55 protein-coding genes (1 of these 55 running past the window's edge) are annotated in these 56,570 nt (G+C 66.0%); 33 read left to right on the top strand and 22 right to left on the bottom strand.

The annotated features are described in order from the left end of the window. Positions 1-1,030, bottom strand: the 5' portion of a protein-coding gene (locus B3K53_RS02260; RefSeq protein ID WP_292082454.1) for a rod shape-determining protein. 11 nt of this gene lie to the left of the window's left edge; only the first 1,030 of its 1,041 coding nucleotides appear in the window; the start codon lies at positions 1,028-1,030; its stop codon lies beyond the left edge, outside the window. 332 nt (positions 1,031-1,362) lie between these two features. After that, on the bottom strand, positions 1,363-2,076 hold the full coding sequence (locus tag B3K53_RS02255) for a TVP38/TMEM64 family protein (protein WP_292082453.1): 714 nt from the start codon (positions 2,074-2,076) through the stop codon (positions 1,363-1,365). A 121-nt stretch (positions 2,077-2,197) separates the two neighbouring features. On the opposite strand from B3K53_RS02255, the gene B3K53_RS02250 reads away from it, so the two are divergent. After that, complete coding sequence (locus B3K53_RS02250) at positions 2,198-3,403, top strand: pyridoxal phosphate-dependent aminotransferase (protein ID WP_292082452.1); 1,206 nt, start codon at positions 2,198-2,200, stop codon at positions 3,401-3,403. 99 nt (positions 3,404-3,502) lie between these two features. Next, on the top strand, positions 3,503-4,732 hold the full coding sequence (locus B3K53_RS02245) for a hypothetical protein (RefSeq protein WP_292082451.1): 1,230 nt from the start codon (positions 3,503-3,505) through the stop codon (positions 4,730-4,732). Here the strand turns inward: B3K53_RS02245 and B3K53_RS02240 are convergent. Next, positions 4,729-5,703: a polyprenyl synthetase family protein gene (locus B3K53_RS02240; protein WP_292083351.1), complete on the bottom strand. Its 975-nt coding sequence runs from the start codon at positions 5,701-5,703 to the stop codon at positions 4,729-4,731. The genes B3K53_RS02245 and B3K53_RS02240 overlap by 4 nt on opposite strands. A gap of 143 nt (positions 5,704-5,846) precedes the next feature. Between B3K53_RS02240 and B3K53_RS02235 the strand changes: the two genes are divergently transcribed. After that, positions 5,847-6,617: a tRNA1(Val) (adenine(37)-N6)-methyltransferase gene (locus B3K53_RS02235; protein ID WP_292082450.1), complete on the top strand. Its 771-nt coding sequence runs from the start codon at positions 5,847-5,849 to the stop codon at positions 6,615-6,617. 175 nt (positions 6,618-6,792) lie between these two features. After that, the gene (locus tag B3K53_RS02230; RefSeq protein ID WP_292082449.1) at positions 6,793-7,404 is read left to right on the top strand and encodes a TIGR02466 family protein; all 612 of its coding nucleotides are present in this window, start codon (positions 6,793-6,795) and stop codon (positions 7,402-7,404) included. Positions 7,405-7,442: 38 nt separating this feature from the next. On the opposite strand, the gene B3K53_RS02225 is transcribed toward B3K53_RS02230, so the two are convergent. Next, positions 7,443-7,685, bottom strand: coding sequence for a hypothetical protein (locus B3K53_RS02225; RefSeq protein WP_292082448.1), 243 nt, complete (start codon positions 7,683-7,685; stop codon positions 7,443-7,445). A 164-nt stretch (positions 7,686-7,849) separates the two neighbouring features. Between B3K53_RS02225 and B3K53_RS02220 the strand changes: the two genes are divergently transcribed. Then, entirely contained in the window at positions 7,850-8,764 is a 915-nt protein-coding gene (locus tag B3K53_RS02220) for an alpha/beta hydrolase (protein ID WP_292082447.1), read from the top strand. Here the strand turns inward: B3K53_RS02220 and B3K53_RS02215 are convergent. After that, the gene (locus B3K53_RS02215) at positions 8,761-10,272 is read right to left on the bottom strand and encodes a serine hydrolase domain-containing protein (RefSeq protein ID WP_292082446.1); all 1,512 of its coding nucleotides are present in this window, start codon (positions 10,270-10,272) and stop codon (positions 8,761-8,763) included. The genes B3K53_RS02220 and B3K53_RS02215 overlap by 4 nt on opposite strands. Before the next feature lie 178 nt (positions 10,273-10,450). On the opposite strand from B3K53_RS02215, the gene ettA reads away from it, so the two are divergent. From ettA to metH, 6 genes are all read left to right on the top strand, one after another. Then, positions 10,451-12,118 (top strand): energy-dependent translational throttle protein EttA, encoded by a 1,668-nt coding sequence (gene ettA / locus B3K53_RS02210; RefSeq protein WP_292082445.1) that lies wholly within the window; start codon positions 10,451-10,453, stop codon positions 12,116-12,118. A 98-nt stretch (positions 12,119-12,216) separates the two neighbouring features. Beyond that, positions 12,217-13,146: a 2-hydroxyacid dehydrogenase gene (locus B3K53_RS02205; RefSeq protein WP_292082444.1), complete on the top strand. Its 930-nt coding sequence runs from the start codon at positions 12,217-12,219 to the stop codon at positions 13,144-13,146. Positions 13,147-13,261: 115 nt separating this feature from the next. Further along, on the top strand, positions 13,262-14,224 hold the full coding sequence (locus B3K53_RS02200) for an ArsR/SmtB family transcription factor (protein WP_292082443.1): 963 nt from the start codon (positions 13,262-13,264) through the stop codon (positions 14,222-14,224). After that, on the top strand, positions 14,224-15,183 hold the full coding sequence (gene metF, locus B3K53_RS02195) for a methylenetetrahydrofolate reductase [NAD(P)H] (protein ID WP_292082442.1): 960 nt from the start codon (positions 14,224-14,226) through the stop codon (positions 15,181-15,183). The genes B3K53_RS02200 and metF overlap by 1 nt, the downstream gene beginning before the upstream one ends. Next, complete coding sequence (locus B3K53_RS02190; protein ID WP_292082441.1) at positions 15,184-16,278, top strand: homocysteine S-methyltransferase family protein; 1,095 nt, start codon at positions 15,184-15,186, stop codon at positions 16,276-16,278. Between the two features lie 127 nt (positions 16,279-16,405). Continuing rightward, a complete protein-coding gene (metH, locus tag B3K53_RS02185; RefSeq protein WP_292082440.1) occupies positions 16,406-19,072 on the top strand; it encodes a methionine synthase in 2,667 nt (888 codons plus the stop codon). Positions 19,073-19,198: 126 nt separating this feature from the next. Here the strand turns inward: metH and B3K53_RS02180 are convergent, their stop codons facing one another. Then, positions 19,199-22,438 carry a TonB-dependent receptor gene (locus tag B3K53_RS02180; protein ID WP_292082439.1) on the bottom strand — a complete coding sequence of 1,080 codons (3,240 nt, stop codon included), beginning with the start codon at positions 22,436-22,438 and terminating at the stop codon, positions 19,199-19,201. Positions 22,439-22,593: 155 nt separating this feature from the next. Between B3K53_RS02180 and B3K53_RS02175 the strand changes: the two genes are divergently transcribed. Both B3K53_RS02175 and B3K53_RS02170 read left to right on the top strand, forming a co-directional pair. After that, positions 22,594-22,995, top strand: coding sequence for a TIGR01244 family sulfur transferase (locus tag B3K53_RS02175; protein ID WP_292082438.1), 402 nt, complete (start codon positions 22,594-22,596; stop codon positions 22,993-22,995). 228 nt (positions 22,996-23,223) lie between these two features. Beyond that, on the top strand, positions 23,224-24,150 hold the full coding sequence (locus B3K53_RS02170; protein WP_292082437.1) for an MBL fold metallo-hydrolase: 927 nt from the start codon (positions 23,224-23,226) through the stop codon (positions 24,148-24,150). Here B3K53_RS02170 and B3K53_RS02165 read toward each other — a convergent pair. Both B3K53_RS02165 and B3K53_RS02160 read right to left on the bottom strand, forming a co-directional pair. Next, complete coding sequence (locus B3K53_RS02165; protein ID WP_292082436.1) at positions 24,147-24,842, bottom strand: DUF1499 domain-containing protein; 696 nt, start codon at positions 24,840-24,842, stop codon at positions 24,147-24,149. The genes B3K53_RS02170 and B3K53_RS02165 overlap by 4 nt on opposite strands. A 17-nt stretch (positions 24,843-24,859) precedes the next feature. After that, the gene (locus tag B3K53_RS02160) at positions 24,860-26,491 is read right to left on the bottom strand and encodes a long-chain-fatty-acid--CoA ligase (RefSeq protein WP_292082435.1); all 1,632 of its coding nucleotides are present in this window, start codon (positions 26,489-26,491) and stop codon (positions 24,860-24,862) included. Between the two features lie 271 nt (positions 26,492-26,762). Between B3K53_RS02160 and udk the strand changes: the two genes are divergently transcribed. Beyond that, complete coding sequence (udk, locus tag B3K53_RS02155) at positions 26,763-27,407, top strand: uridine kinase (RefSeq protein WP_292082434.1); 645 nt, start codon at positions 26,763-26,765, stop codon at positions 27,405-27,407. Between the two features lie 87 nt (positions 27,408-27,494). Beyond that, the gene (locus B3K53_RS02150; protein ID WP_292082433.1) at positions 27,495-28,109 is read left to right on the top strand and encodes a TetR/AcrR family transcriptional regulator; all 615 of its coding nucleotides are present in this window, start codon (positions 27,495-27,497) and stop codon (positions 28,107-28,109) included. Between the two features lie 6 nt (positions 28,110-28,115). Here B3K53_RS02150 and pdxH read toward each other — a convergent pair whose 3' ends face one another. Further along, positions 28,116-28,778: a pyridoxamine 5'-phosphate oxidase gene (gene pdxH, locus B3K53_RS02145; protein ID WP_292082432.1), complete on the bottom strand. Its 663-nt coding sequence runs from the start codon at positions 28,776-28,778 to the stop codon at positions 28,116-28,118. A gap of 143 nt (positions 28,779-28,921) precedes the next feature. On the opposite strand from pdxH, the gene B3K53_RS02140 reads away from it, so the two are divergent. The 6 genes from B3K53_RS02140 (at position 28,922) to B3K53_RS02115 (ending at position 33,722) form a co-directional block, all read left to right on the top strand. After that, positions 28,922-29,659 (top strand): DnaJ C-terminal domain-containing protein, encoded by a 738-nt coding sequence (locus tag B3K53_RS02140; protein WP_292082431.1) that lies wholly within the window; start codon positions 28,922-28,924, stop codon positions 29,657-29,659. A gap of 10 nt (positions 29,660-29,669) precedes the next feature. After that, positions 29,670-30,755 carry a chorismate synthase gene (gene aroC, locus B3K53_RS02135; RefSeq protein WP_292082430.1) on the top strand — a complete coding sequence of 362 codons (1,086 nt, stop codon included), beginning with the start codon at positions 29,670-29,672 and terminating at the stop codon, positions 30,753-30,755. A gap of 212 nt (positions 30,756-30,967) precedes the next feature. After that, positions 30,968-31,663 (top strand): pirin family protein, encoded by a 696-nt coding sequence (locus B3K53_RS02130; protein ID WP_292082429.1) that lies wholly within the window; start codon positions 30,968-30,970, stop codon positions 31,661-31,663. Positions 31,664-31,872: 209 nt separating this feature from the next. Next, entirely contained in the window at positions 31,873-32,145 is a 273-nt protein-coding gene (locus B3K53_RS02125) for a hypothetical protein (RefSeq protein ID WP_292082428.1), read from the top strand. 27 nt (positions 32,146-32,172) lie between these two features. Further along, complete coding sequence (locus B3K53_RS02120) at positions 32,173-33,003, top strand: hypothetical protein (protein WP_292082427.1); 831 nt, start codon at positions 32,173-32,175, stop codon at positions 33,001-33,003. 101 nt (positions 33,004-33,104) lie between these two features. Then, a complete protein-coding gene (locus tag B3K53_RS02115; RefSeq protein ID WP_292082426.1) occupies positions 33,105-33,722 on the top strand; it encodes a DJ-1/PfpI family protein in 618 nt (205 codons plus the stop codon). 24 nt (positions 33,723-33,746) lie between these two features. Here B3K53_RS02115 and B3K53_RS02110 read toward each other — a convergent pair whose 3' ends face one another. The 3 genes from B3K53_RS02110 to queC all read right to left on the bottom strand — a co-directional run bounded on the left by B3K53_RS02110 (position 33,747) and on the right by queC (position 35,535). Further along, a complete protein-coding gene (locus tag B3K53_RS02110) occupies positions 33,747-34,115 on the bottom strand; it encodes a hypothetical protein (RefSeq protein WP_292082425.1) in 369 nt (122 codons plus the stop codon). A 68-nt stretch (positions 34,116-34,183) separates the two neighbouring features. Beyond that, positions 34,184-34,819, bottom strand: coding sequence for a 7-carboxy-7-deazaguanine synthase (queE, locus tag B3K53_RS02105; protein ID WP_292082424.1), 636 nt, complete (start codon positions 34,817-34,819; stop codon positions 34,184-34,186). Next, positions 34,816-35,535, bottom strand: a complete 720-nt coding sequence (queC, locus tag B3K53_RS02100; RefSeq protein ID WP_292082423.1) for a 7-cyano-7-deazaguanine synthase QueC — start codon at positions 35,533-35,535, stop codon at positions 34,816-34,818. Before queC ends, queE begins: the two co-directional genes overlap by 4 nt. A gap of 208 nt (positions 35,536-35,743) precedes the next feature. Between queC and B3K53_RS02095 the strand changes: the two genes are divergently transcribed. From B3K53_RS02095 to B3K53_RS02070, 6 genes are all read left to right on the top strand, one after another. Further along, positions 35,744-37,360, top strand: a complete 1,617-nt coding sequence (locus B3K53_RS02095; protein WP_292082422.1) for a response regulator — start codon at positions 35,744-35,746, stop codon at positions 37,358-37,360. Between the two features lie 120 nt (positions 37,361-37,480). Beyond that, positions 37,481-37,966, top strand: a complete 486-nt coding sequence (locus B3K53_RS02090; RefSeq protein WP_292082421.1) for a PaaI family thioesterase — start codon at positions 37,481-37,483, stop codon at positions 37,964-37,966. Continuing rightward, the gene (locus tag B3K53_RS02085) at positions 37,963-38,370 is read left to right on the top strand and encodes a PaaI family thioesterase (RefSeq protein ID WP_292082420.1); all 408 of its coding nucleotides are present in this window, start codon (positions 37,963-37,965) and stop codon (positions 38,368-38,370) included. Before B3K53_RS02090 ends, B3K53_RS02085 begins: the two co-directional genes overlap by 4 nt. A 112-nt stretch (positions 38,371-38,482) precedes the next feature. Next, a complete protein-coding gene (locus B3K53_RS02080; RefSeq protein WP_292082419.1) occupies positions 38,483-38,830 on the top strand; it encodes a hypothetical protein in 348 nt (115 codons plus the stop codon). A 128-nt stretch (positions 38,831-38,958) separates the two neighbouring features. After that, the gene (locus B3K53_RS02075; protein WP_292082418.1) at positions 38,959-39,354 is read left to right on the top strand and encodes a hypothetical protein; all 396 of its coding nucleotides are present in this window, start codon (positions 38,959-38,961) and stop codon (positions 39,352-39,354) included. 57 nt (positions 39,355-39,411) lie between these two features. Beyond that, positions 39,412-40,047, top strand: a complete 636-nt coding sequence (locus B3K53_RS02070) for a S24 family peptidase (RefSeq protein ID WP_292082417.1) — start codon at positions 39,412-39,414, stop codon at positions 40,045-40,047. 117 nt (positions 40,048-40,164) lie between these two features. Here the strand turns inward: B3K53_RS02070 and B3K53_RS02065 are convergent, their stop codons facing one another. The 3 genes from B3K53_RS02065 to B3K53_RS02055 all read right to left on the bottom strand — a co-directional run bounded on the left by B3K53_RS02065 (position 40,165) and on the right by B3K53_RS02055 (position 43,078). Continuing rightward, complete coding sequence (locus B3K53_RS02065) at positions 40,165-40,644, bottom strand: SH3 domain-containing protein (protein ID WP_292082416.1); 480 nt, start codon at positions 40,642-40,644, stop codon at positions 40,165-40,167. Between the two features lie 255 nt (positions 40,645-40,899). Continuing rightward, a complete protein-coding gene (locus B3K53_RS02060) occupies positions 40,900-42,570 on the bottom strand; it encodes a lysine--tRNA ligase (protein WP_292082415.1) in 1,671 nt (556 codons plus the stop codon). A gap of 49 nt (positions 42,571-42,619) precedes the next feature. Continuing rightward, a complete protein-coding gene (locus B3K53_RS02055) occupies positions 42,620-43,078 on the bottom strand; it encodes a MaoC family dehydratase (protein ID WP_292082414.1) in 459 nt (152 codons plus the stop codon). Positions 43,079-43,184: 106 nt separating this feature from the next. On the opposite strand from B3K53_RS02055, the gene queA reads away from it, so the two are divergent. The 3 genes from queA to tgt are packed head-to-tail and all read left to right on the top strand — an operon-like array spanning position 43,185 to position 45,876. After that, positions 43,185-44,276, top strand: a complete 1,092-nt coding sequence (queA, locus tag B3K53_RS02050) for a tRNA preQ1(34) S-adenosylmethionine ribosyltransferase-isomerase QueA (protein ID WP_292082413.1) — start codon at positions 43,185-43,187, stop codon at positions 44,274-44,276. Then, positions 44,273-44,740, top strand: a complete 468-nt coding sequence (locus B3K53_RS02045) for a hypothetical protein (RefSeq protein WP_292082412.1) — start codon at positions 44,273-44,275, stop codon at positions 44,738-44,740. The genes queA and B3K53_RS02045 overlap by 4 nt, the downstream gene beginning before the upstream one ends. 20 nt (positions 44,741-44,760) lie before the next feature. After that, entirely contained in the window at positions 44,761-45,876 is a 1,116-nt protein-coding gene (gene tgt, locus B3K53_RS02040) for a tRNA guanosine(34) transglycosylase Tgt (protein ID WP_292082411.1), read from the top strand. Here the strand turns inward: tgt and B3K53_RS02035 are convergent. Together B3K53_RS02035 and B3K53_RS02030 are read right to left on the bottom strand one after the other, a co-directional pair. After that, the gene (locus tag B3K53_RS02035) at positions 45,873-46,439 is read right to left on the bottom strand and encodes a hypothetical protein (RefSeq protein WP_292082410.1); all 567 of its coding nucleotides are present in this window, start codon (positions 46,437-46,439) and stop codon (positions 45,873-45,875) included. The two genes, tgt and B3K53_RS02035, sit on opposite strands and share 4 nt — an antisense overlap. 53 nt (positions 46,440-46,492) lie before the next feature. Beyond that, entirely contained in the window at positions 46,493-46,825 is a 333-nt protein-coding gene (locus tag B3K53_RS02030; RefSeq protein ID WP_292082409.1) for a hypothetical protein, read from the bottom strand. Between the two features lie 329 nt (positions 46,826-47,154). Between B3K53_RS02030 and B3K53_RS02025 the strand changes: the two genes are divergently transcribed. Continuing rightward, on the top strand, positions 47,155-48,477 hold the full coding sequence (locus B3K53_RS02025; protein WP_292082408.1) for a tyrosine-type recombinase/integrase: 1,323 nt from the start codon (positions 47,155-47,157) through the stop codon (positions 48,475-48,477). 88 nt (positions 48,478-48,565) lie between these two features. Here the strand turns inward: B3K53_RS02025 and B3K53_RS02020 are convergent, their stop codons facing one another. The 5 genes from B3K53_RS02020 to B3K53_RS02000 form a co-directional block, all read right to left on the bottom strand. Continuing rightward, the gene (locus B3K53_RS02020; protein ID WP_114818132.1) at positions 48,566-50,104 is read right to left on the bottom strand and encodes a Fic family protein; all 1,539 of its coding nucleotides are present in this window, start codon (positions 50,102-50,104) and stop codon (positions 48,566-48,568) included. A 275-nt stretch (positions 50,105-50,379) separates the two neighbouring features. Beyond that, complete coding sequence (locus B3K53_RS02015; RefSeq protein ID WP_292082407.1) at positions 50,380-51,999, bottom strand: FMN-binding glutamate synthase family protein; 1,620 nt, start codon at positions 51,997-51,999, stop codon at positions 50,380-50,382. 322 nt (positions 52,000-52,321) lie between these two features. After that, a complete protein-coding gene (locus tag B3K53_RS02010) occupies positions 52,322-52,924 on the bottom strand; it encodes a hypothetical protein (protein WP_292082406.1) in 603 nt (200 codons plus the stop codon). 1 nt (position 52,925) lies between these two features. Continuing rightward, complete coding sequence (locus B3K53_RS02005; RefSeq protein WP_292082405.1) at positions 52,926-53,999, bottom strand: MFS transporter; 1,074 nt, start codon at positions 53,997-53,999, stop codon at positions 52,926-52,928. A 105-nt stretch (positions 54,000-54,104) separates the two neighbouring features. Then, positions 54,105-54,965 carry an SDR family oxidoreductase gene (locus B3K53_RS02000; protein WP_292082403.1) on the bottom strand — a complete coding sequence of 287 codons (861 nt, stop codon included), beginning with the start codon at positions 54,963-54,965 and terminating at the stop codon, positions 54,105-54,107. 75 nt (positions 54,966-55,040) lie between these two features. On the opposite strand from B3K53_RS02000, the gene B3K53_RS01995 reads away from it, so the two are divergent. Then, positions 55,041-55,658: a TetR/AcrR family transcriptional regulator gene (locus tag B3K53_RS01995; protein WP_292082402.1), complete on the top strand. Its 618-nt coding sequence runs from the start codon at positions 55,041-55,043 to the stop codon at positions 55,656-55,658. A 28-nt stretch (positions 55,659-55,686) separates the two neighbouring features. Next, positions 55,687-56,475, top strand: coding sequence for an SDR family NAD(P)-dependent oxidoreductase (locus B3K53_RS01990; RefSeq protein WP_404616753.1), 789 nt, complete (start codon positions 55,687-55,689; stop codon positions 56,473-56,475). The last annotated feature ends 95 nt before the right edge of the window (positions 56,476-56,570 follow it).

The raw sequence follows: 56,570 nt of genomic DNA, 5'->3' as shown, positions 1-56,570 counted from the left end.
ACTCGAGGACGCCCTTCATCCACGACGGGTGCTCCAGCACCTTGCCACAGCCGATGGCGACGCAGGACAGCGGATCGTCAGCGACCTGGACCGGCAGGCCGGTATGATCGCGGATCTCGACATCCAGACCGCGCAGCAGGGCGCCGCCGCCCGTCAGCATGATGCCCTTGTCGGCAATGTCGGCGGCCAGTTCCGGCGGGGTGGCTTCCAGCGCGACCTTGACGGCCTCGACGATCTGCGAGACCGGCTCGGCCAGGGCCTCGGCGGCCTGACGCTCGCTCATCTTCACTTCGCGCGGCACGCCCTGCATCAGGTCGCGGCCCTTGACCTCAATCGACAGGCCTTCGCCGTCGGCCGGGATGCGGGCGGTGCCGATGTCCTTCTTGATGCGCTCGGCGGTCGTTTCACCGATCAACAGGTTATGGTTGCGGCGCATGTAGCTGATGATGGCGTCGTCCATCATGTCGCCGCCGACGCGGACCGAACGCGAATAGACGATGCCCGACAGCGACAGGACGGCCACTTCGGTCGTGCCGCCGCCGATATCGACGACCATGGAGCCGGTCGGCTCGTGGATCGGCAGGCCGGCGCCGATCGCGGCGGCCATGGGCTCGTCGATCAGACCGACGCGGCGGGCCGAGGCGTTCAAGCAGGAATCATTGATGGCGCGGCGCTCGACGGCCGTGGCGCCCGAGGGGACGCAGACGATCATCTTGGGGTTCACGAAGCCCTTGCGGTTATGAACCTTGCGGATGAAGTGCTTGATCATCTCCTCGGCGACTTCGAAGTCGGCGATGACCCCGTCGCGCATCGGACGGATGGCTTCCATGTGGCCGGGCGTGCGGCCCAGCATCTGCTTGGCTTCCAGGCCGACGGCGTGGACGATCTTGCGGCCGCCGACGTTGCGCAGGGCGACAACCGACGGCTCGTTCAGGACGATGCCCTTGCCACGCATGTAGATCAGGGTGTTGGCCGTCCCCAGATCCATCGCGATGTCGTTGGAGATCATGCCGAAGAGGGGTGAAAGCATGGGCGTAGGTTACCGCTTGTTCGGGCCTGCTAGGGCGTGAGTCTTGTTCGTCCGCTCTGGCGACGCCCCTGCCCCGCGCACCCGTGTGCACAGCGCTGTCCTGATCGTCCTCGCCTGGCCGACTACAGGCCCGTTTGCCCTCATGCCGCGTCGATTGCAAGCGCCTATGACTCGTCGATCACAGCCTTGTCACGGCAAGGCTTGAAAGCCTGTCCGCTCAAGCTTTTTCGGCCCCGCTTGCCGGTCGCGCCCTCGGGTCCTGGACACGATCCGCTCGATGAACGCCGAAAGGCCGCTCTAACGGCCGAGAAGCGGCTCGCCTCGCGCCAGTATCAGTCCGCGCGCGCCGCCTCCCGACGCTTCACGATCTCGCGTACCGCCAGCATAAGCCCCAGCCAGACGACGGCGACACCCGCCAGGATCAGCGAGGTCCACACCCCGTCGCCGGACACCGCCGCCATGAAGGATCCGCCGAAGAAGGCGACCAGGGCCGTCTTGGGCAGAACCCCCAGAGCGCAGCCCGCCAGATAGCCCGGGAAGGACGCCCGCACCGCGCCGAACGCCATGTTGACGACGATGAAGGGCGCCGAGGGCACGTTGCGAATGATGAAGCTGGCGGAAAAGGCGTTGCGTCCGACGAAGCGCTGCAGCCGTTCCGTCACTCCGCCGCCGAACCTTTCCAGCGCCCGCGCCGTGGGGCCGCGCCCCAGCCAGTAGGTGACGGCCGCCGAGGCCACGGTGGCGATCCAGCTGTAGAGAAAGCCAAACCACGGTCCGAAGGCCACCACACAGGCTGCGATCAGGATGAACTGCGGCACGCCCAGGAAGGCCGACAGGGTGAAGACGATGATGGCCGCGACCAGACCCCAAGGCCCGACGCGATATCCGGCCAGCCAGGCCTCCAGCTTCTCTTCGGCGCCGAGCGTGAAGTGAGCCTTGCCGAAGGCGAACAGGGCGATGATTCCCGCCAGCAGCAGCAGGCTGACCAGCAGGGTTCGCCACCGCTGGGCTTCCATATTCAGCAGAAAATCGACGATCCGCCGCATAAATTTCGCCCAAATCGCCTTTTGATCGTCCGCAGGACGCACAAACGTTGTGCGCCCGCGCCGGGTTGCGTATCAAGCCTCGCCTCCCCGGCTCTCACCACATCCACCAGACGGGATAGACATGTCCAGCCTTCAGTCCGCCTCCCTCGCCCGCGTCAAGCCTTCGGCCACCCTGGCCGTGACTGCTCAGGCGCGCGAGCTGAAACGCCAGGGACGCGACGTCATCGGCCTGGGCGCCGGCGAGCCGGACTTCGACACCCCGGACAACATCAAGGCGGCCGCCATCGAGGCCATCAACCGCGGCGAGACCAAGTACACTGACGCCGACGGCATGCCGGAACTGAAGGCAGCCATCGTCGCCAAGTTCGCGCGCGAAAACGGCCTGACCTACGCCGCTAACCAGATCCACGTCGCCTCGGGCGGCAAGCCGGTGATCTACAACGCCTTCGTGGCCACCCTGAACCCCGGCGACGAGGTCATCGTGCCGGCGCCCTACTGGGTTTCATACCCGGACATGGTGCTGCTGGCGGGCGGCGAGCCGGTCACCGTGATCGGCGAGGAAGCCGACGGCTTCAAACTGCGCCCCGAGGTTCTGGACGCCGCCATCACGCCGCGCACCAAGTGGCTGATCCTCAACTCGCCGTCGAACCCGACCGGCGCCGCCTATACCCGCTCCGAGCTGGAAGCCCTGGCCGTGGTGCTGCGCAAGCACCCGCAGGTCTGGATCCTGACCGACGACATGTACGAGCACCTCGTTTATGGCGGCTTCGAATACGTCACCATCGCCCAGGTCGCGCCCGACCTCTACGACCGCACCCTGACCTGCAACGGCGTGTCCAAGGCCTATGCCATGACCGGCTGGCGCATCGGCTATGCGGGCGGGCCCAAGCCGCTGATCGACCTGATGCGCAAGGTGGCCAGCCAGACGACCTCCAACCCCTCGTCCATCAGCCAGTGGGCCGCCGTCGAGGCCCTGAACGGGCCGCAGGACTTCCTGGCCGAGCGTTCCGCCGCCTTCGAAAAGCGCCGCGACCTGGTGGTGTCCATGCTGAACCAGGCGACGGGCGTGCGTTGCCCCACGCCCGAAGGCGCCTTCTACGTCTATCCCTCGATCGAGGGCCTGATCGGCAAAACGACGGAAGCCGGCGTGGTCATCACCGACGACGAAGTCTTCACCGCCGAACTGCTGAACCAGGAAGGCGTGGCCGTGGTCCAGGGCGCCGCCTTCGGCCTCAGCCCCTATTTCCGCATCAGCTACGCCACCTCGGAAGCCGTGCTGGAAGAAGGCTGCCGCCGTATCCAGAAGTTCTGCGCCAGCCTGAAATAGGCATTCCTCATAGAGCGGCGGTCGCGTCTCTGGCGCGATCGTCGCGAGAGGCGTAGCGTTCGAAGATCGTCGATACTCGATCCTTCGGAGGCTAGTCTCATGAAGCGTTTGACGACAGCCAGCGCCCTGGCGCTGACCGCCGCCCTGACCGTGTCCGGCCTCGCGGCCGCGCAAACCCAGCCCACAACCGGCCCCGTCGCCACCTACTGGATGACGGCCCAGACCAGCAGCGGCCTGTCCGGCATGGGCGGCATGAGCGGGGGCGGCGGGTTCAACCCCATGGCCATGATGTCCGGCGGCGGCGTCCACAAGTCGCTGACGCTGCAGCTTCAATCCAGCCGCACCACGGCCTCGCCCCACGCCGAGCACCTGCCGCCCGCCTCGCTGGGCGTCGGCCCCAGCCTGCCGCTGATCACGCCGGACATGCCCGAGCGCGGCCCCGACTACGACCGCAACGCGCCGCAGGACTATGGCGGCTCGGCCCGGATGCTGATCTATCACGGCTGCGGCGAGGCGACCGGCGCGGGCCAACCCGTCGTGATCGAACTGTCTCGCAACAGCGCCAGCCAGTTCGGCGCCCTGGCCAACAACATCCGCCTGTCCTCGCCCACGCCGCCCTCGCCCGGCTCGGGCCGCACCTACGGCGACTGGCCGAACAGCCGCGACAGCCAGGCCGTGCCGCCGAACGGCTCCCTGGTCGGCGCGCACAAGGTTCAGGGCGACTATACGCCCGACATCACCTTCAGCCTGAATGGCGATCAGGACTTCCTGGCGCCGTTGCAACTGACGGGCGTCGGGCCGAACGACGGCTCGGGCCTGGGCTGGCAGAGCGTGCCGAACGCGCGCGGCTACTTCGCCCTGACCATGGGCGCGAACGAGGCCGGCGATGTCGTCATCTGGAGTTCCAGCGACATCGCCATCTCGCCCGGCATGATCCCCGACTTCCTGTCGCCTGGCGATCTGGACCGGCTGATCGCGCAGAAGGTCATCCTGCCCGCCACGACCACGCGCTGTCCGATCCCCGGCGCCGTCCTGGCCGCCGCGCCCCAGGCCATGGTGAAGGTCACAGCCTTTGGCGGAGAGGCCGACTTCACCTATCCGCCGCGCCCGGCCAACCGGCGCGAGACCTGGAACATCGAGCACGTGGTCAAGGTGCGATACGGCGCGACCGCCACCACCATGCTGGGCATGGACATGTCGGACATGGACATGGGCGACGGCGCCGAGGGCGCGCGCGCTCAGGACCGCGGGGTTCCTGCACCGCCGACCGTCGGCGACGCCGCGCGTTCTCTTCTGAGGGGGCTAGGCGGTCTGCGGCGTCGAAACTAGGCCGCGCGGCTGACGGCGAAGTCAGCCAGGTCTTCCAGCGCCGAGCGCCAGTCGCTGGCCGGCAGCACCGACAGCGCCGCCTTGGCCCGATCGGCATAGTCGCCGGCGGCGTCCAGCGTCGCCTCGACCGCGCCCGTGCCCAGGATCAGTTCACGCGCGCGGGTGAAGTCTTCCGGCGTGCGCTCGCCCTTGGTGATGACGCGGTCCCAGAACAGGTCTTCCTTGCCCTTGGTGCGCTGGACGGCCAGCAGCAGCGGCAGGGTGGCCTTGCCCTCGTTGAAGTCGTCGCCGGCGTTCTTCCCAAGCGTCGCGGTGTCGCTGCCGTAGTCGAGCGCGTCGTCGGCCAGTTGGAAGGCGATGCCCAGGGCCATGCCGTAGTCGCGCAGCGCCTTGACCTGTTCCTCGGTCGCGCCGGCGCCCACCGCGCCTGACTCTGCGGCGGCGGCGAACAGTTCGGCGGTCTTGGCGCGGATGATCTGCAGATAGGTGTCCTGATCCAGGTTCAGGTCGTGGGCGCGCGTCAGTTGCAGCACCTCGCCCTCGGCGATGACGCTGGACGCCGTCGCCAGAATACCCAGAGCACGCAGGGAATCGGTTTCGACCATCAGCTCGAAGGCCCTCGCGAACAGGAAGTCGCCGACCAGGACCGACGAGGCCGCGCCCCAGATCAGGTGCGCCGCCACCTTGCCGCGCCGCATCTCCGAGCTGTCGACGATATCATCATGCAGCAGGGTCGCAGTGTGGATGAACTCGACCGAGGCCGCCAGCTTCTTGGGTCCTTCGATCTCGCCCGTCGCGCCGATGGCGCGGGCCGCCGCGACCGTCAGCAGCGGACGCAGACGCTTGCCGCCCGCCGAGACCAGATGCTCGGCCAGAAGCGGGATCACCGGCACGTCGGACTGCATCCGGGCGATGATAAGGGCGTCGACCGCCGCCATGTCGTCCTTGGCCAGACGAACAAGAGCGTCCACATCGCCCTTGGGGCGGGGAGCGGCGACGAGAGCTGCGTCCACGAAAATCTCTTTCAACTCAGGGGGCGAAGGGGAAGATTCGCCCGGAAATCACTCGCATCCGCTTGCCCGAACGCGATGCGGCGCACAATGGTGGCGGCGTCATGATGGGTCAAGCCGGGTCAGCCCTTACTGCCGCAGTTGATGTTGCGGAATCCGCCCTGCTGGGCGGCCGTGTCCGCCTGCGCCAGCCGGTGAAGGGTTATCGCGCCGGTATGGACGCCGCCCTGCTGGCCGCCGCCGTCGAGGCCAAGCCGGGCGAGCGCCTGATCGAGGCGGGCTGCGGCGCGGGCGCGGTGCTGATGCAAGTTGCCGCCCGTCGCTCGGGCGTGATCCTGGCCGGGCTGGAGCGCGATGCGACCGCCGCCGGACTGGCTCGCGAAAACGCCTCCCTGAACGGCGTCGATGACCGCACCACCATTCTCAGCGGCGATGTGGCGCAGGGTTTCCGGGCATTGGCCCTGCCGGCGTTCGACTGGGCGGTCAGCAACCCGCCCTTCTTCGACGACCCCGGCGCACTGCGGGCGCCCGCTCCCGGCAAGCAGGGCGCATGGATGGCCGACGACGGGCTGAAGGCCTGGACCAGCTTCCTGCTGAAGGCCGTGCGCGAGGGCGGCAAGATCGTGGTCATCCACCGCGCCGACCGCCTGGCCGACCTACTGGCCCTGCTGGGCGACAAGGCCGGCTCCTTCGCCATCCGCCCCATCCAGCCCTACGCCGACCAACCCGCCAAGCGGGTGCTGGTCCAGGCGATCAAGACCGGCAAGGCGCCCTTACGCCTGCTGCCGCCCCTGGTCCTGCACGACCGCACCGACGCCAAGCACAGCCCCGAGGCCGAGGCGATCCTGCGCGGCGAGGCGGGGCTGGGTTGGTGATGACGCCTCTCCCTCCCCTTCATGGGGAGGGTGGCTGACGCGCAGCGTCAGACGGGTGGGGAGGGCTTGGCGATACGAAACGCGGCGACCTGTTTGCCGACGCGCCCCCACCCGGTTTCGCCCTTCGGGCTCAACCACCCTCCCCAAAATGGGGAGGGAGAGGTATGACCGCCCCATGTCCCTGCGCCCCCTCTTCCCGACCCAGGTCTATGAAGCCTCGCTGGCCGATCTGCCCGCCTGGCCCGAACTGCACGAGGAAATCCTCGATCTCTGCCTGGTCATGGCCGAGGAGGACGAGGCCGGCATCGAATGGTGCAAGGCCAATCATTATCCGGGCTACACCTCCTACGGCTCGATCAACGACCTGCCGCACCGCTTCCCCGAGTTCGCCGAGCTGAAGAAGCTGCTGGACAAGCACGCCGCCGCCTACGCCAAGGCCCTGCATTTCGATCTGGCGCGCAAGCCCAAGCTGGACAATCTGTGGGTCAATGTCCTGATGCCCGGCGGCGGCCACACCGGCCACATCCACCCGCACGCCATCATTTCCGGCACCATCTACATTCACGTGCCCGACGGCGCCTCGTCGTTGAAGATCGAGGACCCGCGCCTGGTCATGATGATGGCCCGCCCCGGTCTGACCGCCGAAGCGACCGAGACCGAAAAGCCCTTCGTCTATCTGAAGCCCGCCTCGGGCACGATCCTGATGTGGGAAAGCTGGTTGCGCCACGAGGTCCCGGCCAACCGCGCCGAGGAACAGCGCATCTCGATCAGCTTCAACTACGCCTGAAGCGCCCGCACCACACGGTGCGAGCGCCCAGCCCGGCATCAGCAATCGAAATAGAAGGTCTCGATGTGCTGCCCCATGATCAGAGGGTCATGGTAAAAACTGCCGTCACAGTTCTGACCCGACACGGCGACAAGAACCCGCGGCTCCAACTCCTGATTGTAATGGTACGACACGTGGCCTTGCTCAACCGGGCCTGGCCACGGCCGTTGCTGGGCGCTGGCGACGCTGGACAGGGCGGCCACGGAAAGCGCGGCAAGAACCGCAAGACGCGAAATTTTCACGATATTCCCTCCTGGTGCGCAGGATCGCGCGGGTCGAAGGGACTACAATCATCTTACTACTTCAAGTTGAATTTTGAAAAGCCGAAACGCATAACGCCGCACCTTCGCCATATTCATCCGCAGCTATGGCCACCAAAGTGAAGCTAGGGCTGGGGAACCGCAGTATGTCATTCGTCACAGGCGATGCTGTGCTCGCGCTGATGATAGCCTCCATCATCGCCCTGGCAGGCTGTTCGCCTCGCGCAGACGCCGCCGTATCCCCCGCCGAGGGCGCGCCCTATGTGCTGACGGGCACCCAGGTCTGGTCGGTGCCCGATCCGGTCTCCGGCCGGGACTACGAGGTCTTCGTCAGCCTGCCCGCCAGCTATGAGGCCGAGCCGAACCGCCGCTATCCGGTCCTCTATGTCACCGACGCCGACTACGCCTTCCCGATCATCCGCCAGATCGCGCGGCGCGTGAATCTGGCGGGGCCGGTGATCGAGGAGTTCATCCTGGTCGGCCTGTCCTACGCCAAGGGTGACGGCGGGGCCGACAGCCGCCGCCGCGACTACACCCCCACGCCAAACGGCCCGCGCAGTTCACGCGACGCGGTCCACGGCGGCGGCGCGGCCTATCAGACCTATCTGAAGACCCAGGCCCTGCCCTTCGTGGATCAGAAGTTCCGCACCGATCCGACGCGCCGCGTCCTGCTGGGCCATTCCTACGGCGGACTGCTGGGCGCCCAGATCATGTTCACCGACCCGACGCTGTTCAGCGGCTACGTTCTGGGCAGCCCCTCCTTCTGGTACGACAAGCGCCATATGATGAAGGTCGAGGCGGACTACGCGCGCACCCACCGCGACCTGCCCGCCGAGGTCTTCATGTATGTCGGAGCCTTCGAAGGCCCCGGCCCCACCGCCCGGCACGACAACGAGACGGACATGGTCGGCGACATGCGCGCGATGGAGCGGACGCTTAAATCCCGCGCCTATCCGGGCCTGAGCATCCAGTCGACGGTGCTGGAAAACGAGGACCATCTGACCGTCGCACCGGTCGGCTTCACCCGCGCCCTGATGGCCGTCCTGCCCGCCAAGCCCTAGTTTCGCACGAAGACGGCGTCCTGATAGACCAGCGCGCTCGGGCGACCATCGGCGTCCAGTTTGAACACGACGCCCTCGCCCCGGAACGGGGTCAGTTCGACACGCAGTCCCTCCGGCTCGGTCAGGTAGTCGGCCAGGTCCTGCTGCACGCCGATGGCGACGGACAGATGCTCGCCCGCCTCGCGGATCGTCAGGGTTCCGTAGGCCAGGTTGACGTAGTCGCCGACATAGGATGCGTTGGCCAGCGACAGGGTGCGGGGCCGCTTGGCCCGTGCCTCCACCGCGCCTGCAATGCCCGCGCGGCGACGGTCGCGTTCGACAATCAGGGCATCCAGCCTGGCGCCATAGACGGCTTCAATGTCGGGCAATCCTGCGAACCAGTCATAGGCGTAGTTGGCGACCACATCGGCCAGGTCGCCGGCGAAGGCGTCTTCGTTGACCATGACCGCCACGCCCAGACGACGCCCGGGCATGAAGGAGACATGGGCGCGCGAGCCCGAGAAGTTGCCGAAGTGATGGATCAGCACGTCGTCGCCATAGCGCCCGACCTGCCAGCCCAGGCCATAGCCGGTGCGGATATAGGGGCCGAAGGTCGCGTCCTGCGCCACCCGCGACGCATGGGTCGAGGCGACCAGCCCCGCCGGAAAGACCCGGCGCCCGCCGACACGGCCATCGTTGATCTGGGCCTCCAGCCACAGGGCTATGTCGCTCGCGGTCGAGATCAGCCCGCCCGCCGACTGCATGGTGGCGTCGGTCTTCTGCAGCGGCGACCGCTCGGGCTGGCCGGGGATACGGCCGAAATGCCCGGCGGCGACCACCGCGCCCGACGCGCGCGCTTCATCAATACGGGCGGTCGTGGCCGTCATGCCCAGCGGCGTCAGCACCTCATCCTCGACCATGGCGCGCCAGTCGCGGCCCCAGCGGCGCTCCGCCAGCACGGTGGCCAGGTTGTAGCCCGCATTGGCGTAGGCGAACTGGCCATAAGAGGTGTCGCGCGGTCGCGTCTCCGCCGTCAGCCGCCACAGAACCTCGGGCGTCCAATCACCGGAATAGGCGACCCGAAAGGCGATAGGGTCGTTGTCCACGCCCGAGCGGTGGCTGAGCAGGTCGGTCAGGGTGATCCGCGCGGCGATGTCGGCCGGCACGCCGGACGGCGGCGCCCAGTCGGCCAGGGGCGCGTCCAGATCCACCTCGCCTCGCTGCGCCATGGCCGCGAACGACAGGGCCGTGAAGGACTTGGTGGCCGAGGCGACGTAGAATCGCGTGTCCGTCGTCACCGGCGCCCCCGTCGCCACGTCCGCCACGCCGTACCCTGCCGCGTGGACCAGCCCGCCCTCGTCCACCACGGCCAGCGCCAAACCGGGCGCCGCCTCGACCCGCTGCATCGCCCGGCGCGCAAAGGCGTCCATCGCCGCGCCGAAGGTCGCGCGGTCCTGCGCCCCTGCCTCGCCGCCAGCTGTGCAGGCCAGCGCCGTCGCCAGCAGCGCCCCCATCGACCATGGCTTCATGAACGTCGCTCCCCCGCCCCCTGCGGGCTGACGGGTAGAGGCCGCCACGGGCCGGAACGGATGCACCGCCTTCAAACCGCCCCGCGTTACGTCTAGAGATTTGCCCAAAGGGTCCGCGACGGCTACATCCCGCGCCAACCTCCCCATCAGATCAGACGACAGGGCGAAACCGCACCTCATGGCGCAGCAATATATTTTCCAGATGCAGGGTCTGACCAAGACCTTCCCCGGCGGCAAGAAGATCTTCGAGAACATCTGGCTGAGCTTCTACAACGACGCCAAGATCGGCGTCGTCGGGGTCAACGGCTCGGGTAAGTCCACCCTGCTGAAGATCATGGCCGGCCTGGACAACGAGTTCCAGGGCGAAGCCCGCGCCGCCGATGGCGTCAAGCGCGGCTATCTGGAGCAGGAACCCCACCTCGATCCGGCGCTCAACGTGCGCCAGAACGTCGAGGCCTGGTGTGAAGAGAAGCAGTGGGTCAACCGCTTCAACGAAGTCGCCAACGAGCTGGGCGAAAACTACACCGACGAACTGATGGAGGAGATGACCGCCCTCCAGGAAAAGATCGACGCCGGCGACGTCTGGGACATCGACAGCCGCATCGACCAGGCCATGGGCGCCCTGCGCTGCCCGCCGGACGACTGGGAAGTCACCAACCTTTCGGGCGGTGAAAAGCGCCGCGTGGCCCTGGCCCGCCTGCTGCTCAGCAAGCCCGACATGCTGCTGATGGACGAACCGACCAACCACCTGGACGCCGAATCCGTCGCCTGGCTGCAGCACCACCTGGAAAACTTCCCGGGCTGCGTCATCCTGGTCACCCACGACCGCTACTTCCTGGATCAGGTCACGAAGTGGACGCTGGAACTGGACCGCGGCAAGGGCCACCCGCACGAGGGCAACTACTCCTCGTGGCTGGAAGCCAAGCAGAAGCGCGTCGTGCAGGAGCAGTCGGAATCGGAAGCCCGCCAGCGCGCCCTCACCCGCGAACTCGAATGGGTCCGCTCGGGCGCCAAGGCCCGTCAGGCCAAGTCCAAAGCCCGTCTGGCCGCCTATGAGAAGATGGTCTCGGAGCAGGAAAACAGCCGTCAGGCCCAGTCCTTCGCCGTCATCCAGATCCCGCCTGGCCCGCGCCTCGGCAATGTGGTGCTGGAGGTCGAGGGCCTGAAGAAGTCCTATGGCGACAAGACCCTGTTCGACAACCTGACCTTCAAGCTGCCGCCCAACGGTATCGTCGGCGTCATCGGCCCCAACGGCGCCGGCAAGTCGACCATGTTCAAGCTGATCACCGGCCAGGAAACGCCCGACGGCGGCACGATCAAGGTCGGCGAAACCGTCAAGCTGGCCTATGTCGACCAGTCGCGCGACGACCTGAAGCCGGACGACACCATCTGGCAGGCCATCTCGGGCGGCACCGACATCATGCTGGTCGGCAAGCGCGAAATTAACAGCCGCGCCTATGTCGGCAGCTTCAACTTCAAGGGCGGCGACCAGCAGAAGAAGGTGGGGCAGCTCTCTGGGGGTGAACGGAATCGCGTGCACCTGGCCAAGACCCTGGCCGCCGGCGGCAACCTGATCCTGCTCGACGAACCGACCAACGACCTGGACATCGAGACCCTGCAGAACCTCGAAGAGGCTCTGGAAGAGTTCGCCGGCTGCGCCGTGGTCATCTCCCACGACCGCTGGTTCCTGGACCGTCTGGCCACCCACATCCTCGCCTTCGAGGGCGACGGCCACGTGGAATGGTTCGAGGGCAACTTCGAAGCCTACGAACAGGACAAGATGCGCCGCCTGGGCGCGGACAGCATCATTCCCAAGCGCATCCAGCACCAGAAGTTCGGTCGCTGATCCAGCGCTAAGCTAGATGAAACGGCCCTCCGATCCGCTCGGGGGGCCGTTTTTCTTTGGCCGCTGGCGAAGTGGCGGAACCGGGTTAGTCTGCCGCCATGACCCAGCGCCCCGCCATCCTGATCATGCAGCGGCACCTAGGACCGCTCAGCGCCTTTCTCGAAAGCGCCTACGACGTCTATCGCTTCTGGGAAGGCCCGCCGGTCGAGGCCGCCGCCGACGTGCGCGTCCTGGTCGTGGCGGGCGAGTTCGAGCTGGACAAGACCCTGATCGAGCGCCTGCCCAACCTGTCGCTGATCGCCTGCTTCACCTCGGGCTATGACGGCATCGACGTGGACTGGTGCCGCGCGCGCGGCCTGCCGGTCACCCACGCACCGGCCATCAATCACGAAGACGTCGCCGACCATGCCCTCGGCCTGATCCTGGCCGCGCGCCGTCAGATCGCCGAGGGCGACCGCCAGGTCCGCGCGGGCGGCTGGACCTCGGCGTCCAAGACCATCACCCCGTCGATGGGCGGTCAGACCTTGGGCATTGTAGGCTTGGGGGCCATCGGCGAGGCTGTGGCCCGTCGCGCCGAGGTCATGCGGATGACCGTCCAGTGGTGGGCGCCCCGCGCGAAGGACGCCGCCTGGCCCCGCGCCGATAGTCTACTCGCCCTGGCCCGCGCCTCGGACGTCCTCGTCGTCGCCTGTCGCGCGGATGAAACCAATCGCGGCCTGATCTCGGCCGAGGTGATCGAGGCGCTCGGGCCCTCCGGTCTGCTGGTCAATGTCGCGCGCGGTCAACTGGTGGACGAGGACGCCGTCATCGCCGCCCTCCGCGACGGACGACTGGGCGGCGCCGCTCTCGACGTGTTCGAAATCGAGCCGACCAACGCCGCACGCTGGGCCAGCGTGCCCAACACCGTGCTGACGCCTCACACCGCCGGAGCCACGACCGAGGCGGTTCAGGGCATGCTGATGCTGCTGTTGCAGAACCTGACCGCCCATTTCGCGGGCGAACCGCTCAAGACGCCCGTCACGACCTGAGCCCGCACGATCTCACGGGTCTCTGAATGATCCATGCGGCTTAGCCGTCGCACCCCGGCCGCTTGCGGTCAGATTTTGCTTGCATAATCGTATAAGGATATCTTTATACGACCTCATGACACTGACTGCTGACCAGACTGTCGAGGCCCTGCGCGCCGCGGGCGAACCGACCCGTTTACGCGTGCTGTCGCTGCTGGCCGCCGAGGAGTTGTCGGTCATGGAGCTGTCGCGGGTTCTGGACCAGAGCCAGCCGCGCGTGTCGCGTCACCTGAAGCTGATGGCCGACGCCGGGCTGATCGAGCGATTCCCCGACGGAGCGCGGGTCTTCTACCGCCTGTCGCACGACGCCCTGTCGCGGCGGCTGATCGACACGGTGCTGGACCTGCTGGATGACGCCGAGGGCGAGGCCGACCATCGCCGCCTGGACGAGGTGCGCAAGGAGCGCGCCATCGACGCCGCCCGCTATTTCGAACAGGTCGCACCCCAGTGGGACCAGATGCGCAGCCTCTATGTTTGCGAAAGCGCGGTCGAAACCGCCGTCGAGCAGGCGGCGGGTCCCGGCCCGTTCGAGCGCGTCGTCGATCTGGGCACCGGCTCGGGTCGGATGCTGACCCTGTTCGGCAAGAAGGCGAAGATGTCAGTCGGGCTCGACCTCAGCCAGAACATGCTCAACATCGCCCGCGCCAATGTCGCCAAGGCCGGGCTGGACAAGGTCGAGCTGCGCCACGGCGACATCTTCTCGACCCGCCTGCCGCTCGGCAGCGCCGATCTGGTGATCGTGCATCAGGTTCTGCACTACCTGGCCGACCCCGCCGCCGCCGTGGCCGAGGCCGCGCGTCTGGTCATGCCCGGCGGCAAGCTGCTGATCGTCGACTTCGCCCCGCACCAGCTGGAGCAGTTGCGTGAGGCGCACCAGCATCGCCGCCTGGGCTTCGCCGACGAGGAAATCCAGGGCTGGCTGGCCGACGCGGGCCTGACCGCCGACGCCCCGGTCGCCCTGCCGCCCGACACCGAGGGCCTGACCGTTCACATCTGGACCGGCGAGCGCGCCGATGTCCCTGCTCGAAAGACCGCCTGATGGCTCCCTCCTCTCTCGCCGAAGCCCGCGCCCTGTTGCTGTCGCCGCTGGGCCCGGTCGCGCGCGCCGGCTCGAACCACAACGCCGTCAACGTCTCCTTCGAGTTCTTCCCGCCCAAGTCGGACGAGGCCGAGGCCAATCTGTGGTCCGCCATCCGCCGGCTGGAGCCGCTGAACCCCGCCTTCGTCTCGGTCACCTATGGCGCGGGCGGCTCAACGCGGGAGCGCACCCACCGCACGGTCCAGCGCATCATCAGCGAGACCACCCTGCGTCCCGCCGCCCACCTGACCTGTGTCGAGGCCAGCCGGGACGAGGTCGATGAGGTCATCGAGGGCTACAAGACCATCGGCGTCGATCACATCGTGGCCCTGCGCGGCGATCCACCGGGCGGACATGATAATTCTGGGGGCATCGGCGGCGCCTATGCCCCTCGCGCCGACGGCTACGCCAACGCCACAGAACTGTCCCGGGCCATCAGCCGCGTCGGCGGCTTCGACATTACCGTCGGCGCCTATCCAGAGAAGCACCCGGAAAGCCCGTCGATCGACCACGACATCGATGTCCTGAAAGCCAAGATCGACGCAGGCGCCACGCGCGCCGTGACCCAGTTCTTCTTCGACATCGAGGCCTTCCTGCGCTTTCGCGACCGCGTGCGGGCGGCGGGCGTGACCATCCCCCTGATCCCCGGCATCATGCCGGTGTCCAACTTCAAGGGCCTCAGCCGGATGAGCGCGGCCTGCGGAGCCTCCATCCCTGACTGGCTGGCCGCCCACTTCGACGGGCTGGACGACGACCCCGAGACCCGCAAGCTGCTGGCCGCCTCCATCGCCGCCGAGACCTGCGCGCGACTGCAGGAAGAGGGCTTCTCGGACTTCCACTTCTACACCCTGAACCGCGCCGAGCTGGTCTATGCGATCTGCCGGGTGCTGGGCGTGCGTGAAACCAAGGCTGTTGCGTAAATGACCTCCCCCCTTACCCGTCCCGAACGGATCGCAGCCCTGCACGCGGCGGCCAAGGAACGCATCCTGGTCCTCGACGGGTCGTGGGGCGTCATGATCCAGCGGCGCGGGCTGGAGGAAGCCGACTTCCGCGGCGACCGTTTCGTGGCGGCCAATGGCTATGACGAAAAGCATCAGATGAAGGGGAATAACGACATCCTCTGCATCACCCGCCCGGACATCATCTCCGACCTGCACGATCAGTATTACGGCGCGGGCGCGGATATCAGCGAAACCAACACCTTCTCCGGCACCGTGCTGGCCCAGGACGACTATCATCTGGACGCCCAGGCCGTCTGGGACATCAATCTGGAAGGCGCCAGACTGGCCCGCGCCGCCGCCGACCGCTGGACGGCGAAAGAGCCGCACAAGCCGCGCTTCGCCGCCGGCTCCATCGGTCCGCTGACCAAGATGCTGTCGATGTCGTCGGACGTGAACGATCCCGGCGCGCGCAGCGTGACCTTCGATCAGGTCTATGACGCCTATCGCCATCAGGTGAAGGCCCTGAACGAGGGCGGCATCGACCTCTATCTGATCGAAACCATCACCGACACGCTGAACTGCAAGGCCTGCATCAAGGCCATCAAGGACCTTGAGGACGAGGGCCTGCCCGCCCTGCCCATCTGGATTTCCGGCACCATCACCGACCGTTCGGGCCGGACTCTGAGCGGTCAGACCGCCGAGGCCTTCTGGAACTCCGTGCGCCACGCCAAGCCGTTCGCCGTGGGCTTCAACTGCGCCCTCGGCGCCGACCTGATGCGCCCCTTCATCGCCGAACTGAGCCGCGTGGCCGACACCCTGGTCGCCGCCTATCCCAACGCCGGCCTGCCCAACGCCATGGGCCAGTACGACGAGCAGCCGCACGAAACCGCCCACTTCATCGAGGAATGGGCCGCCTCGGGCCTGGTCAACATCGTCGGCGGCTGCTGCGGCACCACCCCCGACCACATCCGCCACGTCGCCGAAGAGGTCGCGCCGCTGAAACCGCGCGAAATCCCCGAGCGCCCTGTGGCCATGCGGCTGGCGGGACTTGAGCCGTTCGAGCTGGTGGCGTGATGCGTCCCCACCCGCTCATCCCCGCGGAGGCGGGGACCCAGTGCTTTGAAGACATCCAGAATGCTGACCGCCAGTGCGCGGCTCAAACCTGGGTCCCCGCCTCCGCGGGGATGAGCGGAGAGTTGCGTTGAGACCTGTCTTCATCAACGTCGGCGAGCGGACCAATGTCACCGGCTCGGCCAAGTTCCGCAAACTGGTGGTGGACGGCGACTACGCCGCCGCCCTCGACGTCGCCCGTCAGCAGGTCGAGGCGGGCGCCCAGATCATCGACATCAACATGGACGAAGGGCTGCTGGACGGCGCCGTCGCCATGCGCACCTTCCTCAACCTGATCGCCGCCGAGCCCGATATCGCGCGCGTCCCGGTCATGATCGACAGCTCCAAGTGGGAGGTTATCGAGGCCGGCCTGAAGTGTGTTCAGGGCAAGCCGATCGTCAACTCGATCAGCATGAAGGAGGGCGAAGCCGCCTTCCGCGAACACGCGATCAAATGCCTGCGCTACGGCGCCGCCGTCGTGGTCATGGCCTTTGACGAGGTGGGCCAGGCCGACACCGCCGCGCGCAAGGTCGAGATCTGCACCCGCGCCTACAACATTCTGGTCAACGAGGTCGGCTTCCCGCCCGAGGACATCATCTTCGACCCCAATATCTTCGCCGTGGCGACGGGGATCGAGGAGCACGACAACTACGCCGTCGACTTCATCGAGGCGACGAAGGTCATCAAGACCACCCTGCCCTACGCCCGCGTCTCGGGCGGGGTGTCGAACGTCTCGTTCAGCTTCCGCGGCAACGAGCCGGTGCGCCGGGCGATCCACAGCGTCTTCCTGTACCACGCCATCAACGCCGGCATGGACATGGGCATCGTCAACGCCGGCGACCTGCCCGTCTATGACGACATCGACCCGGTTCTGCGTGAGGCGGTCGAGGACGTGATCCTGAACCGGCCGCAGCGGACCAATGTGTCCAACACCGAGCGGCTGGTGGACATGGCGCCCAACTACAAGGGCGAGAAGGGCGCGGCCCGCGTCGTCGACCTGACCTGGCGCGAGCAGCCCGTCGCAGCCCGTATCGCCCACGCCCTGGTCCACGGCATCACCGAGTTCATCGAGGCCGACACCGAAGAGGCCCGCCTGGCCTCCGAACGTCCCCTGCACGTCATCGAAGGCCCGCTGATGGACGGGATGAACGTGGTCGGCGACCTGTTCGGCTCGGGCAAGATGTTCCTGCCGCAGGTGGTGAAGTCCGCCCGCGTGATGAAGCAGGCCGTGGCCTGGCTGGAACCCTTCATGGAGGCCGAAAAGGCCGGCAAGCCGCGCGAACAGGCGGGCCGCATCCTGATGGCCACGGTCAAGGGCGACGTCCACGACATCGGCAAGAACATTGTCGGCGTCGTGCTCCAATGTAACAACTACGAGGTCATCGACCTGGGCGTCATGGTCCCGGCCGACCGCATCCTGGACGCCGCCATCGAGCACGAGGTCGATATCATCGGCCTGTCCGGCCTCATCACCCCGTCGCTGGACGAGATGGTCTTCGTCGCCCGCGAAATGGAGCGACGCGGCTTTGACATTCCCCTGCTGATCGGCGGGGCCACGACCAGCCGCACCCATACGGCGGTCAAGATCGAGCCGGGCTATCGCAAGGGCTCAACCACCTATGTCATCGACGCCAGCCGCGCCGTCGGCGTGGTCTCGGGTTTGCTGTCGCCGACCGAAAAGGCCAATAACGAAGCCGCCACCCGCGACGAATACATCCGCATCCGCGAGCAGTACGCCCGAGGCCAGGAGGTCAAGGCCCGCGCCACGCTGCAGCAGGCGCGCGAGAACCGCTTCAACGTCGATCCCGCCGCCCCCATGCCCGGCAAGCCCTCCTTCCTCGGCGTGCGTTCGTTCGACGCCTGGGACCTGCAGGATCTGGCCGACCACATCGACTGGACCCCCTTCTTCGCCAGCTGGGAGTTGATCGGCCGCTATCCGCTGATCCTCGAGGACGAGATCGTTGGCGAGGCGGCCCAGGACCTGTTCCACGACGCCCAGGCCATGCTGAAGCGGATCATCGACGAGAAGTGGTTCACGGCGAAGGGCGTGGTCGGTTTCTGGCCCGCTCAGGCCGTCGGCGACGACATCGCCGTCTATGCCAATGAGGACCGCGACGAAGAGATCGCCCGCTTCCACACCCTGCGCCAGCAGATCAAGAAGTCGAACGGCAAGCCCAACCTGGCCCTGTCGGATTTCATCGCGGAAGAAGTCCAGGACTACATCGGCGCCTTCGCCGTCACGGCGGGCCACGGCGAACTGGAAGTCGCCAGGAAGTTCAAGGACGCCGGCGACGACTACTCCTCGATCATGGCCACAGCCCTGGCCGACCGCCTGGCCGAAGCCTTCGCCGAAGCCCTGCACAAGAAGGTGCGGACCGAACTGTGGGGTTATGCGCCCGACGAAGCGACCTCGGTGCAAGACCTGATCGAAGAGAAGTACCAGGGCATTCGCCCTGCCCCCGGCTACCCGGCCCAGCCCGACCACACGGAAAAGGCCACCCTGTTCCGCCTGCTCGACGCGGGTGCCAACGCCGGCATGGCCCTGACCGAAAGCTACGCCATGACGCCCCCGGCCTCGGTCAGCGGCCTCTACTTCGGCCATCCGGGCAGCCACTACTTCGGCGTCGGCAAGATCGACCGCGATCAGATCGAGGACTACGCGGCCCGCAAGGGCTGGGACGCGGAAACCGCCGAACGCTGGCTGGCCTCCATCCTCAACTACGATCCAAGTACAGCGGCGCGTGAGACGGCGGCCTAGCCCATTCTCGACCACATCACCGCACGGAGCGTCAGCTGTCGTCCCATCTGACGCCGGGCGCGCGCAACCGAATTCAAAAAAGGGCGGCGAACCGAAGTTCGCCGCCCTGATCAGACTACCTCAAACTTAGAAGCGGTAGCGCAGACCGAAGCGAAGCGTACGCGGAGCCTGGTAGCTGCGCGCCATGCCGAAATAAGGCGCACGAGCATTCGGGGCATTGCTGCCGGTGCGGACCAGACCCTGCTCCACGACTCGCGTGACTTCGTCATTGTCAAAGACGTTGAAGATGTCGACCGAGGCCGTCAGAGCGCCCTTCGTCTCGTCCTGGAGCAGGTTGAAGTTCATGCTCAGGTCAAGCTGATAGGTCCAGGGCGTTTCCCCTTGCGAACCGCGCGGCGTAGAAATGACGGCATTGTTCGCGCCAATCGGGCAGTACCAACCCGACGGGGTCCCGACTTGAGGCGACAGCGGATCGACCGACACCGGCACACGGCCCAAGCAGCCATAATAACGGCCCGACTGTGCCGTGAAGTTGGCACCGATGTTGAAGAAGTCGTTCGGCGCATAGGAACCGAACAGCTTGATCGTGTGGGCGTGATGGTTCGGCAGATAGCCATAGGCGCCCAACGAGTTGGCCGCGTGGTCGTAGTCCTGGGTGATCGACGTATCAGTCTGACCGATGTCGGACTTCACAGCGCCTTCGTAGTTACCCTTGGACTCGGCCAAGGTGTACGATCCTTGGAGCCCCCAAGTACCGTCAAACGGACGCTGGAAGGTGAACTCCAAAGCCTGATACTTGCGCTCAACTTCCGGCAGCGACAAATCCGCCGCCGTCAGATTGATCTGCTGAGGATTGTAGGCTGGATTCGCCGCCCCATTGGCCAGCGTACGCGTATCGCCCTGAAGGTCGATGAAGACCGAAGCTCCATCGCCCGGGTTCACCAGCACATAGGGGAACAGCGAAGCGAAATCAGCATCGCCCGGTCCGGACTGGCCGCAGGCCGTATTGGTGCGGATGCAATAGCGGACGATGGCGTCACCGATCGCCGTGTCCTCGATCGCTTCTTCCAGGTTGCGGTTGACATAACGAACGCCTGCAGACCAGTCGGCGAACATGCCGTCCACGAAGCTGTGTTCGTAGCCAAGCACAAACTCGCGCTCATACATCGGCTTCAGGTCGGCTTCGGCGACCGTGCGCGGATCCGGAGCGCCCGGAGGGCTGAGGTAGTCGATCTGACGGCGCGTACCGAGAACCGGGTAGTTGCCGTTCAGGGTCAGAGAGCCATTCGGATTGCGAGTCGCATCAAAGAACTCGTCCGTATAGACTTCACCCGAGGAAGCACGAATGGACGTATTGGTCGCGATCGGCAGATAGTAATCACCGAACGAACCATAGATACGATTCACGCCATCACTGAGCGGGTCCCAGTTGAAGCCAAGACGCGGAGCCCATTGGTCGTCGACCTTGATATAGCTCTCGCCATCGACGTTCTTGTAATCGTATTGGTCGTTGCGGACACCCAACTGCAGCGTCAGGTTGGGCAGAATGTCCCACGAGTCCTGAACATACAGCGCGGTCTGCTCAGCCGTGAAGCGGCCGTTGTTGGCGAAGGTCAGCACTTCGACGCAACCGGCAGCGGGCGTACCGGCCGGGCAATCAGCCTGATCCAGCGCATAGTAGAGAGCCCCGCCCGAATAGGCGCTGCGCGCCGTGGACGTCAGATCTTCCTTGTCATATCCCACACGGAGATGGTGCTCGCCAAGCAGGTTGACGTAGAAGTCGGCATCCACACGATAGGTCTTGCGGATATCCTCGCCTTCCAGATTGTAGGGGCCAGCATGAATACCTGACGTAATATAGCCCCCACCATTCGCCACATAGTCGCGAATGCCCGGAATGTTGATTGGATCACCATAATCCAGTTGAGAATTTTCTTGACGACCAAACAGCGCCGACAAGGTGAACCAATCGGTGAAAACGCCCGTGTACTTGTAAATCTGCGTCAGACCGCCGGCATCGGCGTAGATCGGCGCAGTTTCGCGCAGGTATGCATCGGTGGTGGCGTCAAACGTCTTGGTGACAGTGGTGGTGGTCGTTTCGTCGTTGATAAGCGTTGCTTCAAGACGATGCTGCGGGTTCAAAACAAAGTCCAGCTTCACCGCCCAGCGGGGATCGTCATAAGACGCATAGCTCTGGGTTCGCGTTGCGCCGGCAACGCCATCCGGGTTCGCGGCGCTGTACGCATATGTCCGCGAACGAGCGCCGGCCGTTTCGACATCACGAATGTTGTAGACGCCGAACAGGAAGAGATGATCTTTCCAGAGCGGACCGCCGATATAGGCGGTATAGTCCTTCACATCGCTCTCAGAATACTGGTTGAAGTTCTGAATGCCAGCGGCGTTGTTGCCGCCAGCCTGGTAGGAAACGCCTCGCGAGCTACGCAGACCGTTCGGAGTCCAATAGGTGCTGACCCCCCCGGTCCACTCATTGCTGCCAGAGCGGGTCACGATGTTGACGACGCCGCCGGTAGCGCGGCCGTACTCAGCTTGATAGCCGCCCGTCTTGGTGTCGATCGTCTGGATAAAATCAAACGGAAGTTCGCCGTAACCGAGGAAGCTGCGCTGATCGGTGACGTTCAGACCGTTAATATAATAGACGCTTTCAGCAGCCGAAGTGCCCGACAGCGAAACCAGCGACTGGTTGCGGCGCGAACTCGCCGCGATCGTGGCATCGGGGGCGCTGGCTCCCGGAGTGAACAGGGTCACAGCATTGATGCTGCGGCCGGTAGGCACCCGATCAGCGAATTCCTGCACATCAACGCTCAGGCCGGTATCGGTGCGGCTGAAGTCCTGCGTCTTGCGTGCGCCAGTGACGATCACGTCACCCACGGTCGTCGCTCCGCCCGCGTTGGCCACGGTAAAGGCATAGCTGCTGCCGCCCGGCGACACCGACACGCGATCGGTGGCCGAGCCAGCGGAGGATGAAATGCTGACCTCATACGAGCCGACAGCCAGAGCCGGCAGGCGGAATGAGCCGTTGGCGTCGGTCGTCGTCGTCCGCACAGTTCCCTGAGCCGACGTGGTGGTGACCGTGGCCCCCGCCACCCGCGCGCCAGAAGCATCCGAGACCGTGCCGGTCAGAACGCCGCTGGTGTAATCCTGTGCGGATGCAACTGTGGGCGCTGCGAGCGTCCCGACCGATACAGCCGTCAACGCCATGAGCGCCGTGCCGCCAATCATAGTAGACTGAAGCAGACGCTGCCGAATGTTTCTAATCTTCAAGATATCCTCCTCTGGAAGCATCCAATAAGCCGCTACCCGCCCTATCAGGGAAAGTTCATGGGCATCTGCAGCCGGGCCGGTCACCCCTCACGCTCCCTAAAGACCCATGTTAGCGGGACGCTGAAAGCGCCGCATGGAAATTTCTGCTTCGTCGCACGATGTGTGTCATATCGTCACATCCTCGCCACACTATTACTTAACGTGCTGATTTTTAGCCACATTGAGCAAAGAAAGTTGCAATGCACCCCCTAGATGAAGCCACATTTGTCGCCGGCCAGATCGACTTCAATGACCTCGCGGAAGCCGCAAGGGCCAATGTGAAGGTCGTGGTCAGCCATCGAACTCAAGGCGAAGACCCAAATCAGCCCACGTCTGCGGAAATGGCGGAGATGACCGCCAAGGCCGGCATGCGCTACTTGGAAATTCCAGTCTCGGGCCTTCCGGATCAGGCCGCTGTTCTTCGCACGCTTGAAGCTATGAACAGCCTGTCTCCGGGAGAACGCATCCTTCTCTTTTGCCGGTCAGGCATGAGATCCACCGCCGCCTGGGCCATGGCCGAGCGTCTGCGGGGCGCGAATGCGGATGATCTGCGAGCGACGGCGCTGGCCGCGGGCTACGACCTGAGCCGCCTGCCGCTTTAGCGGACGGCGGCCCGCGCCGCATAGGGCGTCGCGGGTTCCGGCGTACATGAGGCGACGATCCACTGCGTCGTCGCAAGACACAGCAAGGCGGCGATCACGGCCGGAAGCCGATTTGAGACAGGAAAAGCAGCAGTTCGGATCACGGCGACGGCTCCTGAATGGATTACAAGCGTTGAACGCAAGGTCGGCGCCACGTCGGCCCCCGCTGCACGCCGAGGACGCCCGCCCGTGATCCCCTATGTCCGACAGTTCGACTTCACCTACGGCCATCGTGCTCAGGTGTCGCCGCTGATCCAGCGGGTCATCGCCGACAATCCGGGACCGTTCACCTTCACCGGAACAGGGACCTATATCGTCGGGCGCGACATGCCGGGTGCGAGTGTGGCGGTGATCGACCCCGGCCCCGAAGACGAGGCTCACCTGCACGCCCTGTTGCGCGCAGTGAAGGGGCGGACCGTCAGCCATATCCTGGTGACCCACACCCATCGCGACCACGCCCCCCTGTCGCGCGCCCTGGCCGAGGCGGTCGGCGGCGCGCCGATCCTGGCGGCGGCGCCGCAAGGGCCGACCATCCACGCCTCGGACGCCATGGATGAGGCCTCGATGGACGAGGACGACGATGCGAACTTCAGGGCGGACGTCATCCTGAGCGACGGCGACAGAATCGAAGGCGACGGCTGGACCCTCGAGGCCATGGCCACCCCCGGCCATGCCTCCAACCACATGGCCTTTATCCTGCGCGAGGAGAACGCCCTGTTCAGCGGCGACCACGTCATGGGCTGGTCCACCACCGTCGTCGCCCCGCCGGACGGCGACATGGCCGCCTATATGGCCAGTCTTGACCGGGTGCTGGCGCGCGGCTTCTCGACCATCTGGCCGACGCATGGGCCCGCCATCACTCAGGTCGCGCCCTTCCTGAAGGCCTATCGCGACCATCGGCTGGAGCGCGAGGCGCAGATCATGGCGCGGCTGGCGGCGGGCGACGAGACGATCGCCCAAATGGTCCCGGCCCTCTATGCCGCCGTCGATCAGCGGCTGTGGCCGGCCGCCAGCCTGTCGGTGCTGTCACACCTGATCAAGCTGTTGAAGGAAGGCCGCGCCGCGGCCACGCCGGGACCGACGCTGGCCGCCAGCTACAGCCTGACCGCCGACTAGGGCTGCAGACCGTCCGTAATGGCGCGGGCCAGTCGGCAAGCCTCGTCGCCGACCGCCACGCCCTCTCGTTGGGCCACGCGCACGTCAGTGCGGCCCGGACGAATGCGAATGGCGGCGTCATGGGTCAGGCCGAACCAGAAGCCTTCCCTGGAGCCGTCCGCCCTGAAAGCCGCCGCGCCGCGAGGCGTGAATCCCGCCGCCTCCAGCGCCGCCGCCGCCGTTTCGGGCGCCACCTGGCGCGGAACGGAAACCAGATCAGGACAGGCGACGGATGCGGTCGCGCCCCCCTGGCCGCCGCGCATGGCCAGCACCGCACGCGAGAAGGCGGGAGGCTCGCCCGCGTCGGTGGTCACGTCATTGGCGGCCGGGACGGCGAAGCGCTGCCCCTGCACCGTGAACAGGGCCACGGCCGCGCCCGCTACGACCAGTGAAACCGCGGCGTAGAGCCCGCGGCGCCTCATGTCCTTCATCGCGACGATGACGGCGACCAAAGCCGCCGCCAGGCCGACAAAGGCCAGGATGCGTCCGATCTTCAGCGTCAACACCTCCAGGCCGAACCCGGCGCTCCACAGACCGAGCCGCGTCCCGAAAACGGCGGCCAGCACCAGCAGAGGCGCCGCGAACGCCGCCAGCGTCAGCCAGCGCAGACGGATTTCAGCCGTTCGCGCCTGCGCCCGGGATGGTTCAGCCATGCGGCCCTCCTGAAAGATCAGCCTGCGGTCGGCAGACGATAATCCTTCATCTGCTCGCGCAGCAGCTTCTTGTCGATCTTGCCGGTGGCGCCCAGCGGAATATCGGCCAGGAAGACCACGTCGTCCGGCATCCACCACTTGGCGATCTTGCCGACCAGGAAGTCCAAATGCTCCTGTTTGTCCTCGGCCTCGCCCTCCTTCAGCTTGATCAGCAGGACCGGGCGCTCGTCCCATTTCGGGTGGGCCGAGCCGATGACGGCGGCCAGGGCGACCTTGGGATGGCCGACCGCCAGGTTCTCGATCTCGATGGAGCTGATCCATTCGCCGCCGGACTTGATGACGTCCTTGGCGCGGTCGGTGATCTGCATGAAGCCGTGGTCGTCGATGGTCGAGACGTCGCCGGTGTCAAAGAAGCCTTCGTTGTCCAGGATCTCGCCGCCCTCGTCGCGGAAATAGGCGCGGGCGATGGTCGGCCCCTTGATCATCAGGCGGCCATAGGTCGAGCCGTCGTGCGGCATCTCCTGACCGGCGTAGTTCTTCAGCTTCAGCTCGACGCCCAGCGGCGGCGTGCCCTGCTTGACGCGCCACTTCAGCTGCTCCTCGAACGGCAGGGCCGCCAGTTCCGGCGTCATGTTCGACAGGGTGCCGATGGGCGAGGTCTCGGTCATGCCCCAGCCCTGCAACACCTCGACGCCGAACTCGTCGTGGAAGGCGCGGATCATGCTCTCCGGCACGGCGGCGCCGCCGATCAGCACGCGCTTGACCGTCGAGAGCTTCAGATTGTTCTCGCGCAGGTGGTTCAGCAGCCCCTGCCAGACGGTCGGCACGGCGGCCGAGAAGGTGACGCCTTCGGTCTCCAGCAGTTCATAGATGGCCGGGCCGTCCATGCGCGCGCCCGGCATGACCAGCTTGGACCCTGCCGCCGGCCCGCCGAAGGCGATGCCCCAGGCATTGGCGTGGAACATGGGCACCACCGGCAGGATGACTTCCTTGGGCGTGGCGCCCAGGACCGTCGATTGCAGACCCAGCAGGGTGTGGATGAAGTTCGAGCGGTGCGAATAGAGGACGCCCTTGGGGTTCCCCGTCGTGCCCGAGGTGTAGCACAGGCCGCAGGCGGTCTGCTCGTCGAAGCCGCCCCACTCGATGTCTTCCGAGGATTGCTCCAGCACGGTCTCATAGCACTCGACCACCGGCAGCTTGGTCTGCGGCATGTGATCGCGGTCGGTCATGACGACGACGCGCTCGACCGAAGGACAGTGCGGCAGGATGGCGTCCAGCAGCGGCACGAAGGTCAGGTCGACGAAGATGATCCGGTCGCCGGCGTGGTTGATGATATAGACCAGCTGCTCCGGGAACAGGCGCGGGTTCAGGGTGTGGCACACCGCGCCGATGCCCATGATGCCGTACCAGGTCTCGATGTGGTCGCCGGTGTTCCAGGCCAGGGTGGCGATCCGGTCGCCAGGCTGCACGCCCCAGGCCTTCAGGGCGTTCGACACCCGCTTGGCCCGACCGTGGATGGCTCCATAGGTGGTGCGCTCGATCGGCCCCTCGACGGATCGCGTCACGACCTCGCGGTTCGGGTGCCAATTCTTCGCGTGATCGAGAATCTTGTCGACCGTCAGCGGCCAGTCCTGCATCAAACCCAGCATCGCATTCCCTCGTCTCGCACCCTCTAGAACGTGGCGCTTTGCAGCGACGCTATCTAGGTGAACAGCGATAAGCAACGTGCCGTTAGGGAAACAAAGTCGCAGTTTCTATCGACGGTTTGCCAAACCCGACGGCTGATCTCGCGCCTTGGCCGCCGCCGCGCGTCTGACGATCTTTCTTCGGCGAACGCGCTTCTCCTCGCTTCTGCGGCCCTGGCCTGTCGTCAATCGCGCGCGATCCGCCTAAAAGCCGCCGGAACGCACGGAGACCCCCATGACCATCCTCATCGCCATCACTGGAGGCTCAGGCTCCGGCAAGAGCACACTGGCCGAAGCCTTGGTCGCCTCCCTGCCCGCCGGCGTAGCCGTGCTGATGCGCGAAGACTCCTATTATCTGGACGCCGCCAGCGTGCCGGGCTTTGACGCCGAGACTCATGATTTCGACGATGTCGCCGCTCGCGACCACGACCTGCTGTTCCAGCACCTGAAGGAGTTGAAGGCCGGCCGTCCCGTCGTCGCCCCCCTCTATTCCTTCATCCACCACGGCCGCGATCCGGGCGGCGAACCCATCCCGGCGGCCGAAGTGGTGATTCTGGAAGGCACCCACGTGCTGTGCGACCCGGCTCTGACCGCCCTGTTCGACATCAAGGTCTTTGTCGACACCCCCGCCGACATCCGCTTCATCCGCCGACTGCTGCGCGACCAGACCGAGCGCGGCCGCACCGCCGAATCCGTCATTCACCAGTACCTGCTGACGGTGCGGCCCGGGCACGAGCGCCATACGGAACCTTCGCGCACCCACGCCGATTTCATCGTCGCTGACGCTACGGCGGCCGTACGGCTGGAAGATCCGCAGGCGGTCATTCGCCTCGCCGCTCCGGTTCTCGCCCACCCGCTCCTAGCGGCTTGGCATCATTAATTGATTTCGATTCGCAGAACTTCGTTACCTGTTGCAATCGTGGCATTTTAAAGGCACGTTATCCATAGTCCTTACGGGTATGTAACGATGACTGCTTTGGCCCAAGATCTCGATGATCCTCGACGCGCCGCCATTGTGCGCCAGGCCCGATTGCACTTCATCAACGAAGGCTACGCTGGCACGCGAATGGAGCCGATCGCTCGGGAATCCGGCGTCTCGACGGCCACCCTCTATGCCTTTTTCGACAGCAAGGCGGTGCTCTTCGAAGCGGTGATCAACGACGCTTCGGAGGACTTCGCCCGCCACATGGGCGCCGTGCCCATCGTCAGCGGCACGCCGCGCGAGCGGCTGGCGGCCTTCATGAGCGCCTATGCGGAGTTCATGAGCGACACCTTCGTTCGCTCCGTGTTTCGACTGGTGCTGGCGGAACGCCCGCGCTTCGAAGCCATCGCCATGCATTTCTTCGAGCGGGGACGAAACGACTTCGGCGCCGTCCTGATCGGAATGCTCATGGAAATGACCGCCGATGGCCAGATGAAGGTCGACAAGCCTTCATGGGCGGCGGGGCAGTTGATGGGGATGATCGAACACCCCGTCTTCTTCGTCCCGCTGGTCACGGGCGACGACGTCGTCGCTGAACGTGCGCCGCGCGCGATCGCCGAGGACGCAGTCGAAACCTTCCTCGCCCGCTACGCCGTCTAGAGCCCCTTACGGCCAGAGGCGCGTCCGGCGCCAGGCCTCGCCTTCGCGGTCAAACCGCAACCGATCGTGCAGTCGGAAAGCTCGATCGCGCCAGAACTCGATCTGCTGCGGCACGACTCGCCAGCCCGTCCAGCGATCCGGGCGCAGCACTTCCTGCCCGTCAAAGCTCGCCGTCTTTTCAGCCACGCGCGCTTCCAGCATCGCCCGACTGGCCAGCGGCCGCGACTGATCCGAGGCCCAGGCGCCGATACGGCTCTCGCGCGCACGGCTCGCGAAATAGGTGTCGGCCTCGGCCACACTGACCTGCTCGACAACACCACGCACGCGCACCTGCCGGCGCAGGCTCTTCCAGTGGAAGACCAGGGCCGCCGACGGATGGGCCCACAGCTGCTCGCCCTTGGCGCTTTCCTGGTTTGAGAAGAAGGTGAAGCCGCGCCCGTCCACATCCTTCAGCAGGACGATCCGCGCATCCGGCATTCCCTCGGCGTCGATCGTCGCCAGGGTCATGGCGTTGGCGTCGTTCGGCTCGGACGACTTGGCCGCCTCCAGCCACTCGGCGAACAGGCCATAGGGCTCGACTTGTTCGAACATGGTCTCGTCCGCATTGGCCGCCAGTTGCGCGGCGTAGTCCTGAACAGACGGGCTGGGCGGGATCAGGGGCTGGGTCATGCATGATTCTCTACACCCGCATTTCCCCTACGTCATCAGCCGTAGACTAAGGCGGGACACCAAGCTTCACCATAAACTGAAATTCTCGTTTCAATCGACAAGGTTAACCCAGTCTTGACCATATTGGCCCGAGGCTGGTCGCCATGTGCGCGGACGCCCTTACCCCTGAACACGCCCGGTCGCTGCTGGGCCTGACCGGGCCTGTCGGTCCTGAAGGCCTGACCGCCGCCTTCCGCACGGCGGTCAAGGCCGCGCGTCCCGACATGCTCGGCGGCGACGCCGACAGGTTCCGCCGCGTCATCGCCGCCTATCGCCTCTTGCAGGCCCAGACCCTGGCCCTGCCCGCCCCCGCATCGCACGCCAAATCGGCGCCCTTCACGCCGCCGCCCGCCCCAGCGCCCCTGCTGACCTTGACGCCGATGCAGGCGATCAGCGGCGGCTGCGTCCGCGTGGTCGTCGGATCTCGCACCCTGCTGATCCACGCGCCGCCGGGCGTCCGCAGCGGCGACACGATCCGGCTGAAGCGCGGCGCCGCGAACGGCGGCGACCTTCTGCTGCCTGCCCTGATCCGGCCCGCCGACGGCCTGTCGGTCCTGGGCGGCGACCTGTTCATGACCTGGGCCGTGCCGCAGCGGATGATGGACGACGGCGGCCGCATAGAGATCATGACCCACGCCGGTCTGCGCTCGTCCTGGCTGGTGCCCGACATGGTCGAGCCGGTGCGTCTGCGCCTGAAAGGCCTGGGCCTGCCCGCGCGTGGAAGCCGCCCCGCCGGCGACCTGTTCGTCAAGCTGGAGGCGTCCGCCGACCTGCCCTCGGCGGCCGAAGACCTGCTGCTTCGCTTCACGCGGGTCTGGACGCCGGAGCGCATCGCGGCCTAAGCCGTATTCCATGTCGCACAACACCTTCGGTCATCTGTTCCGCGTCACCACCTGGGGCGAAAGCCACGGCCCGGCCATCGGCTGCGTCGTCGACGGCTGCCCGCCGCTGATCCCGCTGACCGAGGCCGACATCCAGCCCCTGCTGGACCTACGCAAGCCCGGCGGCAGCCGCTTCGTCACCCAGCGGCAGGAGGCCGATCAGGTCCGCATCCTGTCCGGCGTCTTCGACGACGGAAACGGCCCCGTCACCACCGGCACGCCGATCAGTCTGATGATCGAGAACACCGACCAGCGCTCCAAGGACTATGGCGAGATCGCCCGCGCCTTTCGCCCCGGCCATGCCGACTACGCCTATCAAGCCAAGTACGGCGTGCGCGACCACCGCGGCGGCGGACGCTCCTCTGCCCGCGAAACGGCCAGCCGCGTCGCCGCAGGCGCCGTGGCGAGAAAAGTTCTGGGCGAGAACGTCCGCATCCGCGCCGGCGTGGTCCAACTCGGCCCGCACCGCATCGCCGACGACGCCCTCGACTTCGACGCCGTCTATGACAACGCCCTGTTCGCCGCCTCGGCGGACGTGGTCCCGGCCTGGGAGGAATATCTGGACGGCGTGCGCAAGGCCGGCTCCTCCATCGGCGCCGTCGTGGCGCTGGAGGTCACGGGCGTGCCCGCCGGTTGGGGCGCGCCGCTCTACGCCAAGCTGGACGCCGAACTGGCCTCGGGTCTGATGTCCATCAACGCGGTCAAGGGCGTCGAGATCGGCGCGGGCTTCGGCGCCGCCGAACTGACGGGCGAGGACAACGCTGACGAAATGCGCCTGGGCGACGACGGCCTGCCGGTCTTCCTGTCGAACAAGGCGGGCGGGGTTCTGGGCGGCATCTCGACCGGCCAGCCGCTGACGGCGCGCGTGGCCTTCAAGCCCACCTCCTCCATCCTGACCCTGCGCCAGACCATCAACCGCGACGGCGCCGAGGTCGACCTGCGCACCAAGGGCCGCCACGACCCCTGCGTCGCGCTGCGCGGCGTCCCGGTGGTCGAGGCCATGGCCGCCATCGTCCTGGCCGACGCCATGCTCCGCCACCGTGCGCAGGTGGGGTAACACCCCCTCTCTTCCGTCATCCCGGCCGAAGCGCAGCGCAGAGCCGGGACCGCAACGAACGCCGCCGTCAGCACTTCTCGCGGTCCCGGATAGCGGCTCCGCCGCTTCCGGGATGACAAGCTTTGCGTCACACCCCTTTTCGCAACAGTCATTGTTACCTATATAGGTCTCGAACGGCGCGGCATAGGCTGTCGCCACAGGGAGACCGCACCATGATCGACGTCAGACCTTTCAACACCCTCGGCGGCGCCAACCACGGCTGGCTGAACGCCAAGCACCACTTCTCGTTCGCCAACTACTATGATCCCAAGCGCATGGGCTGGGGCCGCCTGCGCGTCTGGAACGACGACGAGATCGGCGCCCGGTCGGGCTTCCCGCCCCACCCCCACGCCGACATGGAGATCATCACCTATGTCCGCACCGGCGCCATCACCCACGAGGACTCGATGGGCAACAAGGGCCGTACCGGCGCGGGCGACGTTCAGGTGATGAGCGCGGGCACGGGTGTGCGTCACTCCGAGTTCAACCTCGAGAACGAGACGACCACCCTGTTCCAGATCTGGATCGAGACCGACAAGCCGGGCGCCCAGCCGTCGTGGGGCCAGCGCGAGTTTCCCAAGAACGACCGCTCGGGCCGCTTCACCGTCGTCGCCTCGGGCGATCCGGCGGACGAGGCCCTGTCGATCAACGCCGACGCCAGGATCCTGGCCGCGACGCTGAAGGCGGGCGAAAGCCTGACCTATGACCTGGCCGCCGGTCGCCGCGCCTACCTGGTCCCCGCCGTGGGCCGGGTGGACGTCAACGGCGTGACGCTGAACGCTCGCGACGGCGCCGGCATCATCGACGAGCCGACCATCACCATCACGGCCAGCGAAGACGCCGAACTGGTCATGGTCGACAGCCTGTAACCCCTCCGTCATCCCGGAAACGGCGCAAGCCGTTGTCCGGGATCCAGGCGGCGGCTCTTGTCGCGCCCCCTGGCCCGCCCGTCTCCACCGTCTGGGTCCCGGGTTCCGCTACGCGGCCCCGGGATGACGGCAAAAGGATGTGGGCCACGATCCCGCCGTCAGCCTCTGTTCACTTCCTGCGCGCAGAATAGGCGCCTCGGGAGATTCACATGACCAAACCCCTCGCGCGGGCGACCGCCCTTCTGGCCGTCATCGGCGGTTCGTTGATGCTGCAGGGCTGCGTCGTCGGGGCCGTGGTCGGAACCGGCGCGGCCGTCGTCGGCGGCACGGTCAAGGCGACCGGCGCCGTGGTCGGCGCGGGCTTCGACGCCGTCACCACCTCGGACGAGGAAACCAAGGCCAAGCGCGAGCGCGAACAGCGCCAATGGGAACGCGAACAACGCCGCTGCGAACAACGCCAGCGCCAGGGCAAGGACTGCTAGGGCCTTGCTCGAGCCGATCTCACAGGCTTGACGACTTCACCCGCCAGACCCCAAATCCTCAGCCGGAAGAGGGGATCGGCGATGCGTGGATTAAGGCACGGACTTGCAGCGCTGGCGATCGCCGGCCTCGGTCTTGGGGGAGCAACAACGGCGACGGCTCAGGCCGATGACGACTGGGAATTCGCCGAGGACGCCGCTCGCAGCCTGACCGTCGCCGCTGTCCGCTACGACTCGGGCCACGCCGTCATCGCCCAGTGCGCCAATGGCCAACTCCGGGTTCTGTTGGCCGGCCTGCCGGCGACCACCGAGACGTCGCGCCTTCTCACCGCCACCCGTTCAGGCGGCGCAACCGACACCCAGTCGTGGACCATGGATGAAGGCGGCTCCCTGACCAGCACCCTGCCTGCCCGCGATGCGCGGTTCCTGCGCGCGGGTGGCGGATTGCGGCTTCGGTCCGCTCCCGGAGACAGCGCACCGATCAACGCCGCGTTCGATCTTCCAGCCCAGTCCGCCAATCTCGATCGCGTGCTGACAGCCTGCGGATATCCGCTTGTGGACGACCGGGACGCCATACCCAGGGCAGCGCCGGACCTGCGACTGCAAAGGCCTCCGCGCGAAGGCGACGTCGGCGGTCGCCCCGGACGTTCTCTGGAACTGAGCTGCATCATTCAGAACGGCGCCTACAGCCAATGCCGTGCCGACCACTTTCCAAAGGCCATGAACGTCCGAAGCGCGAGAGGCGAGGCCCTCAACAGAAACGGCTCGCGCCTGCACGCCGACGACGCCGCCGCCAACGAAGGCAGGGTCGCCTATATCTTTGTCCCTCTGCTGATCGCCGTTGCGAGAGAAGGCCTCTGACAGCCCCTTGGCTGTGATCAGGCCGCTCACGCGCCAACCGGCCCTGTCGAACTGCGCCATTTGCGGCCTAGGGTGAGCCCTCCTCCCCAAGCGAGCCAAGCATGCAGATCGCCATCCTGACCCTCGACGGCTTCAACGAGCTGGACAGCTTCATTGCGGCGGGCATCCTGAACCGCATGAAGAGCCAGGGCTGGGCGGCCCACATCACCTGCCCCACGCCCGAGGTCACCTCCATGGCCGGCGTCACGATCCAGCGCCAGAAGCCGCTGGAGTTCCTGGCCGAGGCCGACGCCGTCCTGATCGGCAGCGGGATCAGGACCCGCGACTACGCCGCCGACCCCGACTTCCTGTCACAGCTGAAACTGGACCCGTCGCGCCAACTGATCGGCGCCCAGTGCTCGGGAACCCTGCTTCTGGCCAAGCTGGGCCTGATCGGCGCCCTGCCCGCCTGCACCGACCTGACCACCAAGCCCTGGGTCATCGAGGCCGGCGTCAATGTCGTGGACGCCCCCTTCGTCGCCCACGGCAATGTCGCAACGGCGGGCGGCTGCCTCGCCTCGCAATACCTCGCCGCCTGGATGATCGCCCGGATGGCGACGGTGCAAGACGCCGAAGACGCCATCCACTACGTCGCCCCGGTCGGGGAGAAGGCCGATTATGTCACGCGGGCGATGAGAGCGATCACGGCTTTTACAGCCTTAAGCGGTCTTCAAGACTGAAACCGCCAATCGCCGCTGACAACCTCAAGATCCGCGATCACCGCGGCAGACATCGGCAATGCGCTGGGCCATATCGCGGTCCTCTTCGAGCAGGGCTTGCTTGAATGCATCATGGCAGCGCCCGTCATTGACCATTCTGGCAAGACGCTGAGCCCGTCTGAATTTCTGACGCTCATGACGGACCGCCTCACGGTTCCCCCGCACACCGATCTCCCATTCAGAGATCCGCATTTCCATGACATTACGCCAATTCGGATCGGGGATCGTACGCACGACCGGCGGTGACTGCGGCGGCAGCGGCAGGGGCTGAGCCGGCGGATCTTGAGTTTGCGCCGAAGCACCGACCACTCCCACCGACATGCAGATCAGGAAGCCCAATGCAGAGTGTCTCATCAGTTCGCTCCTTGAAAAACACACCGTTCTTCAAAAAACGCCGATCGTCAACCTTTAGCCGTCCAACCCTACCGCACCCCGATATACTTGTGCGTCTGGACGCTGAGCCGCCATTGCGGGTGGGTCAGGCAGTATTCGATGGCGGCGGCGGTGTTGGCGGCCTGGTCGGGGCCGTCCATGGGTTGCAGCCAGAAGCGCTCGAAATCGAGACCCTCGAACCGCTCGGGCATGGCCAGGGCTTGCGGATAGACCAGCTTCAGTTCCTGACCCGAGGTCTGGACCACGGGGGCGTCGGCCTTGGGGCTGATGCAGATCCAGTCGATCCCATCGGGCGCGGCCAGGGTGCCGTTGGACTCGATGGCGACCTCGAACCCGCGCGCGTGCAGGGCCTCGATCAGGGCGGCGTCCAGTTGCATCAGCGGCTCGCCGCCGGTGCAGACCACCAGCTTGGGATCGCCCTCGCGACCCCGCCACATGCCGGCGACGTGGTCAGCCATCAGGTCGGCGGTCTTGAACTTGCCGCCGCCGTCGCCGTTCGTCCCGACGAAGTCCGTGTCGCAGAAGGTGCAGACGGCGGTGGCGCGGTCCCGCTCCAGCCCGCTCCACAGGTTGCAGCCGGCGAAGCGCAGGAAGACGGCGGGCCGCCCGGCCTGACCGCCCTCACCCTGCACCGTCAGAAAGACTTCCTTGGCCGAATAGGTCACGCGCCCGCCGCCCATTCGCCATAGCCCGCCGCGCGCAGCTCGCAGGCCGGGCAGGTGCCGCAGCCATAGCCCCAGTCGTGGCGATGGGTCCGGTCGCCCAGATAGCAGGTGTGGCTGGCCTCTACGATCATCTCCACCAACGCCGCGCCGCCGATCCGCTCGACCAAGGCCCAGGTCTGGGCCTTGGTCAGGAACATCAGCGGCGTCTCGATCGGCGACGGCTTGGCCAGCCCCAGGGTCAGGGCCTGACTCATGGCCTGGATCGTATCGTTGCGGCAGTCGGGATAGCCCGAGAAGTCGGTCTCGCACATGCCGCCTACCAGAACCTCCAGCCCCCGGCGATCCGCCAACGCCGCCGCCGCGACCAGGAAGATCAGGTTGCGCCCCGGCACGAAGGTGTTGGGCAGGCCACGCGCATCGGCCTCGATGGCCCGATCCGTGGTCATGGCCGTCTCGCCGATGGCCCCGAAACCGGTCAGGTCGACGACGTGGTCCGGCCCCAGCCGCCCGGCCCATTGCGGCAGGACGTTCACCATCTGCTCGCGCACCGTCTGGCGCGCCTGCATCTCGACCGCATGACGCTGGCCGTAGTCGAAGCCGATGGTCTCGACGCGGTCATAGCGTTCCAGCGCCCAGGCCAGGCAGGTGGCGCTGTCCTGCCCGCCCGAAAACAGGACAAGGGCTGATTTTTCAGTATCTTGCGACGGAACGCTCATGACAAACCTGCGGTCGGCCGACGGCCGCGCGCATCCAGAAGGAGACAGGGAAGGATTGGATCAGCCCTCTCTATACGCCACTCGGCGTCGCGCCGCAAAACACGACCGCTCAACCCTTTTCGTCAGTTTGAGCAAATTCGGTTCGCCCTTAACCCTTTCGCAAAGCGTTCTCACAGAATGTAAAACTCCATATTGGAGTGCCGGCCGTATGCCGACGATCGAAGTGCTGACCGAGCGCGTAGAGCCGGTGACCGCCGCCACCATGGCGAGCGCGGTCCTTGCTCGGTTTGAGCGCGAACCGGACACCCTGGTCATCCCGGTCGTCGATGGCGAACGCCCCCTGGGGCTGATCGAACGCAGCGACTTCCTGATGAAGCTGTCCAGCTCGCTGGGTCAGAGTCTGTACGGCGCCCGCGAAGTCACCCACGTCATGGACGCCGAACCCGCCGTGGTCGAAGCCGGGGTCCGCATCGACGCCTTTTCCGACATCATCCTGAAGAGCGGGCCCGGTGCCCTGATGCGCGGCTTCATCGTCACCCGCAACGGCGCCTATCGCGGCGTCGGCACGGCTGTGTCCCTGCTGCGCGCGGTCAACGCCATCCAGCGCCAGCAGAACCTCGACCTGAGCGATCAGGTGCGCGCTCTCAACGACGCCGAGGTCCAGGCCGCAGCCTCGGCCCGCGCCAAGAGCCAGTTCATGGGTCTGATGAGCCACGAACTGCGCACGCCGATGAACGGCGTCCTGGCCGTCGCCGAACTGCTGCGTCGCCAGCCTCTGAGCCAAGCCGCTCTCGCCCACGTCCAGACCATCATCGATTCCTCGGAAACCTTGCTCGACACACTGCAGGACGCCCTGGACCTGGCCCGAGCCCAGGCCGGCGAGCTGGAACTGAAGCCCGAGCCGACGCCGCTGCGCGCCGTGATGGACGAGGTTCAAGCTCTGTGGGCGCCCCGCGCCGCCCAGGACGGCGTGACCCTGATGGTCGGCTATGAAGGCGACACCGAGTTGGCCGGCGTGCTGGATGGCGCGCGCCTGACCCAGGTGTTCAACAACCTGATCGGCCACGCCCTGAAATTCGCCCGCAACGGCATGGTGGAAGCCAGCCTCAAGGCCATGGTCATCGGCGACCATGTGCGCCTGGAAGCTCGCGTTCGTGACGACGGCCCCGGCGTAGACTCGACGCGCATCGACCAGATTTTCGAACAAACGGACGGCGCGGACGGCGCAGGCCTGGGACTGGCGATCAGCCGGCACCTGATCGAGCAGATGGACGGCCGCATCTGGGCCGAGAACAATATCGGTCGCGGCGCCACCTTCGCCTTCGACCTGTCGGCGCCGCGCGCCGTCATCGAACAGGAAGAGCCGTCCAACGTCTCCACCCTGGACGAACTGGATCTGCAAGCCCGCCCGCACGTCCTGATCGCCGACGACAACGCGACCAACCGCGTCGTGGCCCAGGCCCTGTGCGAAATGTTCGGCTGCACCTCGGAAACTGTCGAGGACGGCCAGGAAGCGCTGGAAGCCGTTCAGATTCGTCCGTTTGACCTGATCCTGATGGACATCAAGATGCCGCGCATGGACGGCGTCCAGGCGACCCAGGCCATTCGCGCCCTGCCCGGCGACAGCCGGAACATTCCCATCGTGGCCTTGACCGCCAACGCCGATCCTGAGGACGCCAAGCACTATCTGGCCGTCGGCATGGCCGCCGTGGTCGAAAAGCCCATCAAGCCGGAGCGCCTGCGCATGGCGATGAACGCGGCTCTCACCGCCGACCCCGCCGTCGCGTCGGACGCGCCGACGGCGCGGAAACGTCCCGCCGCCTGATCCCTCGCCTTCCGGCGGCCTGACCCACGGCCACTGGACAAGCCCCCGCGCCACGGGCCACCAAGGCGAGCGCTGTCACGCTCGGCCTGACCGTCGACAGCCTTAGCCAAGGGCGTCTCGATGACGGATATGTTTTTGACCAACCTGCTGCCGCAGCTCGCCGCGGGCGCGGCTCACACCCATGCCCTGGGCTTTCAGTATGAAGGTCTGGACGGCGACCGCGTGCGCCTGCGCGTGCCCTATCGTGACGACCTGGTCGGCGATCCCGAGACCGGCGTCCTCGCCGGGGGGCTGGTCACCACCCTGCTGGACCATGTCGGCGGCCTGGCGGTCTGGGTCGGCCTTGGGACCTATCAACCCATCGCCACCCTCGATCTGCGGGTCGATTACATGCGCGCCGCCATGCCCAAGCGCGATCTGATCGCCGAGGCGCGCTGCTACCGGCTGACGCGCAGCATCGGTTTCGTCCGCGCCTGGGCTTTCGAGGACGACCCCGCCGATCCCGTGGCGGCCGCCCAGTCCGCCTATGTCATCAGCGCCGAGGGCGACCACCGCGCCGGCGCCAACCTGCGCCCTCGGGCCAGCCGCACTGGAGACGCCGCATGAGCGCCCCCCTGCTCGACAGTCTGCCCTACGCCCGCTTCCTGGGGCTGAAGACGCAGTTGAACGGGGACGAACTGACGGTCGTCATGCCTTTTGCCGACCATCTGATCGGCAATCCCATGCTGCCGGCCCTGCACGGCGGATCGACCGCCGCCCTGCTGGAGATGACCGCCGTCGCCCAGGTGGCGCTCACCTATCCGCGCCTGCGTCTGCCCCGCCCGATCAACGTCACCGTGGCCTATCTGCGTTCGGGACGCCCGAACGACGTCTTCGCCCAGGCCCGGATCAACAAGGCCGGTCGGCGCGTCGCATACGTGGTGGCCGAGGCCTGGCAGCAAGGCCGCGACCAGCCCATCGCCGCCCTGACCGCCCACTTCCTGCTCGATGACGATGAAGGCTCAATCTAGGGTGGCGAAAACAACTTGGGATTGAAACGTAACCCTTGGTAAACAAACCCCTACCAAACACCCTTAATACGCGTTAAGAAATGACGGTGTTTCTTTATTGAGGGGTAAAGCCATGGATCGCTCTGAAGTCATCGCCAGCGTCGCTGGCGACCTCTACGCCACCGAAAAGGCTGTGGATGACGCCATCACCCACGCCACCACCCTGGTTCAGTCGATGATCGGCGCCCGCGCCGCCCTGTCGATCTCTCCGGTGTCCGGCGCTGCTTCGCAAGCCAAGGCCATCGAGGCCATCATGGCTCTCAGCACCGCCCGCGACGCCGTCGTCGCCTGCCACGCGGAGTTGCAGAAGGATCACCGTCGCCTCGGCTACGGCGTCTACGCCGCCGGCCCGCTGAACAAGCCCGACGAGTGGGACGACCGCCCGATGACCCGCAAGAGCGATCATCTGCGCGTCGCTTAATTCGGCGTAATCTAGGATATCGAGGCTCCGGTTCTCGATAACTCTGCTGTATGTTGGCCCCCATTGTCATGGCGACAGTGGGGGCCTTCGTGTTTGAAACCATTGCTGGCTACGTTGGTGCCGGATTCATGGTCATTGTAGGCCTGTTCGCCCTGCTCAAGGGCGGAGAACCCGAGCGCATCGGCGCCGGCGCCTATCTGTTCGCTTGGTTTGCGTCGCTGATGGCGCAAACTTCGGGCGGCTATTTCGGCGTGCAATGGGGCGTCTTCGCAATCGACGTCGTGCTGCTGATCGTCTTCGGCACCATGGTCTGGAAGGCGCCGCGTTCGTGGCCGGTCTGGGCCTGCGCCCTGCAGCTTCTGGCCGTGACCAGCCACATCATGATCATGGCGGACCTGCGCACGCCCATCTCGGCCTTCTACACCGTCGTCAACATGACCGGTTACGGCATCATGCTGGCCATCGCCATCGGCACCTTCTGGGCGTGGCAGGAACGCCGCGCCATCGGCGACGAAGCCGAATAGGTGGATATTCCTATCACTCCGCGATAGATTGCTGGCGTCGCCGTTGCAGGAACGCCCTTGCCCCTCTCTCACGCCAGACTCTGGAAGGCCCTGGACGCCCTGGCGCGTCGCGAGGGAACCTCGCCGTCCGGCCTGGCGCGTCGCGCGGGCCTGGACGCAACCAGCTTCAATCCGTCCAAACGCTTCGGCCCCGGCGAGCCGCCCCGTCCGCGCTGGCCTTCGACCGAGAGCCTGACCCGAGTTCTGGAGGCGACTGGCCTTTCCCTGGCCGCCTTCGCCGCCCTGGCCGACGACGCCCCGGCGGAAGACCGCTCCATCCCCCTGCTGGGCCTGGCCAAGGCGGGCGCCGACGGCTTCTTCGACGACGCCGGCCTGCCCCTGGCCGAGGGCTGGGACCAGACCAGCCTGCCGACGCACAAGGACAGCCTGTTCAGCCTGACCATCGACGGCGACTCCATGGCCCCCCTCTATCGCCCCGGCGACCGGGTGATCGTGGATCTGGAGGCTTCAGATGTGCGGCGCGGCGACCGGGTGGCGGTGCGGACCGCTCAAGGCGAGACCCTGGCCAAGGAGATCGCGGCGATGAATGCGCGCGAAGTGACCCTGGCATCGATCAACCCCGCCTATCCGCCCCGCGCCCTGCCCCGCCGCGACATCCTGTGGATGGCCCGCATCCTCTGGGTCAGCCAGTAGCCCAAGGCCGGCACAGCCACGAAACTTGCGCTCAAGTAGGCCGACTGGCCGATAGCGCTCAAAAGAAAGAGCCGCCCCCGGTCAGGGACGGCTCTCTCCATTCAGACTGTCAGTCGCTTAGTTCGGCGCGACGTGGTGGGCGTTCACCCAGCCGCCGCCGGCGATCTGGACCCACTCGCCTTGCGAACCCACGGCGGTGAAGGGCTGGCCGGCCGACAGGCTGCCGGTCTGGCGATAGTTGGTGCCCGGACCCGTGCGGATGCGCAGGTTCGAGGTGGCGCGGTAGGAGTTGGCGGCCGCCTGATTGGCCGAACGCGCGCGCTGTTGGTTGCAGCCGATATAGGAACCGGCGGCGGCGCCGGCGCCCGCGCCGACCACGGCGCCGAGGGCGCGCTCGTTCTTGGACACCTGGCTGCCGGCCAGGCCGCCCAGCACAGCGCCGATGGCGGCGCCGGCGCGCTGACGGCCGCCCGGCGCGTCACAGTTGGTGACGCCATTGGCTTGCGGCATGGCGCTGGCGGTCATCGGCACGGCGGCCGAACCCAGAGCGGCGAACATAGCGGTGGCGGCCAGACCCGCCTTGAAGAACTTCGACATGTCTCTCTCCTGTCATCGAGTGTCGTGGGGAGACAATGCCCCGGCGAAGCTGAAGGCTCCCCCCGCCGCGCCGTTATTTTCGGTTCATCTTTCTTGGGCCTACCGCGCTTCGCGCTACTTGAGGCCCATTCACCCCGTCATCCCGGAAACGGCGCAGCCGTTATCCGGGACCGCAGGAAGCGCCGCCCTCAGCGTCTTGGGCGGTCCCGGCTCTGCGTCCTCGCTGCGCGAGCGCTACGGCCGGGATGACGCTGCTTAGGCGGCCAGTTCGCCGTTCGCGCCCGCTTCGATCAGAGCGATGGTCTGCGGCAGACCATAGATGGCCGCGAACGACCCGAAGCGCGGCCCCTGCGAGGCGCCCAGCAGCACCTCGTAGAGCGCCTGGAACCAGGCCCGCAGCGGCTCGAACTCATGCGCCTTGCCCACGGCATAGACCTCGCCCTGGATGATCTCGCCGTCGGTCGTGTCGGCCGGCAGGGCCTTCAGACGTTCCGCCAGGTCCAGCAGCGCCGCCTTCTCCTTGTCGTCGGGCAGACGATAGGTCTTCGAGGGCTTCACGAAGTCCTCGTAGTAGTTCAGCGCATAGCCCATCAGCCGGTCCAGAACCGGCTCATTCTCGGGCGTGGCCTCCGGCAGGTATTTGGCGAAATAGGCCCACAACTGGTCCTTGCTGGAGGCGTTGGCCACGCCGACCAGGTTCAGCAGCAGGGCGAAGGACACCGGCGAGGCGCTCTCGGGCGGCTGACCCGAGTGGATATGCCAGACAGCGTTGTCGATCTGCTTGGCCGGCTCCTGCGTCTTGTACTGCTCGACGAAGGACAGATAGTCGTCCGTCGCGCGCGGAATGACGTTGAAGTGCAGGCTCTTGGCCGACTTCGGCGACTGGAACATGTACCAGGACAGGCTCTCGGGCGTGCCGTAGCGCAGCCACTCGTCCATCGTCAGGCCGTTGCCCTTCGACTTGGAGATCTTCTTGCCTTCGACGTCGAGGAAGAGCTCGTAGTTGAAGCCCTCCGGCGACGTGCCGCCCAGGGCGCGACAGATCTTGCCGCTCTCGCGCACGCTTTCGATCAGGTCCTTGCCGGACATCTCGTAATCGACGTCCAGCGCGGTCCAGCGCATGGCCCAGTCGGGCTTCCACTGCAGCTTCACATGGCCGCCGGTGACGGGGACCTCGGTGCGGCCGCCGGCAGGGTCGTCGAAGACGATAGTCCCGCGCTCGACGTTGCGCTCCAGCGTCGGCACCTGCAGCACATGGCCGGTGATCGGGCTGATCGGCAGGAACGGCGAATAGGTGGCGCGACGCTCCTCGCCCAGGGTCGGCAGCATGATGCCCATGACCTTGTCGAAGCGTTCCAGCAGGGTCAGCAGGGTCGCGTCGAACCGGCCCGACCGATAGGTCTCGGTCGAGGACATGAACTCGTAGTCGAAGCCGAAGCTGTCGAGGAAGGCGCGCAGACGGGCGTTGTTGTGCGCGCCGAAGCTGTCGTGGGTGCCGAACGGGTCGCGCACCTTGGTCAGCGGCAGGTGCAGGTCCTCGCGCAGCATCTCCGGGTTCGGCACGCCCTCGGGCACCTTGCGCAGACCGTCCATGTCGTCGCTGAAGGCGATCAGACGCGTGCGCCAGTGGTCGCCGGTCAGGGCGCGAAACGCATTGCGCACCATGGTCGTGCGGGCGACTTCGCCAAAGGTGCCCATGTGCGGCAGGCCCGACGGGCCGTAACCCGTCTCCAGAATCACCGGCCGGTTCAGCGCCTCGAAAGTCGCCAGAGCCTCATCCGCCTTGCCCGCGTCGATCAGCAGTTTCGCCGCATCGCGCTCCGCGTCCGACAGCCGTTTCTTGAGCACGTGGGCCAGCAGGTTGCGCGCTTGCTCAAACGGCCACGAACGGGCCTCACGGGACAGGGTTTCAAGGTTCTGAAGCATCAACGGGCTTTGCAGCCTTGAACGCCCGCGGTCAACCGCAGCGGGCGGATCAGAGCCTTGCCGCAGCGCTCCTGGGCAACTGCATCTGGTTCTCGAAGCTCATGGCCAGATCGCCGTCCTGGTTGGTGACCCAGGTCTTGGTGCGCACCACGCCCCGGTCGGGCTGGCTCTTGGACGGGCGGATCTCCATGATCTCGCGGCGGACGGTCAGGGTGTCGCCCGGCCGCACAGGCCGCACCCACCACAGGGCGTCCACGTTCATGCCCAGCAGCGGCGTCTGGCCGAAATAGGCCTCGTCCACGAACTGACGCATGACGCGCGAACAGACGTGCCATCCGCTGGCGATCAGACCACCGAACCGCCCTGCCTCGGCCGCTGCCTTGTCCACATGCATGGGCTGAGGGTCGAACTGCTGCGCGAAGGCGATGATTTCGGCCTCGGTGATGGTGAAGGGCTCGCCCGTCCAGCTCTCGCCGACGCTCAGGTCGTCCAGATAGCGATCAGCCATGTCGTCTTCCTCATGCGAACTGCAGGTCAGATAGTCGCTTCGTGCGGCGGGGCCAACCGCCGTGCGCCTTGACCCGGCGGCGCGGGCATGGCCTTTGCCCGTCCTCATGCTGACATCCGATTTCGACTTCGACCTGCCCGATGACTGCATCGCGCTGCGCCCCGCCGAGCCGCGCGATTCCGCGCGTCTGCTGGTGGTCAAGGACATCACGTTGCAGGACCGGATCGTCCGTGACCTGCCGGACTTCCTGCAACCGGGCGACGCCCTGGTGTTCAATGATACGCGGGTCATCCCGGCGCGCCTGTCGGGCGTGCGCCAGCGTGTCGGACCTGAGGGCGAGACCCTGACCGTCGAGGTCGAGGCCACCTTGCACCACCGCGACGCCCCCGACGTCTGGTCCGCCTTCATGAAGCCCGGCAAGCGCATCAAGCCGGGCGACCGCATCCATTTCGGCCGCAACAGCGACGCCGCCTGCGAACTGGGGCGTCTGGACGCCACGGTCGAGGAAAAGAACGAAGACGGCCTGATCACCCTGCGCTTTGACCTGGCCGGTCCCGCGCTGGACGACGCCATCCGCGACGTCGGGGTCATGCCCCTGCCCCCCTATATCGCGGCCAAGCGCCCCGAGGACGACCGCGACCTGAAGGACTACCAGACGGTCTTTGCGACTTATGACGGTTCGGTCGCCGCGCCGACGGCGGGTCTGCACTTCACCCCCGCCCTGCTGGACGCGATCCGTGCGCGCGGCGTCACCACCCACGCCGTGACCCTGCACGTCGGCGCCGGCACCTTCCTGCCGGTCAAGGCCGACGACACCGCCGACCACAAGATGCACTCCGAGTGGGGCGAGGTCGCGCCCGAGACCGCCGCCGCCCTGAACGCCGTGCGCGCCGCCGGCGGCCGCATCGTCTGCGTCGGCACCACCAGCCTGCGCCTGCTGGAAAGCGCCACGACCGAGGACGGCGTGGTCCAGCGCTTCCACGGCGACACCGCAATCTTCATCACGCCCGGCTACCGCTTCCGCGCCTGCGACGTGCTGATGACCAATTTCCACCTGCCAAAGTCGACCCTCTTCATGCTGGTCAGCGCCTTCGCCGGGCTGGAGACCATGCGCGCCGCCTACGCCCACGCCATCGACAACGGCTACCGCTTCTATTCCTATGGCGACGGGAGCCTGCTGTTCAGGAAGGACGCATGACCGACGATCTGCCCGACGATTTCGCCGCCTCGCTGGATATCCTCGCCTCGGCGGCGAGCGAGATGCAGGACCCGTGGTGGATCTTCGGCGGCGCGGCCATGGTGCTGTGGGGCCTGCGCGACTGGCGCGCCCCTGACATCGACATCCTGTGCAGCCCGCGCGACGCGCGTCGCCTTATCGAGGCCCTGCACGGCGAGGTCACGCCCGATCCCGGCGAGGGTCTGTTCCGTTCTCAGGTCTTCGGCCAGATCCTGACCACTCCAGTTCCTCTGGACGTTATGGCCAACATGGATGTACGGGCCGGCGGCGACTGGACGCCCGTCACCTTCTCGACCCGCGTGCCGATCATGCTGGAGGACTTCAGCGTCTTCACACCCTCTATCAATGAGCAGATCGAGACCTGCCGCCTGTTCGGCCGCCCCAAGGACCTGCAGCGCGCCGAAATGCTGGAAAGCCTGCTCTAGCCTGCCTCTCCCCGGAGTTTTTGTTGCCCTTCCCGTTTGAAATTTCCGCCACCGAAGGTCGCGCCCGCACCGGCGTGCTGAAGACCCCGCGCGGCGACATCCGCACCCCCGCCTTCATGCCGGTCGGCACCGCCGCCACGGTCAAGGCGATGACGGTGGATCAGGTCAAGCAGACCGGCGCGGACATCCTGCTGGGCAACACCTATCACCTGATGCTGCGCCCCGGCCCGGAGCGGATGGAGCGCCTCGGCGGACTTCACAACTTCATGCGCTGGGACAAGCCGATCCTGACCGACTCCGGCGGCTTCCAGGTCATGAGCCTGTCGGGCATCTCCAAGCTGACCGAGGAGGCCGTGACCTTCTCCAGCCATATCGACGGGTCGAAACACGTCCTGACGCCGGAACGCTCGATCCAGATTCAGGCCGATCGGCTGGGCTCCGACATCGTCATGCAACTGGACGAATGCGTCGCCTGGCCCGCCGAGGAAAAGCGCGCCCGTCAGGGCATGGAGCTGTCGGCCCGCTGGGCGCTGCGCTCCAAGAACGCCTTCGGCACGCGCGATACGCAGGCCCTGTTCGGCATCCAGCAGGGCTCGACCTATGAGAACCTGCGCCGCGAGTCCTCGGAGCGCCTGCAGGAGATCGGCTTTGACGGCTACGCCATCGGCGGCCTGGCTGTCGGCGAAGGGCACGACGCCATGTGCGAGGTCCTGGACTTCGCCCCCGAGTTTCTGCCCAATGACCGCCCCCGCTATCTGATGGGCGTCGGCAAGCCCATCGACCTGGTCGAGGCGGTCTGGCGCGGCGTCGACATGTTCGACTGCGTCCTGCCCACCCGCGCCGGTCGCCACGGTCAGGCCTGGACCTGGGACGGGCCGATCAACATCAAGAACGCCCGCTTCGCGGAAGATCAGGACCCGCTGGACATGGGCGTGCCCTGCCCGGCCTCCAACGACTATTCAAAGGCTTACCTGCATCACCTGATCCGCGCCGACGAAATCCTCGGCAAGATCCTGCTCAGCTGGCACAACATCGCCTTCTTCCAGGCCCTGACCGCAGCCATGCGCGACGCCATCAGCGAAGGCCGGTTCGAACAGTTCCGGCGCGACTTCCGCGCCCGGCACCTGAAGGGCTAGCGCGCGCCGCGTGTCTGGCGCGGCACGAACCCCGCCGGAGCCGCCGGCGGGGCGCAGTTGCGCTGCATCCCCACGCCTTTCAGGAAAGAGCGGCGACGCAGGCCCGCCTGAATAGCCGACTGCACATGCTTGCTGTGGGCGTCGGCGCCCGTCAGACGGCGCACCCAGCTGCGCGCCGGTATGAAATCCGTCATCGTGTCCCGTACCGCCCCCAGCGTGGCCGAGGCTGCCGCATCAGCGGCGCGCTCGCTCATGTAGGATCCGTCCTGCGACGGCGGCGCATCCGTATCCGGCCCCAGAGCCTCGTCCAGACGCGCGATCTCGGCGGCGATGGTGCGGCAGTGGTTCAGATTGCGCAGGTCATAGGGGTTGCTCTCCGCCTGCAGCAAAACGGTTGGAATCTCCTGCCGACGCAGGTTCAGATCATCCAGCGGCGCCGTGACGGCGTTGCCCAACCCCGCGCCGACCTGTTCAGCGCCGCCGCGCGCCGAGGCTCCGGCGTTGCAGCCGGCCAAGGCCAGAGAAAGGGAGACGGCGGCGACGGCATGGGAAATCTGGCGCATCCCGCCTTAGACCACGCCCCACCCCCATGGTGAAGCCTCCCCCACGGTGAAGGCTATTGCGGCCGACGGCCGAAGCGCTCGTGGTTGGCTTGACGCGTCTTGTGGCCCTGACCGTTGTGCGACTCGGTGCGGATCGGGCGCACGCTGTGATTTCGGCCCTGCTGCTGGCCCGACATCCCCATGGCCTCGCCCTCGTCGGCATAGTCCGCAACCTCTCCGGCCGCCGGCCCCGCCAGGGTCGAATCAACGACGTCATGGGCGGCATAGGAACGAGCCTCAGGGTGCACCGACCGATTCTGCTCGCGTGCCTGATCGTTGGGCGCGATCGGGTCGTTCACGGCGTTCTGGGACGTGGCTTTGGACGAGGTGGTGTTCTGATGCGGCATGGCCGATCTCCCGTGGCTTCCTGAACAGAACCAAGGGCGCCGAGCGGTCGTTCCGCGGTCGAACGCAGCACTTCAGAAAAAAGGGGAGATGGTACGCCCCCTCGGGCTCGAACCGAGGACCCTCTGATTAAAAGTCAGACGAAATATTGATTTCATTGGGTTTCAGGCCATTTCACGATAATCCAGTACTCACTGTTTTTATTATCTTTTCTAATTCAGATGTCGTCAGGGGTGTTCAGGCTGCTTCTGCTTTCTGTGTCCCATATGTGTCCCAAACCGCTTTGGGACACAGACAAATCTGGCATACTCGTCGGATGCCCAAAGTCAGATTGACAGACAAGTTCGTCGCTTCGGTCGTCGCGCCGGCCAGGGCACGCATTGAGATCTATGATGAAAACCCACTTGGCGCGGGTCTCATGCTGAGAGTCAGCGAGACGGGGAGAAAAACCTGGGCGATCCGCTACCGGACGGAAGACGGCGACGAGCGCCGCTTCAGTCTGGGCCTCTACCCCGACCTTTCGCTCGCCGATGCCCGAAAACGCTGCGCTCAAGCTCGCCTTCAGGCCTTGGATGGGGTGGATCCCGCAGGAGAGAAGCGCCGCAAGAAGGTCGAGCGCCGCTCCCAGACCATCAAGACATTTCGGGACCTCAGCCTCGCCTATTTCGAGGCCACCGAGCGCGGCGAGTGGAAGCCGCGCGGAAAGCGCAAGCGGGCGTCCACGATCGCTGGCGAGAAATGGCTTTGGACCAAGCACATCGAGCCGGCCCTGGGGTCGCTTCGCCTTGAGGACGTCACTCCAGCCGCGATCAAGACGCTCCTGCGCGCGCTGATCACAAAGGGCCAGGACACGAGCTCCAATCGAGTCCGCGCCCAGATCCGTCAGATGTTCAACTACGCGATCCTCGAGGCCGAAGCCGTAACCGCGAACCCTGTCGCAAGAGTGCCGGCCCTGGGTGACGAGTCCCCTCGTGAACGCGTATTGCGCGATGCGGAGATCGGCGCGATCTGGCGAGCCTTGGATGACCCCACTGCGCTGACGTGCGCGAAAAGCGCACGTCGCAAGAACCAGCGCGTCTACGTCAGCCGTCCGGTCGGCATTGCGATCAAGCTGCTGCTGCTCACCCTGCAACGCCGCCACGAGGTCGCATGCATGACCCGAGCGGAGGTGGACCTCGAACAGGCGGTCTGGACCATACCGGGATCGAGAACCAAGAACGGCCGACCTACGCTGGTGCCGCTGTCGCCGGGGGCCGTGGCGCTCATTCGGGAGGCCATGACCCTCGTCAACGAACCCACGCAGTTTATCTTCCCTGCCCGCTGGGACCGTGAGAAATCCCTGACGCCCGCCGCATTGAGCCGCGCCCTGCGCGATGTGAGAAGCGCTCTTTCGTTGCCCGCCCTGACCCCGCATGACCTGAGACGCACGGCGGCGACCAGCATGGCGAGCGAACGCCTGCGGATCTCACCTTTCGTCATCGGTCGAATCCTCAATCACACGAGCGAAAAGGGCGGAGCCGCCGCCGTCACCCTGTCGACCTACGCCCTCTATGATTTCATGGTGGAGAAGCGATCAGCGCTGGCAGCATGGAGCGTGTTAGTCGGTGAGATAGTGGCCAAGCAGCCTCTGAATGCACCAAGCTCTCCTGGCTGAGACTTCGAGATGTGACGCGCTCGCGCAAGTCCCTCCCCCAACGAGCAGCCTGACCCGACGCCTTCAGGAATGATCGACCCGCAACCTATCATGCCGGAGCGGCGGGCGGCGTCTCTCCAATCAGACCTGCAAGAAAGTCGGCGAAGGGCCCAATGTTCTGATCGACGCTCGCCTGTTCCAGCGCGGCCATATAGGCCTGACGCCGTTGAACCGGGATGACGGTCCATGGATAGCCGCCCGAGGCGAACATCAGATTCATCAGAAACCGCCCCATCCGGCCGTTCCCGTCCAGATAGGGGTGAATATAGACGAAGATGAAATGACCCAGCACCACGCGCACGCTGGGCTCGGCCTCTTCATCGAGCAGTTCGAATAGCGTCCCCATGGCGTCTCTCACCGCATCAGGGTTCAGCGGCGTGTGGCGCGACCCGCGAATATAGACCGGCCCGTTGCGATAACCGGCGAGCGCGCCGGCAGGAATAAGCCCGGCCGTGACGCTCGGACCGAAGAGTTGGCGATACCAGCCTCTATGGTCCTCATCGGCGATGCGCCCGGCGTTCTGGCCCTCCAGCACCCGCGCGACGCTGGCTTTCACCGCCTGGAAGGCGTCATGGTAGCCCCTTGCCGCCAGAGCGTCGCGTTGCCGACGGTCTTCATCATTTGACTCGGGATTCCAGTCTCCGCGCCGCACCCGATCGATCAGGGCCGCATCGACCCGGTAGCCCTCGATCGAGAGCGAATGATAGGCGTCGGTGACGTAGAGGTCCTCCACCGCCTGGAGATAGTCCCTGGGGGCGACGGCTTGGTGGGCAGGCGCCGGAAAACGCGCGGGTATGTCGTCCCGCAAGGTTTGCCACATCAACCTGATCCGTCGGGAAGCCGGCGGCTCGTCACGGCGATAGACAAAGCCGGGCAATCGTCCGGCAAAGGGATCGGTCTCCCTGACATCATAGCCGGCGGCGCGCATGGTTTCGAGAATTTCGACGGCTTCGCCATCACGGCCGATATTTCGGCACGCGCCCGCGAGGCGACCGGCGATGACGGAATGCCCCCCGTTCAACAGCCTCTCAAGCACGGCGGAGAAATCGCGCTGGCCAGCCAGAACGGTCCTCATCTCCGTCGGATGGGTTGCGTAGACGCCGGGCCCAGCGGCGATGAGCGCCGCCTCCACCTTGTAGACCCGCAGGTTTCTCAGAACCGTCTGGTCCCGGTCCTGAGCCCCCGGCAAGCGGAGATCGTACACGCTTGAGCCGTGAATGAACTGCGTGACCTGACCGCGGCCACGTGGAGACCGGACCAGAAGCTGCTCAGGCACCCTCCACTGCTCTGCATGCAGCAGCAGGGATTGTTCCGGGGAAAGCGACCAGGCGTCTCCAAAGCGGTCTTCCAGATAGGCGCTGACGAAATCCCAGTAGGAGGCATACCAGGCGGTGGTTTCTCCAACAGTCTCGTCTGGACGAGCCGGAATGTACCAGCCGTTGATGACCGGGCGGATGAAACCCTGCCTGGTGAGACGTTCGCGCTGAACCCGCGTGAGATCCTGCGTGCGAATGACGGTTCGCCCCTGCTCCTGAAGCGCGTGCAGCGCCTCCAGGGCGTCAGCTAGCTTTTCCTGCGGCGTGGCCAAGGGGTCTGCGTCCTTCGTCCAAAACGTGCGCTTCGATCGCTGAATCAAGCTACGCGCTATTTTTCGCTTTTCATGCTGTATCAAATTTCGCTTTTAATGTCGTTTTATATTTCGCTTTTTTGGCTGCGTTAAATTTCGCTTTTCTTGTTGCGCCAAATTTCGCTTTTTACGTCATTAAAAATTCCAGGACGGTTTCGGTCCGATGCCCAAGACCAAAATCAACCCGTTGGGACGGCGTTCAAGAACGTAGATTGGCAAACCGTGGGGCCGCCCTGCTAGACCCGCGCTGTCGCGGGCTCTTCGAGATCGAAACGGTCGGCCCGGGCCAGGCGCCAGCTCTCGGAATAGAAGCTGCGGCCCTCTTCGCCAGTCAGGAGTTCGCCCGGGCGAAGGAAGACGTGAAGCTGTGAAAACAGCTTGATCTCGGTCTGGCTGATGCGACGCGCCAGATGGTGGGGGCGCAGGTCGCTGGGGTGGCGGATGCCCGCCGCCGCCAGCATTTCCGACAAGGCCTTCAGGGTGGTGCGGTGGAACTGGTGCACCCGCTCGGCCTTGTCCGGCACGACGAGGGCGCGCTGGCGCAGGGGGTCCTGGGTCGCAACCCCGGTGGGGCAGCGGTTGGTGCCGCAACTCAGAGACTGGACGCAGCCAAGGGCGAACATGAAGCCGCGCGCGGCATTGGCCCAGTCAGCGCCTATGGCCAGAACGCTGGCGATGTCGAAGGCGCTGGTGATCTTGCCGGCCGCGCCGATGCGGATCTGGTCGCGCAGGCCGGCGCCGACGAGCGTATTGTGGACGAACAGCAGACCCTCGCGCATCGGCGTGCCCAGATGGTCGGTGAACTCCACGGGCGCCGCGCCGGTGCCGCCCTCGCCGCCGTCGACGACGATGAAGTCGGGACGGATGCCCGTCGCCAGCATGGCCTTGACGATGCCCATGAACTCCCACGGCTGGCCGATGCACAGCTTGAAGCCCACCGGCTTGCCGCCCGACAGTTCACGCAACTTGGCGATGAATTCCATCATCTGCAGCGGGGTCGAGAAGGCGCTGTGGCTTGCGGGAGAGACACAGTCCCGTCCCATGGGCACGCCCCGCGTGGCCGCGATCTCGGCGCTGACCTTTTGAGCGGGTAGGATCCCGCCGTGGCCCGGCTTGGCGCCCTGGCTCAGCTTGATTTCGATCATCTTGATCTGGGGGTTCGCCGCCTGGGCCGCGAACCTTTCGGGGTCGAAGGCCCCGGTCTCCGTGCGGCAGCCGAAATAGCCGCTGCCCAGCTCCCAGATGATGTCGCCGCCGTTTTCGCGGTGATAGGGGCTATAGCCGCCCTCTCCCGTGTCATGGGCGAACCCGCCCATGGCCGCGCCCTTGTTCAGGGCGCGGATGGCGTTGGCGCTGAGCGAACCGAAGCTCATGGCCGAGATGTTGAAAACCGAGCCCAAGTAGGGCTGGGCGCACTGGTCGCCGCCGATCAGGATGCGGAAGGTGGCGGGGTCCGCAACGGGCGCGGGCCGGATCGAATGGCCCATGAAGTCATAGCCGACGCTATAGACATCCATCTGGGTGCCGAACGATCGTTCCGAACCTTCCTTCTTGGCCCGGGCATAGACCAGCGAGCGCTGGTTGCGGGAAAAGGGCGCAGCCTCCTGATCGGCCTCAATCAGATACTGCCGGATTTCCGGTCGGACCATCTCGGCCAACCAGCGGACGTGGCCCAGGACCGGATAGTTGCGGCGGATCGAGTGTTGCGGCTGGATCAGGTCGACGACGCCCAGCAGGACCAGCGCGCCGGCGATCACGGGCACAAACCACAGCCACGGATAATACAGGGCCAACGCCACGCCGACGATGAGAACGAGGATGCAGAGGCCAAAGGCCGAATACTGATTTAACCGCATGTTGCTGAGGTCCCTGTCGCCAGCGACCCGAATGCTCGGCCGGGTCTCATAGTCCCGCAACTATGGCGGCTGGATTGCGCCGAGACCAGCGTCAGCTTCTCCGACGACGCCCGCACGGCGCGCCGTCGTCTGGCGTAGATCGGCATCTCAATGCCAGATCAACGAGACCCCTCCTCCGATGGTCGCACCGCCTGGGCGGCGCAGGCGATCTGGGGCGCCCTCCCTCTCACCGGGCCTTCTGCATATCTACTTCGAAGCAATAGGGCTCGGGTCCAGTTTCGAGACCTATGTCATGATCTGTAATCTTCCCCTCCGAACCGCCTCAACCGGCGCCGCGATCAGGCTGAGGCGGTTCGCCGGGCGCTTCGCCCAGCGCGCGGACATCCAGAGGTTCTGGCTTGCGGCTGGCCTGGAGCGGCAGGTCGGGGACCAGCAGCGTCGACGCCAATCCCAGAAGGCAGACGAGGAATCCCGTGAACACCACGCCCAGAATGGCCGAGGTCACCGCAGCGCGAACCTCCGGCTGGACGACAGCGACCGCGCCCTCCCCCGCCGCGCCCTGATGCGCGCCCACCGCCATCTTCTCGATCTCCGCCAGCGACAGGCTGCGAACCTGCGCCGTCGGATCAGCAGCGGGCGCGCTCTTCATGGGAGCGGCCAGATTGTGGGTCAGGACCGCGCCGAAAACCGCCACGCCGACGGTTGAGCCGACCTGGCGGAAGAACTGACCCGCGCTGGTGGCCACGCCCAACTGGTCCCGCGGCACGGCGTTCTGGGACGCCAGGTTGAAAACGCTCTGCGCCGGGCCGAGCCCCAGCCCCAGAAGCGTCACCCGCCACATCAGGTCCGGCAGTTCAGCGTCTGGGGGCGTCTGCGACAGAAGGAAGGCGGCCAGGGCCGTGAGGGCCGCGCCGGCCACCATCACTTTAGCGGCCGATGCGGTTGACCAGAAACCCGCTCGCCGTCGCCGCCACGATCAGGCCGATCGTCAGGGGCGTCATCGCCAGGCCGCTGGTCGTGGCGGGAAGGCCCAGCCCCATCTGCATGTAGAGCGGCAGGTAGGACACCATCCCCATGAAGGCCATGAACATCAGGAAGGCCGAGAGGTTGGCGGTGGCGAAGGTCCGGTTCTTGAACAGCGACAGGGATATGATCGGGTTTTCGACCTTGGCTTCGACGACAAGGCAGGCGATCAGCGAAAGCGCCGCCAGAGCGAACAAGCCCAGAACGTGCGGCGCCGCCCAGCCGGCCGTACCGCCCAGGCTCAGCGCCAACAGCAGCGGCACGAAACAGGTCAGCAACAGCGCCGCGCCGATGAAGTCGATACGCCCGCCCGTCCGATGGGTCAGACGCGGCGTCTTCACCAGGATCATGAACAGGGCCAGACCCGCGAGCGGCAGGTTGATATAGAAGACCCAGCGCCAGCCGGCGACCTCATAGCCCAGCAGTTGGACGGTCGGCAGATCAGTCAGGAACCCGCCGACCAGCGGCCCGACAACGCTCGCCAGACCAAAGGTGGACCCGAACAGCCCGCCCAGCTTGGCCCGCTCGCGCGGCGGATAGAGGTCGGCGATGACGGCGAAGGCGGACGTGATCAGCGCGGCGCCGCCCAGGCCCTGGATAGCCCGGAAGACAATCAGCTGGATCATGCCCCCACCTAGCAGCGGTAGATCGCCGAACTCTCCCGACAGGCCGCACAGGGCCGACCCCACGATGAAGATGACGATGCCGATCACCAGGATCGGCTTGCGGCCATAGATGTCCGACAGCTTGCCGTAGATCGGCACCATGACGGTCGAGGCCAGCAGATAGGCCGTCGTCACCCAGGGGTAGAGATCCAGCCCGGACAACTGTCCTACGATGCGCGGCATGGCCGTGGCGACGATGGTCTGGTCCAGCGCCGACAGAAGAAAAACGATCATCAGGGCGATCAGGGTCACGCGCTTTTCAAGCGGCGTGAAGGTCTGCGGCTGGCTCTGCGTCATGGCGTGAGAGTGCATCGTGATTCCGTCCGCTGTCCACGCACGACACGGACGCTGGCCGGGACTGGGGCGGCGGCGCCTCCCGACGCCTTGACGCCGCCCCCGCCTGGCCGCGCGGGGAGGTTAATAGAAGCGATTCAGCTTCGTGGGCGACCGTTCGAAAACCTCTTCGGGCACGAAATAATCGGCCAGGAGGTCCGCCGCAGGATCATGCGCATAGGCCGAGAAGTCCGTCACTCCCGCTTCACGGAGCACTTCCTCGTCAATGAAGAAGTTGCCCGTGCAGGACAGCGCGGGCTTTTGGAAGATGACATAGGCGGCGTCGGCCACGATCTCGGCCTTGCGCGCCGCCCCGCGCTCCGTACCGATCACGTTTCGCACCGCCGCCGTATCGATAGCGGTCAATGGCCACAGGGAATTCACCGCGACGCCCCTGTCGGCGTACTCGGCCGCATGGCCCAGGGTGCACAGGCTCATGTTGAACTTCGCGATGGTGTAGGCCACGTGCGGCGCGAACCATTTCGCCTTCATGTCCAGCGGTGGCGACAGGTTGAGCACGTGGGGATTTTTCGCCGCCACGAGATAGGGCGCGGCGGCGCGCGTGCAAAAGAAGGCGCCGCGGCCGTTGATCTGATCCATCAGATCGTACCGCTTGGCGTCGGTCGCCGCCGTATCCGAAAGCGAGATGGCGCTGGCGTTGTTCACCAGAATGTCGATGCCCCCGAAGGTTTCGGCGGCCAGGGCCATGGCTGCTGCGATCTGATCCTCAAAGCGCACGTCGCCGATGATGGCCAGGCTCCGGCCTCCCGCCGCCTCGATCTCGGCAGCGGCGCTATAGACGGTCCCGGGCAATTTGGGATGGGGTTCGGCCGTCTTGGCGAAGATGACCACATTGGCCCCGTCGCGCGCTGCCTTCAGCCCGATCGCCAGACCGATCCCTCTCGATCCGCCGGTAATAAACAGCGTCTTTCCCTTAAGGCTCATCACGCACCCTCCAACCTCATCTTGAGATGGACATCTACTATCAGTTCGCTATTCTACTGACCAGTAGGAGGCATCATGATTCAGCCGGACTCCCCTTGGAAGCCAAAGGAAGATCGTTCCAAGGAGCGGTCCGCCAAGCGCGAGGCCGTGCTGCTCGCGGCGGCCACGGCGTTCAACGAGAACGGCTTCCACAACACGTCTCTGGATGACATTGCGGCCCGCCTGAACGTCTCCAAGCCGACCGTCTATTATTACGGAGCGAGCAAGGAGGCCCTCCTTTCAGCCTGCTATCTCGCCGCCCTGGGCCTGCTGGACGAGGTGACGCAACGCACGGGACCGCGAGACGCCTCCGGCGCTTCCCGGCTCTGGATCCTGATCGTCGCCTACGCCGAGGCCATCCTCTCCGTCTATGGCCGCTGCCTGACGCGCGTGCCCGACAACAGCCTTTCCCCGCCCTTGCGCGAGGAGGTTCGTCGCCTGAAGCGCACGGTGGACGACCGTATCCGCGCCGTGCTGGCTGACGGCGCATCCGACGGCTCGCTGACGCCCACAGATCCCAAGCTGACCGCCTTCGCCATCGCTGGCGCGCTCAATGCGGCGGCGTTGTGGTTCGAAGACGACGGCGAGCGCTCGCCGCGACAGATCGGCGAGCACTATGCGGACCTTTTCACCAACGCTCTGAAGCCGGCCTGAAGATCACGCCGCCCTCCCCGGAACCGACATGAATTTGACAATGGACACCGCCATCGCCGCCGTCGTCACGGGCGGCGCCTCGGGTTTGGGCGAAGCCGCAGCCCGCGCACTCGCCGCTAGAGGCGTCAAGGTCGCCCTGTTCGACATGAACGCCGAGCGCGGCGATCGCATCGCTGAAGAAATCGGCGGCGTCTTCTGCAAGGTCGACGTCACCTCCGACGCCGAAGTGGACGCAGCGTTCGAAGTCGCACGCGCATCGCACGGTCAGGAACGCATCCAGATTAACTGCGCCGGCATTGTTTCCGGGGCCAAAACCGTAAGCCGCAACCGCGAAACCGGTGCCCTTTCGCACTTCCCCCTCGACGTCTTCGAACGCACGATAAAGGTGAATTTGATCGGGACCTACCGATGCATCGCCAAGTCGGCTGCGGGGATGGCCACGCTTGATCGGCTGACCGACGGCGAGCGCGGGGTGATCATCAACACGGGCTCGGTCGCCGCCACAGACGGCCAGATCGGCCAGGCCGCCTACGCCGCCTCCAAGGCCGGCGTCGTGGGCCTGACCCTTCCGACGGCCCGCGACCTCTCCGGCGAAGGCATCCGGATCAACACCATTCTTCCGGGCATCTTCCAGACACCGATGATGGACAGCCTTCCCGCCAAGGTTCAGGAAGCCCTGGCTGCGGACATTCCCTTCCCGAAACGGCTTGGCGTCGGCCAGGACTACGCCGCGCTTGCGCTCCACATCATCGAAAATGTCTATCTCAACGGCGAATCCTTCCGCCTGGACGGGGCCGTACGCCTGGCGCCGCGCTAAGACATCCTACTCATCGGTAAACAAATTTAAGACCAACAACACGACCGCCGCAAACTGCGGCAAGGAGCCCCCGTCATGAAGGTACTCGTCCCGGT

The sequence above is a fragment of the Brevundimonas sp. UBA7506 genome, assembly GCF_002479495.1.
GTDB lineage: Bacteria > Pseudomonadota > Alphaproteobacteria > Caulobacterales > Caulobacteraceae > Brevundimonas.
The sequence above is the reverse complement of the archived record's forward strand: the minus strand, read 5'-3'. Positions and strand labels throughout refer to the sequence as shown.

What these genes read in the sequence shown, in the direction of transcription:
- B3K53_RS02235 (WP_292082450.1), top strand. Translation starts at nt 5,847, where the DNA reads ATGATGGGTCAAGCCGGGTCAGCCCTTACTGCCGCAGTTGATGTTGCG.
- B3K53_RS02255 (WP_292082453.1), bottom strand. Translation starts at nt 2,076, where the DNA reads ATGCGGCGGATCGTCGATTTTCTGCTGAATATGGAAGCCCAGCGGTGG.
- B3K53_RS02055 (WP_292082414.1), bottom strand. Translation starts at nt 43,078, where the DNA reads ATGGCTGATCGCTATCTGGACGACCTGAGCGTCGGCGAGAGCTGGACG.
- B3K53_RS02095 (WP_292082422.1), top strand. Translation starts at nt 35,744, where the DNA reads ATGCCGACGATCGAAGTGCTGACCGAGCGCGTAGAGCCGGTGACCGCC.
- B3K53_RS02075 (WP_292082418.1), top strand. Translation starts at nt 38,959, where the DNA reads ATGGTCATTGTAGGCCTGTTCGCCCTGCTCAAGGGCGGAGAACCCGAG.
- B3K53_RS02215 (WP_292082446.1), bottom strand. Translation starts at nt 10,272, where the DNA reads ATGAAGCCATGGTCGATGGGGGCGCTGCTGGCGACGGCGCTGGCCTGC.
- B3K53_RS02205 (WP_292082444.1), top strand. Translation starts at nt 12,217, where the DNA reads ATGACCCAGCGCCCCGCCATCCTGATCATGCAGCGGCACCTAGGACCG.
- queA (WP_292082413.1), top strand. Translation starts at nt 43,185, where the DNA reads ATGCTGACATCCGATTTCGACTTCGACCTGCCCGATGACTGCATCGCG.
- B3K53_RS02165 (WP_292082436.1), bottom strand. Translation starts at nt 24,842, where the DNA reads ATGGCTGAACCATCCCGGGCGCAGGCGCGAACGGCTGAAATCCGTCTG.
- B3K53_RS02030 (WP_292082409.1), bottom strand. Translation starts at nt 46,825, where the DNA reads ATGCCGCATCAGAACACCACCTCGTCCAAAGCCACGTCCCAGAACGCC.
- B3K53_RS02000 (WP_292082403.1), bottom strand. Translation starts at nt 54,965, where the DNA reads ATGAGCCTTAAGGGAAAGACGCTGTTTATTACCGGCGGATCGAGAGGG.
- B3K53_RS01995 (WP_292082402.1), top strand. Translation starts at nt 55,041, where the DNA reads ATGATTCAGCCGGACTCCCCTTGGAAGCCAAAGGAAGATCGTTCCAAG.
- B3K53_RS02015 (WP_292082407.1), bottom strand. Translation starts at nt 51,999, where the DNA reads ATGCGGTTAAATCAGTATTCGGCCTTTGGCCTCTGCATCCTCGTTCTC.
- B3K53_RS02060 (WP_292082415.1), bottom strand. Translation starts at nt 42,570, where the DNA reads ATGCTTCAGAACCTTGAAACCCTGTCCCGTGAGGCCCGTTCGTGGCCG.
- B3K53_RS02080 (WP_292082419.1), top strand. Translation starts at nt 38,483, where the DNA reads ATGGATCGCTCTGAAGTCATCGCCAGCGTCGCTGGCGACCTCTACGCC.
- B3K53_RS01990 (WP_404616753.1), top strand. Translation starts at nt 55,687, where the DNA reads ATGAATTTGACAATGGACACCGCCATCGCCGCCGTCGTCACGGGCGGC.
- aroC (WP_292082430.1), top strand. Translation starts at nt 29,670, where the DNA reads ATGTCGCACAACACCTTCGGTCATCTGTTCCGCGTCACCACCTGGGGC.
- B3K53_RS02110 (WP_292082425.1), bottom strand. Translation starts at nt 34,115, where the DNA reads ATGAGACACTCTGCATTGGGCTTCCTGATCTGCATGTCGGTGGGAGTG.
- B3K53_RS02085 (WP_292082420.1), top strand. Translation starts at nt 37,963, where the DNA reads ATGAGCGCCCCCCTGCTCGACAGTCTGCCCTACGCCCGCTTCCTGGGG.
- queC (WP_292082423.1), bottom strand. Translation starts at nt 35,535, where the DNA reads ATGAGCGTTCCGTCGCAAGATACTGAAAAATCAGCCCTTGTCCTGTTT.
- B3K53_RS02160 (WP_292082435.1), bottom strand. Translation starts at nt 26,491, where the DNA reads ATGCTGGGTTTGATGCAGGACTGGCCGCTGACGGTCGACAAGATTCTC.
- metF (WP_292082442.1), top strand. Translation starts at nt 14,224, where the DNA reads ATGGCTCCCTCCTCTCTCGCCGAAGCCCGCGCCCTGTTGCTGTCGCCG.
- udk (WP_292082434.1), top strand. Translation starts at nt 26,763, where the DNA reads ATGACCATCCTCATCGCCATCACTGGAGGCTCAGGCTCCGGCAAGAGC.
- pdxH (WP_292082432.1), bottom strand. Translation starts at nt 28,778, where the DNA reads ATGACCCAGCCCCTGATCCCGCCCAGCCCGTCTGTTCAGGACTACGCC.
- B3K53_RS02230 (WP_292082449.1), top strand. Translation starts at nt 6,793, where the DNA reads ATGTCCCTGCGCCCCCTCTTCCCGACCCAGGTCTATGAAGCCTCGCTG.
- B3K53_RS02190 (WP_292082441.1), top strand. Translation starts at nt 15,184, where the DNA reads ATGACCTCCCCCCTTACCCGTCCCGAACGGATCGCAGCCCTGCACGCG.
- B3K53_RS02220 (WP_292082447.1), top strand. Translation starts at nt 7,850, where the DNA reads ATGTCATTCGTCACAGGCGATGCTGTGCTCGCGCTGATGATAGCCTCC.
- B3K53_RS02035 (WP_292082410.1), bottom strand. Translation starts at nt 46,439, where the DNA reads ATGCGCCAGATTTCCCATGCCGTCGCCGCCGTCTCCCTTTCTCTGGCC.
- ettA (WP_292082445.1), top strand. Translation starts at nt 10,451, where the DNA reads ATGGCGCAGCAATATATTTTCCAGATGCAGGGTCTGACCAAGACCTTC.
- B3K53_RS02115 (WP_292082426.1), top strand. Translation starts at nt 33,105, where the DNA reads ATGCAGATCGCCATCCTGACCCTCGACGGCTTCAACGAGCTGGACAGC.
- B3K53_RS02245 (WP_292082451.1), top strand. Translation starts at nt 3,503, where the DNA reads ATGAAGCGTTTGACGACAGCCAGCGCCCTGGCGCTGACCGCCGCCCTG.
- B3K53_RS02125 (WP_292082428.1), top strand. Translation starts at nt 31,873, where the DNA reads ATGACCAAACCCCTCGCGCGGGCGACCGCCCTTCTGGCCGTCATCGGC.
- B3K53_RS02130 (WP_292082429.1), top strand. Translation starts at nt 30,968, where the DNA reads ATGATCGACGTCAGACCTTTCAACACCCTCGGCGGCGCCAACCACGGC.
- B3K53_RS02065 (WP_292082416.1), bottom strand. Translation starts at nt 40,644, where the DNA reads ATGTCGAAGTTCTTCAAGGCGGGTCTGGCCGCCACCGCTATGTTCGCC.
- B3K53_RS02175 (WP_292082438.1), top strand. Translation starts at nt 22,594, where the DNA reads ATGCACCCCCTAGATGAAGCCACATTTGTCGCCGGCCAGATCGACTTC.
- B3K53_RS02250 (WP_292082452.1), top strand. Translation starts at nt 2,198, where the DNA reads ATGTCCAGCCTTCAGTCCGCCTCCCTCGCCCGCGTCAAGCCTTCGGCC.
- B3K53_RS02200 (WP_292082443.1), top strand. Translation starts at nt 13,262, where the DNA reads ATGACACTGACTGCTGACCAGACTGTCGAGGCCCTGCGCGCCGCGGGC.
- B3K53_RS02045 (WP_292082412.1), top strand. Translation starts at nt 44,273, where the DNA reads ATGACCGACGATCTGCCCGACGATTTCGCCGCCTCGCTGGATATCCTC.
- B3K53_RS02005 (WP_292082405.1), bottom strand. Translation starts at nt 53,999, where the DNA reads ATGCACTCTCACGCCATGACGCAGAGCCAGCCGCAGACCTTCACGCCG.
- B3K53_RS02140 (WP_292082431.1), top strand. Translation starts at nt 28,922, where the DNA reads ATGTGCGCGGACGCCCTTACCCCTGAACACGCCCGGTCGCTGCTGGGC.
- B3K53_RS02090 (WP_292082421.1), top strand. Translation starts at nt 37,481, where the DNA reads ATGACGGATATGTTTTTGACCAACCTGCTGCCGCAGCTCGCCGCGGGC.
- B3K53_RS02150 (WP_292082433.1), top strand. Translation starts at nt 27,495, where the DNA reads ATGACTGCTTTGGCCCAAGATCTCGATGATCCTCGACGCGCCGCCATT.